Below are 56,631 nucleotides of genomic sequence, written 5' to 3' on the forward strand. Positions count from 1 at the left end.
GGGCCGGTACTCCAGCTCTTCCGCTGCAGCGAGAACCCGCTCGCGGACGTCGTCGCTGACGGCCCCGTAGTTGCCCAGGGCGCGCGCCGCCTGAGCCTTGGACACCTGGGCAGCTTTTGCGACGTCGGCAACTGTTACGTCCCGGCGCCTTGCTCCGTCACTGCTCATGTTCACCTTTCCGAGGGGGCTGTTGACGCGGCCTGTGAGTTCCGCTACATTTCTAGCAATCGATGTGAGTCCGGTCTCAATCGTAAGGACTGAGACCGGACTCAGCAAGAGCTTCATCGACCAAATCCTTCGGCGGCCCTGACAGCACCGCTTTCCCTCCCACGATTGGACAACGCTGTGATCAAACTGAACTTCCGCCCGGCAGCAGTGGCTGCGGCGGCCCTGGCGGCCATCCTCGCCCTGTCCGGCTGCGGCGGGTCATCCTCCGCCACCTCCAGCCCGGCTGAGAACCCGTACGGACTGATCGAACCGGGCACCATCCGGGTGGCCAGCCTGGGCGACTCAAAGCCATACACCTTCACGGACGCGCAGGGTAACTTCACCGGCTTCGACGTCGAACTGTTCAAGGACGTGGCCCACCGCGCCGGCGTAGACAAAGTGGTCTTCACCGGTCAGGACTTCTCCGGGCTGCTCGCCGCCGTGGCCAACGGCCAGTTCGACGTCGGTGTGGCCGCCATTGGCATCACCGACAAGCGCAAGGAAACCGTCGACTTCTCCAACGGCTACCTTGCCGGCTACCTGACGGTAATCACCACGAACGCCTCGGGCATCAAGGACGTGGACGGCCTCAACGGAAAGCGCCTGGGCGTGGTCCAGGGAACGCTCCAGGAGGCCTACGCGGTCAAGAACTTCACCTCCGCCAGCCTGGTGCGCTTCCCGGACAACAACACCGCGATCGCCGCCGTCAACAGCGGCTCCGTGGACGCCCACTTCCTCGACTACGAGGCTGCCAAGGCGTACCAGGAGCAGTACGGCCTGATCAGCGCGGCTGACATCCCGTCCTTTGACGCCCCCGCCGGCTTCGCCATCGCCAAAGACAAGCCCGCCTTCAAGGAAGCCCTGAACAAGGGTCTGGCCGAGGCGATGGAGGACGGAACGTGGAAGAAGCTCTACCAAAAGTGGTTCCCGGGCTCCCCGATGCCTGAGCAGTACCTGCCCAAGGCCGAGCAGACCGCCACCCCGGCCCCGACCGCAAGCAAGTAGGCGAAGCACCGACCGGCACAGTGCCGTTCCCGCCGGGCGGGCCGCACACCGGCCCGCCCGGCACGGGGACCCCCGTCCGGCACTCGAATAAAAACAACTAACGTCTGAGAGCAATCAATGGACTGGCTCAACATCATCGGCCGCACCTTCTTCGACTTCGAAGCAATGCTTGAGGTGCTGCCCCAACTTCTCGGGGTTGGCCTTCTCAACACACTGATCATCTCCGTCGCCGCCACCATCCTTGGCGTGGTGCTGGGCATGGTGGTGGCGGTCATGGGCATCTCGCGGTCCCGCTGGCTGCGCATCCCGGCCCGGATCTACACAGACCTCTTCCGCGGCCTGCCGGCCATCCTCACCATCCTGCTGATCGGCCAGGGCTTCGCGCGCTTCAGCCAATCGGTCTTCGGGCCCTCGCCGTACCCGCTGGGAATTATCGCGCTGAGCCTCATCGCCAGCGCCTACATCGGCGAAATCTTCCGCGCCGGCATCCTCAGCGTGGACAAGGGGCAGGGCGAAGCGTGCCGCGCCCTGGGCATGAGCTACGCCAAATCCATGGCCCTGGTGGTGGTCCCGCAGGGCGTCCGCCGCGTCCTGCCGGCCCTGGTGAACCAGTTCATTGCCATCGTCAAGGACTCCTCGCTGGTCTACTTCCTGGGCCTGCTGGTCAGCGAACGCGAGCTCTTCCGGGTGGGACAGGACGCCGCGGTGCTGTCCGGAAACCTCTCGCCCCTGGTCATGGCCGGCATCTTCTACCTGGTGATCACGGTGCCCCTGACCCACCTGGTCAACTACTTCGACAACAGGTTCCGCACCGGCCGCCGCCGGCCCACCCCGCCCACGAGCGGCCTGAAGGAAGTCACGGAACTCGACGCGGCCTCGCCACTCATCACCGGGAGCAACACATGAACCTCACAAGCGCCAGCAAGACGACCCCAAATAAAATGCCCGCACACAAAGCCGAGGACATCGAAACGTTCCACGGCTCCAGCCTGGAGCTGAAGAACCTGACCATGGCCTACGGGGACATCGAGGTCCTCCGGAACGTCAGCCTCACGGTGGCCCCGGGCACCACCACCTGCATCATCGGGCCCTCGGGCTCGGGCAAGTCCACGCTGCTGCGGGGCGTCAACCGGCTGCATGAACCCAAGAGCGGCGACGTGCTGCTGGCCGGTGAGAGCGCCCTGCAGGTTAAGCCGGATACCCTGCGCCGCCGCATCGGCATGGTGTTCCAGCACTTCAACCTCTTCCCGGACCACACCGCACTTGAAAACGTGGCACTGGCCCTCTGGAGCGTCAAGGGCATGTCCAAGGCCGAGGCCACGGAACGGGCCCGCCGCCGGCTGGCCGAAGTGGGCCTGGCCGAACGGGCCGACCACCGCCCCAGAGACCTCTCCGGCGGCCAGCAGCAGCGCGTGGCGATCGCCCGCGCGCTGGCCATGGAACCGGAGGTGATGCTGTTCGACGAAGCGACCAGCGCCCTGGACCCGGAACTGGTCAAAGGCGTCCTGAACCTGATGGCAGGGCTCGGCCGGCGCGGCATGACCATGCTGGTGGTCACGCACGAGATGGGTTTCGCCCGCAAAGTCGCGGACCAGGTTGTCTTCATGGACGAGGGCGAAGTGGTGGAGGCCGGGACCCCGGCCGAACTGTTCGACAACCCGCGCAGCGAACGGCTGCAGCGCTTCCTTTCCGAGGTGCTGTGATGGGCAACGGAACAGCGGAACCCATCCGGACCGCCGTCGTCGGCTTTGGAATCTCCGGCAAGGTCTTCCACACGCCGCTGATCGCGGCGGATCCGGACTACTCGCTGGACGTGATCGTGACGGCAGACCCGGAGCGGGCCGCCGAGGCGGCCAGGCGCTACCCACAGGCACGCATCGTTCCCACGCCCGAGGCGATGTTCGCCCGGGCCGGCGAGCTGGACCTTGTCATCCTGGGCACCCCGCCGCACACGCACTTCGACCTCGCGGCCACCGCCATCGCCCACGGCCTCCACGTGGTGGTGGACAAGCCCTTCGTGCCAACCTCCGCGCAGGGGGCGGAGCTGATCGCCCTGGCGTCCGACGGCGGGGTGCAGCTCACGGTGTTCCAGAACCGCCGGTGGGACGCCGACTTCCTGACCCTGCAGAAGCTGCTCCGGCAGCAGGCCCTGGGTGAAATCCGAACTTTCGAGTCGCGCTTCGAATGGTGGCGGCCCGAGGGCTTCGGGAACTGGCGCGACAGCGTCTCCCTTGCCCAGGGCGGCGGGATCCTCCACGACCTCGGCGCGCACCTGATCGACCAGGCCGTCCAGCTGTTCGGACCGGTCGAAAAGAGCTACGGCGAGACGGCCAACCGGGGACCGGATCCGGAGGCGGCAGACACTGAGGCGTTCGTCTCCCTGCTTCATGGGTCCGGAGTCCGCAGCAGGCTATGGATGAACGGCATGGCAGCCCAGGTGGGTCCGCGCTTCCACGTCCTGGGCTCCGAATCCGGCTACACCAAGTGGGGCCTGGACGGCCAGGAGCCTGTGCTCGCGGCCGGGATGGCGCCTACAGATCCCGTCTATGGCGTCGATCCCCAGGAGTCTTGGGGGCTTCTGGGGGTGGATGGAGCCGCCATCCCGGTTCCCGCAGAGCGCGGCGCCTACCCCCAGTTTTATGTGCAGCTGGCCGCCGCCCTGCGCGGGGAGGGCCCGCTGCCCGTCGACCCGGCGGAGCCGCTCGGAGTCCTCAAGATCATCGAAGGCATCCACGCGCTGGCCTGACGCTCAGTCCCCACTCTTGCGGCGACTTGCCGCTATCTGCCCGGACGCGAATCCGAATGCCGCGTCCCCATCAACCGTGTCCAAAAATCCGCAGAAAGGGAGAACTCATGTCCTCCACCGCCACCAAGCACGTCGCCATCATCGGCGGCGGCATCCTGGGCGTTTCCACCGCTGTCCACCTGCTCCGCGAAGGCGCATCCGTGACGCTGCTGACCGAACGGGGCCTGGCCAGCGAAGCCACCGGACGTTCGCTCTCCTGGCTCAATTCCGCAGGTGAACGCTCCACGCCCTACCACCAGCTCCGGCTCGCCGGCGTGGACCGGTACCGCACGCTCTTCGCCGCCGATCCCGGCCGGGAGTGGCTGCAGTTCGGCGGTGGGCTGATGTGGAACGCCGAAGGGCAGCGGGAAGCCACCGAGGCCCGCCACGCCTTCGAGAAGTCCATCGGCTACGACTCCAAGCTGCTGGAACCGGAGCACATTGTCGCGGCCACGCCCGGCATCGATGCGGGGGCCGTTCCGGAAATCGCCATCTACAACCCCGGCGAGGGCTGGGTCAGCCTGCCGGACCTGGTGGACTTCCTGATGGAGGAGTTCCACGAGCGCGGCGGCCGGCTGGTACTGAAAGCCGGCAAGTCCTCCGTGGTGGTCGACGGCGGCCGGGCGGTGGGCGTCGAGACGGCGGCGGGGGAGACGTACGACGCCGACGCGGTGCTGGTGGCGTGCGGGGCGGCGACGCCTGCCGTCGTCGCTCCGTTGGGCGTGGACATCCCCAACGGTTCCCCGGTGTCCATGCTGGTGCTGACCAAGCCGGTGGAGCACGACGTCAAGGCCGTGATGAACACGCCGCGGGCCGCCGTGCGCCCCAACCCTGGAAGCACGTTCGCCTTGGACCACGACTGGTACGAGGAACACATCACGGAGCATGCGGACGGTTCGTTCAGCATCCCCGAGGACGTGGTGCAGGAACTCGCAGACGAAGCCAGCAAGCTCATTGCCGGCAACCCTGAGCTCAAGCCCGCCAGCTGGAAGATCGGCTACAAGCCGATCCCTGGCGACGGTGAGCCGGTGCTGGGCGAGCTGGGCCAAGTGCCCGGCTGCTTCGTGGCCTTCACCCACTCCGGTGCCACGCTCGGGCTGGTGGTCGGCGAACTCCTCGCCGGCGAGATCCTCACGGGAGACAGGCACCCCATGCTGACCACGTTCCGGCCGGGCCGGTTCTCCTGAGCTGAAGAGACGGAAGCCCCGCACCGCCGTTGAACACGAGCGGTGCGGGCTTCTTTCATGAGACGGCTCTCGGATGGGCCCGGCATGTGACGTACGCTGGGCATGCCGGCGTCGTGGGCGCCCGCTGCCGTGGCCTGGCTGGCGGCCTACCGCCGCCAAGAACCGCCGGGCACTCGCCCTCGTGGCGATGGCCTTGAGTGCGTTTGCGGCGGGGAGCACTATCTACGTCTCCTCGCTGGCAGGGGCCAGCTCGCTGCCCTTCCCGTCGCCGGCGGATATCGGCTACCTGCTGTTCTATCCGCTGGTTCTCGGCGGCTTGTTCGTCTATCTGCTCGCGCTGCGCCAGCGGCTGGCGCGTTCGGTGCTGCTGGACGCCGTCGTCGGGTCATTCGGTGCCGCCTCCGTCCTGGTGGTTCTGCTCAGCCCGCTGCTGTCGGCTGCCGGCGGGTTCCCCTCGTTCGCCACGTCCGTTGCGGTCGCCTACCCCCTTCTGGATCTCGTGGTCCTGGCCGTGACCGCCGGAATGGCTGCCGTGCCGGGTCTCGCCACCGGCCGCAGCGGGGTAACCCTGATGCTGGGGCTTATGGTGTTCGCCGCGGCCGATGTTGCCTACGCCTTCAGGCTGGAGAACGACACCTACTATCTGGGCACACCCCTGGATGCCGGCTGGACAGCAGGCATGTGCCTCATCGCCGCCTGGGCGGATGACTTTACCCGGCAGGGGGCAGCAGCCGAGGGCACCAGCGAAGGGGCTTGGACGCCGGCGGTTCCGATGGTTGCCACCGCCGCCGGCCTGGGCGTCCTGATCGTGGGCACCGGAACCCCGGTGCCGGAACTCGCCGTCGGACTGGCCGCAGCCACACTGGTGTCAGCCGGCATCCGCACCCAGATGGCCTTCCGTCAGTTGGTCACTCTCGCCGAGGTGCGCCGGCAGTCGAGGACCGATGAACTGACGGGGCTGCCGAACCGGCGGGCGCTCTATGCCGACGCCCCGGGGGTGCTCGAGGCGCAGCAGGGTGCACCGTGCGCCTTCCTGCTCCTGGACGCGGACAGGTTCAAGGAAATCAACGACAGCCTGGGCCATGACGTGGGGGACCGGCTGCTGATCCAGATCAGTAAACGGCTTCGCCGGTGCCTGGGGCCCGATGACCTGATAGCCCGGCTGGGCGGGGACGAGTTCGCCATTATCCTTCGCGATGCCGGCGAGCACGAGGCACTCCAGCTCGCTGACCGGCTGCGGGCCGCCTTGAGTGAGCCCCTTACCCTGAGGGGCATTGCCCTTCAGGTCGGTGTCAGTGTCGGCATCGCCCTGTTCCCGGAGCAGGGGACGGACCTGAAGACGCTGCTCCGCAAGGCCGACACGGCAATGTACCGCGCCAAAAACTCGCGCAGCGGCCGGCACGTGTACGCCAGTGAGGACCAAAGCCCCGGGGAGGAGCGGCTGAGGATGCTCCAGGAACTTCGCACAGCCCTGGCCTAGGATGAGCTCCTGCTGCATTACCAGCCCAAGGTGGACGTGATCACAGGTGAGGCGAAGGGCGTGGAGGCCCTGGTCCGCTGGAGCCACCCCCGGCACGGGCTGCTGGCCCCCGGCTCGTTTCTTCTCCTTGCCGAGGAGGGCGGGCTCATGAACGCCCTGAACGACCGGGTGCTTACCCTGGCGCTGGACCAGGCGGCCATCTGGCATTCGCAGGGCAGGTCGATGACCGTGGCTGCAATCTCTCTGTCAGCTCACTCATCGACGCAGAGCTGCCGGACCGGATTGCAGCCATGATCCAGGAGCGGGGCCTGGCGGAGTCGGCGCTGATGGTCGAGATCACCGAGGATTTCATGATGCCGGACCGTGTCCGCGCCAGGGACATCCTGTCCGGGTTGCAGGCCCGGGGCATCCGGGTGGCGATCGATGATTTCGGCACGGGCTACAGTTCGCTGGCCTACCTTCGGGACCTGCCCATCAACGAGCTGAAGCTTGACCGCTCCTTCATCGTTTCGATGACCGAGGACCCGCGGGGTGCGGCCCTGGTGGCCTCGACCATCAACCTCGCACACAGCCTCGGCCTGACAGTTGTTGCCGAGGGGGTGGAGGACGGAGGTGCGCTGGACCAGCTGGCCCGTTACGGCTGCGACCAGGCACAGGGATTCCACATCCTCCGGCCAGCACCGGCCGCCGAGCTGGATGACTGGTTCACCGCGTCCCGCCTGGACAGCGGGCTGCCCTCGGCGTGACGCGCTTAGCTGCCGGTTGCTATGGGGGTGGCTGTCGGGGCCGACGGCGACGGCGGTGGGTCCAGTGTGACGGTCACGGTTCCGTCCGCGGCGATGGCAATGCCTCCGTGCTGGTAGTCCTGGAGGGTGCCCGAAGCAGCCGGACGCGCGTCCCCTGTGGGGAACCCCAATGGACCGGTTCCCCCGCCGGCGGCGATCCACGCAGCACGCAATGCTGGCGTGGAGATGTGCGCGCCCGTGGTGCGGTGCCAGATGATGTAGCCGTTCCGGAAGCCCTGGTAACGTCCGCCGATCCCGGTGGACAGTTCATTTGTGACGGCATACCCAAGGGTGCCGGCGGCCTTGAACTTCGCGCCAATGGCCCCGGCAACAATCCGCGCCCCCGCCTGGGCAGTCCACGTGATGGTGCCGCCCTGGAAGTTCTGCGCCGCGCCGCCGCTGAAGGCGTACTCATTGCTTGTGGGGTAGCCGAGGGTGCCATGTTCCGAACCGGCCCCGGCCCAGGCTGTGCGGATGGCGCCGCGGGTGATGCGGGCACCTGTGGTGGAGGACCAGTGGATGATTCCGCCCTGGAAGGTCTGGTAGCTGCCGCCGTCTTTCAGGCCGCCGATCTCGTCGGACGTGGGGTAGCCGAGCGCACCGCGTTCGTAGCCTGATGCGGCCCAAGCGGCGAGGATTCCGCCACGGGTGATGTGCGCCCCCGTCGCACGGGACCAGTGGATCCGGCCGCCCAGGAAGCCCTGGTAGGCACCGCCGTTCCTGAGGCCGCGTCCCTCATCCGACGTGGGGTAGCCGAGCCTGCCGTTCTGCGCGCCGGCGGCAGCCCATTTGCTGCGGATCGCACCGCCGATCGTACGAGCACCGCCCGCCGGCGACCAATAGATCGACCCGCCCCGGAACACCTGGTACGCCCCGCCGCTCGGCAGTCCTGTCACCTCACGGGAGGCGGGGTTACCCAGCCAGCTGGCGGGTCCGCCGGTCCGGGCGTACTTGGAGGTGATGGCACCGAACGGGTTGCTCGAGTATGGCGTGAACACGTCATCCACCGCTCCCATGATGATGCGGTCTCCTGGCCGGTTGGTCCGGAGCAGACGGGTGACCGTGGCCAGGCTCGTGGAGACGCAGCCGGCGCTGGGGGCGCGGCCGGCATGGAAGAAAATGGCGTACGAGGCGCCGAGAACGGTCTTTGAGTCCGGCGGCCGGTTGTAATTGATGACGGCGGCCTGCTCGTAATAGCCCTGGTTCATGAAGGTCCAGAGGTTCTCGTCGGCTTCGCCGCCTGCGCCTTCAAAGTACTGGTTGTAGTTCCGGTTCCATTCACCGCCCCAGCGGGACCGGTAGTTGATCTTGTAGTACTTCAGGGCCGAGCCGGGATTGCTGCGCCCCAGGGCCTCCGTGAAACTGAACGAGCCGGTGGGGGACCGGTAAGTGTCCTCCCATTCCCGGTTCTGCGCCGCAAACCCGTACTGCCCGCCGTAGCCCCAGTCCTGCCATTCCTGGATATAGCGGTTTCCCGAACGGACACAGCCGGTGATGGTGAGCAGGCTGGTGTTGCGGGTGGCAGCCGTGGCGAATGTGACCCTGTTCGCCCCGAAACCGGAAAACTTGGTCTGCCCGGCGCTGAGCCGCGCGCAGGGGTTGTACACCTGCGCCGACGCGTTGGCGGGCGGGGCCGTGGCCACCGCTCCGGCCGGAACGGCCAGCGCGAGAAGGGCAGCGACAAGGACTTTCAGAACGGACATGGCGGAGACCTTTGCCTATGGCGACGCCCGCATCCCCCCGCGGCCGCCATCCGGACACGAGCATATAGTGCGCCGCCGCCGGCGTGGTGTCAGGCCAGGATTTTCTTGTGGAAGAACACCAGGTAGTCGCCGGTGGCCTCCTCGAACCCGAAGTCCTTCCAGTAGGCCCGCAACGCCGATTTGGCCTCCTCGTACTCTGCTGAGTCCGCCGGCGGTGACCCTGCGCCGTCCGCCGGCGCGGCGTGGACCACCACCAGGTTCACAGACCGGCCCACGGTTTCCACGATGGCGTTGAGCACCGAGTAGCCCGTCCTGCCGCCACGGTACTCGGGGAAGATCTCGAGCGAGGAGACGATCATCAGGTCTCCGCCGTCCTGCAGGTATTCCCTGATGAGGTCCGGGCGGTCCGTGGTGAGCATTTCAACGGCTTTGGCCATTTCCTGGTCGGCCGTGCCGGTGGTGAGGAAGAGGTTGATCATGCCGGCTTTGGGAACAACCTGGACGACGGCGCTGCCAAGTTGCCGTTCCTCGTCGCCGCCGGGGGTGGGAATTGGGTAACTCACCGCAACTTCCCAGCGCAGCGGATAGTCCGCGGGATCATGCTCAAGCCCCGGCGTGCCGCGGTACCGGAGCTTGTACTCAAAGAACAGCGATTCCGGGTCGATTACGGTCATGGCGCCGTCCTTGAGCTCGCAGCTTGCGTGTTTGGGAATCTTAGTCGCCTTGGGCGGCGGGAGGAATGGGATCAGCCCCGCAAGCCGCCCAGCCCGTTGATCAGTGCCTCCAGGCCAAGGCTGAAGGCGACGTCGGCGGGCCGCTCGTGGCCCTGCTCGGCCAGGCTCCGGACCGCGCCCGTGAAGCTGGGCGTCGCCTCCGCCATGGTTCCGGGATCGAAGATGTCCGCCGGCGCCGTGACGTCGTAGGCCGAGCCGAAAATGAAGGACTCCAGCGCGACGATGGAAGAGACGATCCGCTCCTCCGGAAAACCGGCGTCGCGGAAGCCGGAGCTGACCGTTTCATACATGGCCAAGGTCTGTGGCGCATCGGTCACGGGCAGCACGGCAATGACCGGTATCAGCGGGGTGTGGCGGGAGAAAACGTCGCGGTAGCTCCAGGCCCATTTCCGCACGGCGTCCTCCCACGGACCGGCGCCGAAGGCCGAAACATCCACAAGGGATGCCAGGTGGTCCTCCACCAGCAGGAGAACGTCCCGCTTGGATTTCACGTGGTTGTAAAGGGCCGACGGCGCCACGTTCAGTGAACGGGCCAGTGCGGCCATGGTGAGGCCGTCGTAGCCCTTCTTCTCGATGAGCCGCAGCGCACCCTCTGTGATGCCGCCCTTGTCCAGCACGCCTCCCACGGGGCGCCCGGCGCGGCGCCTGGTGCCCTGCCCAGCTGTCGTTGAACCGGCTGTTGCTACGGCTGGTGATGCCGGCATGGCTGACCTTTCTGCGGGTGAACGTCCTTTCGCATTATTCCATCAGCCTCTTCCGCTCCTCCGCCAAAAGCCCTATAGTTCTTATAAATGAATGGCATTCATTTAGTGGTTCGCATCACTTGCGCGGCCACAGAGAAAGGACATCATGCTGAATCTTGACCGCGACGTAGTGATCGTAGGCGCCGGCCCCTCCGGCCTCACCGCTGCCCGCCAACTGAAAAAGGCGGGCCTGACCGTCGCCGTGCTGGAAGCCCGTGACCGCGTGGGCGGCCGGACGTGGACCGACACCGTTGACGGTGCCATGCTCGAGATCGGCGGCCAGTGGGTATCCCCGGACCAGACAGCGCTGCTGGCCCTGCTGGACGAACTCGGCCTGGAAACGTACTCCCGTTACCGCGAAGGGGAATCCGTCTACATCGGTGCGGACGGCGCCCCGGTCCGCTACACCGGCGACATGTTCCCGGTCAGCGCCACCACGGCAGCTGAAATGGACAAGCTCATCGCGCTGCTGGACGAGCTGGCGGCCGAGGTTGGACCCGCCGAGCCCTGGGCGCATCCCAAGGCGAGGGAACTGGACACCATCTCCTTCCACCACTGGCTGCGCCAGAATTCCCCGGACGAGGAGGCCTGCAACAACATCGGTCTCTTTATCGCCGGCGGCATGCTCACCAAGCCGGCGCACGCCTTCTCCGCCCTGCAGGCCGTCCTGATGGCCGCCTCCGCCGGTTCCTTCACCCACCTGACGGATGAGGACTTCATCCTGGACAAGCGGGTTATCGGCGGGATGCAACAGGTTTCCCTGCTGCAGGCAGCGGAACTGGGTGCCGACGTCGTCCTTAACAGCCCGGTGCGCACCATCCATTGGGAGGCCGACGGCGAAAACGGCCACCGCGTCACAGCCGTCTCGGACCGGGCCACGGTGAACGCGCGCTTCGTGATCATGGCCGTGCCGCCCAACCTGTACTCCCGCGTATCCTTCAACCCGCCGCTGCCGCGCCGCCAGCACCAGATGCACCAGCACCAGTCGCTGGGCCTGGTCATCAAGGTGCACGCGGTCTACAGCACGCCGTTCTGGCGCGAGGACGGGCTTTCCGGTACCGGGTTCGGCGCGGGTTCGCTGGTCCAGGAGGTCTACGACAACACCAACCACGGCGACACCCGCGGAACACTCGTGGGCTTCGTCTCCGATGAAAAGGCCGACGCCGTCTTCGAGCTGAGTGCCGATGACCGCCGCCGGGCCATCCTGGAATCGATCGCCGGCTTCCTGGGGGACCAGGCCCTCGAGCCCGAGGTGTACTACGAATCCGACTGGGGTTCCGAGGAGTGGACGCGCGGCGCCTACGCCGCCAGCTACGACCTGGGCGGGCTGCACCGGTACGGCAAGGATCAGCACACAGCCGTCGGCCCCATCTACTGGTGCTCCTCCGACCTCGCCGCCGAAGGCTACCAGCACGTCGACGGGGCCGTCCGCATGGGGCAGGCCACCGCAGCCCGCATCGCGGAGGCCGCCGCAGCGCCCTTCGCCGCGACCGGCGAGCCGGAACTGGCGAACGCAACGGCCGCCGTCGGCTGACCTGCGCGGCTGGAAAGTAAGCACACTTACCAATAGGGTGGTTGCCAGGGCATTGACCCGGTTCAGCTGAACGCATCGAAGAGAACGCAACCGAGCAGAACAGGTGACAGCATGGCAGGCACGGAAAGCATCAGCAAGGTCACGGACATCATCAACGATTCCCACATCGGAATGTTCACCACGATCAACGAGGAAGGCGCCCTGGTCAGCCGGCCGCTGGCCGTCCAGGACGTTAAGGACGACGGCGACATGTGGTTCTTCACCGGGGAGGGAACCTCCCAGGTGGCCCACATCGCGACCGATCCCCGGGTCAACGTGTCCTTCGGCAAGCGCACCGAGTGGGTGTCGGTGGCCGGGACCGCCGAGGTGGTGCGGGACCGCGCCAAGATCCACGAGCTCTGGAACCAAGCGGTTGAGGCCTGGTTCCCGGACGGGCCGGACACCCCCGGGGTGGTCCTGCTGCACGTGGACTCCGACTCCGCCGAGTACTGGACGAGTCCCGGCGGCACCGCGGCGACCGTCCTGCAGTGGGTCAAGTCGAAGGTCACGCACAGCCGCATGAGCGTGGGCGAGAGCGGGACCGTCGAACTGTAACTGCAAACACAGCAACGCGGGGTCCCTTCGACCCCGCGTTGCTGTGTTTGCTGCTGTGTCTAGGCTTCCTTGACCTTCAGGGGTTCGATCTTGCCCATGATGAACAGGTAGTTGGCGGCGCCGACCAGCGACACTGCGCCGATTACCGCGAGCGGCGCGACGAACGATCCCGTCTGGTCCACCAGCACGCCGATCAGGATCGGGGTGAAGATACCGGCCAGGTTTGAGGCGAAGTTCTGCAGGCCGCCGATGGAACCCACGTGGCGGGAGCTGGGGGCGACGTCGGCCGGCAGCGACCAGATGCCGGTGGCGGCCACGGTCAGGCTGGAGTAGGCCACGGACAGAAGGGCGAGGGCCATCCAGGCTTCGGGCACCAGCGCGGCGAACATGATGACCGAGCCGCCGGCCAGGCCGCCGGCGATGGCGGTCTTGCGGACCTTGGTCACGGATGCGCCCGCCCGGACTGCGCGGTCGGCCAGGTATCCGCCAAGCCAGCCGCACAGCACGGCGCAGATGCCCGGGATGGCGCCAAAGAAGCCCAGCTTCAGGAGGTCGAAGCCGCGTTCCTTCACGAGGTAGCTGGGGAAGAACGTGATGAAGAAGTAGATGGCGCTGTTCAGGCAGAAGAAGCCGAACATCATGCTGAGCACCGTGCGGTACTTGAAGAGGGACCGCCACGGGAGCTTGGCAGCACCGGCATCATCGCTGGCTTCGCCGCGGGCGCCGCCTTCGCGGATGTAGTCCACCTCGGCGGTGTTGGCGCCCCGGTGCTCCTCGGGGCTGCGGTAGTACTTCCACCAGACGGCAGCCCAGATAATGCCAGCGACACCGATGATGATGAACACCGCGTGCCAGGAGGTAAGGGCAACGATCAGGGTGACGATGGGCAGTGCGATGACGGCGCCGACCCGCGAACCGGAGTCCCAGATGCTGGTGGCGAAGGCACGCTCCCGGACCGGGAACCAGGTGGCCACCACCTTGGCGGCCGTGCTGGGTGCCGGGCTCTCGCCGACGCCCAGCAGGAACCTGGCCGCGAACAGCGACCAAAAGCTGGATGCGGCGGCCGTGACCATGGTGAAGGCGGACCACCAGACCGCCGCCAGGGAGAATGAGCGGCGGGGACCCACCTTGTCCACGTACCAGCCGGCCGCGAGCTGGCAGAAGTCGTAGGCCCAGAAGAAGGCGGCGAAGATGAGCCCCTGCTGGGTGGCGGTGAGCTCAAAGTCCTTGCCCATGAACGGCAGGGCCACGCTGAGGCTTGAGCGGTCGAGGTAGTTGATGCTGAGGCCGATAAAGGCGAGCCAGATGATGACCCAGCGCTTTCGGGTCATCAGGCGGGGTGGCGTGGCGGATGATGTGGCGGCGGTCTTGCTTCCGAGCGCAGTCATGCGGTCTCCTTCGACGTGAACATGGCTTCGGGTGCTTTGGGCACCGGCGGTAGGGGAAGACGCCGAAGAGATCGGCGCCAAAATCATATAGGAATCTGGTTAATCATATAGATCATGCGCCACGGATCAAGGGGCAGTCGAAAAAAGTTTGCCCGGAGGTGCCGGAGTGCGTGGCTTATGATTCCCCCAGCGACTCCAGTCAGACCAGAATCAAGAGGTAACCGCGTGCCACCACGTCAATCGTCCGATACTTCCCGTGGAAAGGCTGCCGTCAGCGACGTCTACGCGTCCATGCGTGCGGCCATTCTCGAGGGCGAAATGGCCCCGGGCGCGCGCATCAACATCGACGCGGTCTCGCGCAGCCTCGGCGTCTCCCAGACGCCCGTGCGCGAGGTTCTCCAGCGCCTGGAGGGCGACAACCTGGTGGTCTACAGCCCCGGCCGCGGGTACAGCACCACGCCGCTGCTGGGCCTGGCCGAGCTGCGCTCGCTGTTTGAGTTCCGGCTGCTCGTGGAGCCCTGGGCTGCCCGGGCCGCCGCCGTCGACCGGCTGGCCAATCCGGCGGGCGCGCTGGGGAAGGAGCTCGCCGGTTTCAGGAAGACCATGAAGGTCACCAAGGACCTGCGCCAGGACCTCGTGGCGCACGACACCCGCTTCCACGACACCATCCTGGCTGCCTCGGGGAATCCCGTAGTCCGGCATGCGTTCGCGCAGACCCACTGCCACCTCCATACCTTCCGGCTTTATCCGGCCGACGTGGATGGCGCCATCACCGTAGCGGAGCATTCTGCCGTCACGGATGCCATCGAGGCCTGTGACCCTGAGGGGGCAGAGGCTGCCATGACCCGCCACATCCGCAACTCCTTCGACAGATTCGCCCAGGCCTTCGAGGGCGAGCTGGCCCCGCTGGAGGAGGTCGGCCCGCCCGGGAAGCGGATCATCAAATAAGCAGACCGGAACGGTTCGACGGGCAGACCCCGGCCATTGAGGCCGGGGTTTTTTCGTACCCGGATGAGGGCGGCTCGGGATCCCCGCGCTGGAAGGGGCTTGATCTGGATCACAGCTCCTATATGATTATCAGAATTCATATAGGAATCGCCCAGTCCACACCGACCTGAAAGAAACATCCATGCCTTTCATCACCTCCATCAGCACCCAGGACGTCCGGTTCCCCACGTCCCTGGAGCTTGACGGCTCCGACGCGGTCAACGTTGACCCCGATTACTCCGCCGCCTACGTCGTCATCCGCACCGACGCGGGCGACGAAGGCCACGGCTTCGTCTTCAGCTGCGGCCGCGGCAACGAAATCCTCACCGCCGCCATCGACGCCTACGCCCGCCTCCTGGTCGGCCGGGACATCGACGAACTGATTTATGACTTCGGGGGCGCCTCCAAGCGCCTGATCCACGACTCCCAGCTGCGTTGGCTGGGCCCCGAGAAGGGCGTGACGCAGATGGCCTGCGGTGCCCTGGTCAGTGCCCTCTGGGACATCCGGGCCCGGCGCGAGAACAAGCCCTTGTGGCTCCTGCTCAGCGAAATGAGCCCGGAAGAGCTGGTGAGCGCCGTCGACTTCACCCATATCCGCGACGCCCTCAGCCCCGAGGAAGCGCTGGAGATCCTGCGTGCCGGCCAGGACGGCAAGGCCGCCCGGATTGCCGCACTCAAGGCGGACGGGTTCCCGGCCTACACCACCTCGCCCGGCTGGCTCGGCTACAGCGACGAGAAGCTGGTGCGGCTGAGCAGGGAGGCCGCCGCCGAGGGCTTCTCCATGATCAAGCTCAAAGTGGGCGGCGACATCAACGACGACCGCCGCCGCATGGCCCTTGCCCGCGAGGCTGTCGGCGACCTGCCCATCGCGATTGATGCCAACCAGCGGTGGGAAGTCTCCGAGGCAATCGACTGGGTCAACGAGCTCGCCGAATTCAACCCCTACTGGATCGAAGAGCCCACCAGCACTGATGACATCCTGGGCCACGCCGACATTCGAAAGGGCGTCGCGCCTGTCCGGGTGGCCACCGGTGAGGCCGTGGCCAGCCGCATCGTGTTCAAGCAGCTACTGCAGGCGGGGGCAATCGATGTCCTGCAGCTCGATTCCACCCGCGTGGGCGGCGTCAACGAGAACATCGCCAACCTCCTGCTCGCGGCCAAGTTCGGCGTCCCGGTCTGCCCGCACGCCGGTGGTGTGGGCCTGTGCGAACTGGTCCAGCACTTCTCCTTCTTCGACTATGCAGTGGTCAGCGGCAGCCAGGAGGGCCGCATGATCGAATACGTCGACCACCTGCACGAGCACTTCGCCGAGCCTGTCCGGATCGTCGGCGGGCGCTACGCCGCGCCGGTCCTTCCGGGGACGGGGGCCGAGATGTTGAGCGCCTCCCGCTCCCGCTGGGAGTTCCCCGCAGGCTCCGGCTGGCAGGAAGTGGGCAGCCGGGCCGCCGTTACGGGCGCAAGCCTCGCTCCCGCAGGGGCCGCCCGATGACCGGCGCCGGCGCTGCGGTCATCGCGGCAGGAGCCACCACTGCCGAGGAGCTGAACGCAGCCGTCGAGGCCGCGCAATCCGCCTTCGAAAACGGCAGGACCGCGGATCCGGCCACCCGTGCCGGCTGGCTGGAGGCCGTGGCCGCCGGTTTGGAGCAGGATGCCGCAACACTGTTGGGGATTGCCGCCCGCGAAACCCACCTGGGCGTTCCGCGGCTCGAGGGGGAGCTCAAGCGCACGGTCTTCCAGCTCCGGCTCTTCGCGGCCGAGATCCTGCAGGGCGAGCACTTCGACGCCACGATCGACCACGCCGACCCCGACTGGGGCATGGGTCCCCGCCCGGACCTGCGGCGCTTCAACGTTCCGCTCGGCGTCGTGGGCGTCTTCGGTGCATCCAACTTTCCCTTCGCGTTCAGCGTGATGGGCGGCGACAGTGCGTCGGCGCTCGCCGCCGGCTGCAGCGTGGTGCACAAGGCGCACGACGGCCACCGCGAACTCGCGGTCCGCACCGCCGAAACGGTGACCTCCGCGCTGGAAGCTGCCGGGGCGCCGTCGGGCCTGTTCTCCCTGGTTTCCGGACGGCGGGCAGCGGAGGCGCTCTTGGACCATCCGCTGGTGAAAGCCGTCGGCTTCACGGGTTCGACGGCGGGCGGCCGGGCGCTGCTGGACCGCGCCGCCGCGCGGCCCGAACCCATCCCGTTCTTCGGTGAGCTCGGTGGCATCAACGCCGTTTTTGTCACGCCGAAGGCGTGGGCGGCCCGCCGCGAGGAGATCCTCACCGGCTATGCGGGCTCCTTCACACTCGGCATGGGCCAGTTCTGCACCAAGCCGGGGCTGCTGTTCGTTCCGGCCTGCGGGTCTGCCGCAGAGACTGCGGAGACCGGCCGTGTCCTGGCCAGTGCACTTGCGGATTTCACGCCGGCGCAGCTACTAAGCGAACGGCTGCATAGCGGCTACGGTGACGCGGTCCGCCGGCTCAACGGCAGCCACGGAGTGGACGTGCTGCTCGAGGGTGACTTCGCGGCAGCACCGGCGCCCACCGTCCTGCGCACCACGGCCGATGCGGTGCGCGCAGATCCCGGCATCCTGCGGCAGGAAATGTTCGGCCCGGCCAGCCTGGTGGTCGAATACACTGACCAGGCTGAGCTTCCGGGCCTTGCCGAACTGCTCGAGGGGCAGCTCACCACCACGCTGCAGGCCGAGGAGGACGACGACGTCGCCGGGCTCGCCGCCCGGCTCACCGACATCAGCGGCCGGGTGCTGTGGAACGGCTGGCCCACCGGGGTCACCGTCAGTTACGCGCAGAACCACGGAGGCCCGTATCCGGCCGCGACGTTGGCCACCACCTCCGTGGGGACGGCCGCGATCCGGCGCTTCCTGCGGCCGGTGGCGTACCAGTCGTTCCCCGCCGCCCGTCTGCCGGAGCCGCTGCAGGACAGCAACCCCTGGAACGTGCCGCAGCGCGTGGACGGAGTCTGGCGCAGGCCAACTGACGCCGGTTCCGATTCGACGATCGGGGGCAGGCCGTGACCGCTCCGCTAATTCCCGGGAGTTCCGTTCCGCCGGTGAGCTCTGTCCTTCCGGATGACGCTGACCAGGCGCTGCTGGTTGGCCGGATTTGGGACCCCGCCACCGGCGGTCCCCGGGTGGTGGCTCTCAGCGGGGACTCCGCCGTCGACCTGACGCGCCTCGCCGGCACCGTCTCGGAACTGCTCGAACTGCCTGATCCGGCCGCGGCAGTCCGTGCGGCGCTCCTTGACCCGGCACTGGGGGTGCAGCGGTGGGCGACGGCCGACGTCGTCGCCGCCTCGCTGGCGGGCGACACAGCCATGCCGCACCTGCTCGCCCCGGTTGACCTGCAGGTCATCAAGGCCTGCGGCGTGACGTTTGTGGACAGCATGATCGAGCGTGTGATCGAGGAACGGTGCGCTGGCGACGCCGGCAGGGCGGCCGAGATGCGCGAACTTGTCGGGAAGGCCCTCGGCGGCAGCATCGCCATGGTCCGGCCAGGGTCCCCGGAGGCGGCCGGGGCCAAGCGCGTCCTGATTGCCGAGGGGCTCTGGTCGCAATACCTCGAGGTGGGCATCGGACCGGATCCGGAGGTGTTCACGAAGGCGCCGGTACTGTCCTCGGTAGGCTTGGGCGCCGGCGTCGGGATTCCGCGGTTCTCCGCCTGGAACAATCCGGAGCCGGAACTGGTGCTGATCGTCACCTCCCGCGGCGAGGTGGTGGGCGCGACGCTGGGCAACGACGTCAACCTGCGCGACGTGGAGGGCCGCAGCGCCCTGCTGCTGGGCAAGGCCAAGGACAACAACGCATCCAGCGCCCTGGGGCCGCTGATCCGGCTCTTCGACGGCAGCTTCACGCTGGACACCCTCCGCGAGGAGGAGATCCTGCTGCGCGTCGAAGGCCCGGACGGGTACCTGCTCGAGGGGCGGAACACGCTGGCGAGGATCAGCAGGCCCTTCGAGGAGCTCGTGGCGGCCACCCGCGGCAGGCACCACCAGTATCCGGACGGCTTCGCACTGTTCACGGGCACGCTTTTCGCCCCGACCCAGGACCGCGACGAGCCGGGGCAGGGGTTCACCCACAAGCACGGGGATTTGGTGACCATCCGAAGCCGCCACCTCGGTGCCCTGATCAACCGCGTGGGCGCGGCAGAGGAGCTCCCGGAGTGGGCCTTCGGCCTGCGGCAGCTGTTCGGCTACCTCGAGGTGCAGCGGCAGGCGGAGCTACGTCAGATGCAGGAGTAGTCGTAATCGTAGCCGCCGGAGACGTACTGGGTGAGTGAGACACGGCCGCCGCCGGTCAGAGCGGCATTGGAGCAGTTGCGGGTGGCCGCGGTCAGGGTCCGTGCCCCGGCCAGCCAGCTGGGAAGCGTGAACAGCGGGCTGGCTGCGGGTACGGTACCGGCGATCTGGGACCACTGCGTGGCGGTGGAGTAGATGCCGGTCTTCGCGTTGATGCTGCTGAAGAAGGCGACCATCCCCTCCAGGTCTGCCCGGTTGGCCACCTTGTCGCCGGACCAGGAGTTTCCGGTTTCCACGTCCAGCCACCAGGTGTAGGCGGAAGGGTTGCTGATGCCGCGGATGTACGCATCGTCGTAGGCCTTGGCCCAGCCATACATGTAGGAGCAGGCCGGACCGACGTCGTTCGCCTTACAGTCGCCGTAGGGGTTGAAGACGTTGGTGCCGGCATACGTGTTGCTGGTGGGCCACCAGCTGCCGGCCAGACCGGGGTTGGCGGTGTTGACGTACAGCTGCACCTTGGGCTGGGCCGTGCTGCCCGACGAGGACGCCGCCCATGTCAGCTGGGTGGCCAGGCACGGGTTCGTGGTGTTCGCGAGGCCGTTGTTGACCCCCACGATCCCGAAAGCCGGACCCTTCGGCAGCGCCCTGCCGCACTGGGGCCAGGAAACATCATTGCCGACTCCAGCGGCGGCGGCCTCGGCCGGGACGGCCTGAAGCATCAGCACAATGGTGACGGCCAGCGCCGGAAGCCACCGGAACCTGGACAGAACTGATCGAGTAGCGGACATCATCGGCCTTCCTCGGGGCGGTCAATAAAGAAGCAACCAGCATCCGTTCGAATCCCGGCCCGGTCAAGGGGTTGTCCAGCTGACGGGCAGCTCCTTGACTCCGTAAACGATGGTGCTGTCCATCCGTTCCAGGTGGGCTCCCGGCGTGAGGGCCAGTCCGGGGAACCGGTCCAGAACGGCCTGCAGCGCGATCCTGGCTTCGAGCCTGGCCAGCGGGGCACCGAGGCAGAAGTGGATGCCGTGACCGAAGGCGAGGTGCCGGTTTGGCGTCCGGCCGATGTCGAATCGTCCAGGATCGCGGAATTGGCGCTCATCGCGGTTGGCCGAACCGATCCAGGCCACCAGCGGGGCGCCGGCCGGGATCTGGACGTCGCCCACCGCGGTGTCAGCAGCTGTCACGCGGTACATCGACTGGACGGGGGAGCGGTAGCGCAGCACCTCTTCGATGGCCTGGGGGAGCAGGGACGGCTCGGCGCGGAGCCGTTCCATAGTTCCCGGCGCTTCGGTGAAACTGAGGACGGCGTTGCCGATCAGGTTGGTGGTGGTTTCATTTCCTGCCACGAGGAGCAGGCTGCAGAAGCCCAGGAGCTCGGCCACGCTCAGCTTCTGGCCTTCGATCTCGGCCATCAGCAGGTTGCTGATCAGATCGCTGCCGGGCTGGCGTCGGCGGTGTTCGATGAGGGTCAGGAAGTACTCGGTCATCTCCCGGTTGGTGGAGCTGTGGTCGGCGGTCCGGGGGCCAGCCTGCGTCTGGCTGACGATCACGTCGGACCAGTGCTTGAACCGGTCGCGGTCCCCGGCAGGGACTCCCATGAGCTCCGCGATCACGATCACCGGCAGCGGGTAGGCCAGCTCGTCGATGAGGTCGGCTGATCCTTTGGAAGCAATGCCGTCCAGCAGCCCGTCCGTCAGCGCCGAGATGCGGGGCGCCAGGGCCTCCACTGCCTTTGGCGTAAAGGCCTGCGTCACGAGGGAGCGCAATTGCCGGTGCCGGGGCGGATCGGCGGTGATCAGGCTTGCCGCGAACAGCTGGCCGGTCTCGGACGGATCGTCTCCTCCCATCCTTGAAGAGAACGTCCCGTGTTCAGAAAGTACCCGCTGGACGTCGTCGTACCGGAAGACATGCCAGCTTCCGGATTGCTCGTCGTGGAACACCGGAGCGGATTCCCGCATCCTTTCGTAATGCGGGAACGGGTCCAGCGAAGCCCGGTCGCTGCGCACGAAGTCCATGGCCGGCCTCTCTGCTCGGCCCGGCGCCCTTCCGGCATTGACCGGGGGCGTCCAGGCGGTGGGGCCAACAGGCCCGTAGGAGCCGAGTGTATTCCGGGAAGGCGCCCGCCGTCAGTAGCCTGGCAGGACTCAGCCAAACATCCAGGCCGCGCCCAAAAGCAGCGGGACTGCCAAGGCCGATGTAATGACCGCTGTGGACTGCGCAAGGTTCTGGCCCACGCCGTACCGGATTGCGTAGAGGACCACGTTCTGGCCGGTGGGAAGGATCGCGCAGGCCGTGACAACGAAGGTGCTGAAGGTATCGAGGCGGAACACAAACACGGCAAGCAGCCAGGCGAGTGCCGGCTGGACAGCCGATTTAAGGATAACGGCGAACAGGGTGGGGACGCGGTCCACCGTGCCCTGGCGCGGTGACAGGCCGTGGAGCGACATGCCGAAGATGATCAGCATCAGTGGAACCGTCAGCTGGGCGACCAGCTTCAGAGGATCCAGCACCAGGGCCGGAAGTTCAATTCCGGCCGCGCTGACGATGACGCCGAGAATTGCCGCTACGGTGACGGGGTTGCGTAGGGGAGTGGACAGAATGCTCCACAGGGAGGACCTTTTGCCATCAGGATCGGTCAGGTCCAGGATGGTCAGCGCCACCGGGGTTATAAGCGCCAGCTGGAACAGCATGATGGGGGTGACGAACGTGGCGCTGCCGAGAATGTACAGGGACAGCGGAACGCCGAGGTTCGTGGAATTGACGATTCCCGTGGCCAGCGCACCGATGGTCGTACGCCGGACGCCCCAACTGCCGATTGCCCCGCTCAACGCGAACAGCGCCATGACGCAAAGTGCCGTGACGACGGAGATGAGGCCAGTCTGGCTGAGGACTTCGGAAATATGCCGGGACGCGATGGTGGAGAACATCAGGCTTGGCAGTCCGACCATGAAGGTCAGGGTGGACAGCACCTTCGTCCCGTGCGGTCCAAGGGCGTTTGTCCTGGCCAAAATGTAGCCGACGAGCAGGACCATGCCCACCACAAAGAATCCCTTTAAGACTCCATCCAAGCCGCTGTCCTCAATTCATTTCGCCTGCAGGCCGACGGCGCTCGGACCGACTCATAACGACGGACCCCCGGGCGGGGGTCCGTCTAATTCTGCACTGCGGTCCAGTCAGAGCGGTCCAGTTAGACCTCGGCCCGGCTACAGCCCGAGACCCCCGAGCTTGTCGCCCAACCCGCCGGGAAGCTTGTCCAGCAGGTCCGCGGGGTTGATGCCGAGCTGGGAGAGCAGCCCGGCGTGCTGGTCGGTGTCCACCTGGTCCGGCAGCTGCGTCTCGGCCTGTGCGGCCTTGTCGTTGTCGCCTTGGGACCTGAGGAATTCGAGGATCTGGGCCTTGTCGATCTGCATGGTGGTTCTCCTTTGCGATTTCCGGAACTGCTAAGGGTGCTTATTACCTTTCCGGAAAACGGCTCGCCGAACAAGTGCCGCCAGGAACCCGCGACGGAAGAAGGGGACTACGCCTTGCCGCTCCCTACGACGGACGCCAGCGACGACAGGCCCTTCTCGAAGTCGCCGCCCACCATCTTGTCCATGTTCATGAACAGTGCAAAGACCTTGCCGATGCCCTTGTGCTCGCCGGTCATGGTCCACGTGACGCGGGTGCCGCCGCCCTCCGGAACGAACGTGAAGGTGGTGGGGTTCACAGCGGCGAACGGCTTGGTGAACTCCAGCCGGATCCGAATGACATCAGGTTCCTGCGACTCGGTGATCTCCATGTTGCCGGCGCCGGCTTTGCGGTTGCCACGCCAGGCGTACCTGGCTCCAACGCCGGATTCAGCGCCGGAGTAGGTCCGCTGCATGTCCGGGTCCACGGTCTCCCATGGCGACCACTTGGGCCACTCGCGGAAGCTGTTGACCAGCGGAAACACGTCCTTGGCGGGGGCAGGGATAACTGTGCTGCGCGTGACTGAGTAGGTTGACATGGCCCCATCCTATGGCCGGCCTCCGCGGGCCATAATGCGCGGGCGATCAGGCGTTTTGTCCCGCGCGCCGCACGCTCGCCGGAACTCCGGCAGCGGTTTCCGCGCGGTCCAGCGCCTGGCCGAGGCGGTCCACGGCGTGCGGATACCCGGGATCCCAAGCGGTTTTCAGCGTCTCGGCCTCCCGCAGGGCCCTCACGAAATCAGCGGTTTCAGGCCGCCGGACGTCCGCCAGGTCCGGGTAGCTGATGGCCAGCGCGGGGTCGAGCTCGTAGCGCGCCCAGCGTCCAACGATCTCTTCATGCACGACGGCGGCCGCACGGCACAGCGGTCCGTCCACCCGCCGGCGCCGCCGGGTCTCATACCAGGAAAGCACCGCAGGGCTGCTGCGGTAGGCGGCAATGCCGCTCACCCCTGCGACGGCGGCCAGGGCCAGGCCCGCCGGTGGCGAGGCAACCGCGGGGATAAGCAGTGCCGGGGCAATCACCACCGCGCCGCCGAAAAGGTCCCAGAACAGCAGGTCAGAACTGTCGCCGTCGGACGTCTTTAAGTGATGGCGCACGATGAAAACCGTGCAGGCGACTGCGGCCGCCAGCACTGCGCTCCAGAGGACCAGTTGCAGCAGCCCCAAGGGGGCGGCTTCGGAAACTGCGGGCACCACTGCACCTCCCAAGGACGGGCGCTGCCCGGCAATTCGGGCCGCACTTAAATTGCAGCCCCTGCGAAAGCCCCGGTCAATGGGTACCGCCCCGGCCGTTTGCAGCGGCGGCCGTGCGGCGTAGCGTAGGCGCCATGCGACTCAAAATGTGCAGCATCCACGTCCAGGACCCTGCCGCGGCGCACTCCTTCTACACGGAGACCCTCGGCTTCGACACGCTCATGGCCATGCCCGAGCACAACCTCTTTATCGTCAAGGACCCCGGAGCCGGCGGCACCGTGGGACTGCTGCTGGAGCCCAGCGACAACCCCATCGCCTCCACCTACAGCAAGGGACTGTACGACGCCGGGATCCCCGCCATCGTCTTTGGCACACCGGACGTCAAGGCGGAGTACGAGCGCCTGTCCGCCGCCGGCGTCCAGTTCCGGGGCGAGCCCGCCGAGGATCCGTCGGGGATCTCCGCGGTGTTCGACGACGGCTGCGGTAACTACATCCAGCTGCACCAGGACTAGCACTGCATGGACGCCGCTGACGCCCTCAACGAGATTGCCTTCTGGCTCGAGCGCTCAGCCGCGCCGACGTTCAAGGTCCAGGCATTCCGGAAGGCGGCCGGTGTCATCAGCCCACTGACACCGGACGAGGTGGCGGAGCGCGCCCGCGACGGCAGGCTCAAGCGAACGAAGGGGATCGGGGACACCACCTTCAACGTCATCCGGCAGGCTGTGGACGGCGACGTGCCCGACTATCTGGAGAAGCTGCGCCAGGGCGGCGCCAAACCACTCGCCGCGGGGGGAGACGGGCTGCGCCCGCTGCTCCGCGGAGACCTGCACAGCCACAGTGACTGGTCCGACGGCGGTTCCCCTCCGGAGCTGATGGCTGACGCCGCCCGGCACCTGGGCCGGGAATACCTTGCCCTGACGGACCACTCGCCAAACCTCAAGATCGCCAACGGGCTGACTGCCGAGCGCCTCAGCGAGCAGCTGGACGTGGTGGCCGGGCTGAACGGCGCCGCCGACGGGAGCTTCCGGCTGCTGTCCGGCATCGAGGTGGACATCCTGGAAAACGGCGAGCTGGACCAGACGCCGGAGATGCTGGACCGGCTTGACGTGGTGGTGGCCAGCGTCCACTCCAAGCTCCGCTCGGATCGGCGCACCATGACGGAGCGGATGCTCGGCGGCATCCGGGATCCCCACACCAATGTCCTGGGCCACTGCACCGGCCGCCTGCTGCAGGGGTCCCGCGGCACCCGTCCGGAGTCCGAATTCGATGCCGAGCGGGTCTTTGCGGCGTGCGCGGAAGCCAATGTCGCCGTCGAAATCAACTCACGGCCCGAACGGCAGGACCCGCCGGACAACCTGATGCAGCTGGCACTCGAGGCCGGCTGCCTGTTCAGCATCGACAGCGACGCCCACGCCCCGGGCCAGCTCGACTTCCTGCAGTACGGCGCCGAGCGGGCCGAACGCAACGGTGTCCCGGCCGAGCGGATCATCACCACGTGGCCGCTGGACCGGCTTCTGGAGTGGCTGAACAGCAGAAACTAGCGGCGCGGGACGTTGCTCAGGAATTTAGTAAGCATAATGACTATTTTTGGAGGGAGTGGTACACCTTAATTGTTCCGTCGCGGAAGCCGGCGGACCCGTCTCTCCTTGCGAGGTGCACCATGACCGCTATGAATCCGGCGAACCATCTGGACGAACTAGGCCACCGGACCCTTAGAAAAGTGCGCGGCCGCCTCATGCCGCTCATTGTGCTGCTCTACTTCGTGGCATACCTGGACCGGAACAACGTCGGCTTCGCCAAGCTGACCATGAGTGAGGACATCGGCCTCAGTGCCGCGGCCTACGGACTCGGCGCGGGCATGTTCTTCATCGGCTATGCGCTGCTGGAAATCCCCAGCAACGCCGGCATGTACCGGTTCGGGGCCAGGAAATGGATCGCCCGCATCCTGATCTCGTGGGGCATCTTCGCCACGGCCATGGCACTGGTGAACGGGGAGACCACCTTCTACGTCATCCGCTTCTTCCTCGGCGCGGCCGAGGCCGGCTTCTTCCCTGCGATCCTCTTCTACCTGACCCTGTGGTTCCCCGCCCCGCAGCGCGTGCTGGTGCTGGGCATCTTCATCCTCGCCCAGCCCGTCTCCAACGCGCTCGGTGCCCCGGTGTCCGGCCTCCTGCTCCAGATGGAAGGCATCGCCGGCCTGCACGGGTGGCAGTGGCTGTACATCATCGAAGGCATCCCGGCCATCCTCCTCGGCCTGCTTACGCCGGTCCTCATGACGGACCGGCCAAGCCACGCGCACTGGCTCGCCGCCGACGAACGGGAATGGCTCACCCGGACCATGGACGAGGAACTCGCGCACAAGCAAAAGGGCCAGCCGCATCACTTCCTGGCCGGCCTGAAGGATTCCCGGACCGTCGCCTACTCGGCGCTGTACTTCGGCCTGGTCTGCGGCATCTACGGCCTGGGCCTGTGGATGCCCACCATCGTCGCCGCCCTCGGCAAGTTCAGCACCACCCAGGTGGGCTTTATTGTCGCCATCCCGTACACGATTGCGGCCGTGTTCGTTTACTTCTGGGGCCGCCGGTCCGACCGCACGGGCAACCGCGTGCTGCACGCCAGCATCAGCATGGTGATGGCCGCCGTCGGCCTCGTGGCTGCCGGCAGCCTGGTGCAGGTCAACGCCATCCTGGCCCTGATCGCCCTGACCCTCGCGGCCATGGGCATCTACTCCGCCATCGCCCCGTTCCTGGCGATGCCGTCCACCGCGCTGGTGGGAGCCGCCGCCGCGGCCGGCCTCGCGATGGTCAATTCACTCGGCAACCTCGGCGGCTTCGTGGCGCCGTACATCGTGGGCGTGCTCAATGACGCCACCGGCGACAACCGGTCCGGCCTGATGTTCCTGTCTGCCTGCCTCGCGGTCACCGCCGTCGCCACCTATCTGTACGCCCGCAAGCGTCCCGAGGGGCACGTGAAGCCGGGCACACACGCCGCGGTGGGCGAAGAAGCGGTGGCGGCCGACGAGTTCGACGACACCAAATACTAGACGACACCGACTACTGGACGACATCAGGCTCTAGAGGGGATCACCGACATGACGCACCACGACACGTTCCCGGCCGAACGCACCGCGGTGCTGACCGGGGCCGCTTCCGCGCGGGGCATTGGCCGGGCGACGGCGGAAATGCTCGCCAGCGAGGGCTGGTCCGTGGCCATCCTCGATGTCGACGGCGACGCGGCGAGGCGCGCGGCGGAGGACATCTCCTCGGTATACGGCGTGCTGGCCCGTGGCGTGGGCGCCGACGTCTCCGACCAGGCCGCCGTGAACGCCGCCATCGACGAGGTGGAAGCCAACATGCCGCCCATCGTGGCGCTCGCGAACCTCGCCGGCATCAGCTCACCCACGGAGTTCATGGACGAGACGCTTGAGGCGTGGGAGCGGGTCTTCAAGATCAACATGACCGGCACGTTCCTGGTCACCCAGCGCGTGCTGCGCGGAATGATCGAGCGCAGGCTCGGCCGGGTGGTCAGCGTCTCCTCCATCTCCGCGCAGCGTGGCGGAGGCACCTACTCCAAGGTGGCGTACAGCGCGTCGAAGGCAGCCATCATCGGCTTCACCCGGGCCTTGGCCAGGGAGATGGGCCAGTACAACATCACCGTCAACTGCATCGCCCCCGGCCCAGTTGACACCGACATCATGGGCGGCACCCTGACCGACGAACGCAAGGCAGACATGTCCAGGGACATCCTCGTGGGCCGGGTGGGAACTGTCCGCGACATCGCTGCCCTGATGGTGTTCCTGATGGGGGAGGACGCCGGCTACATCACCGCCGCGACGTATGACATCAACGGCGGCCTGCAGATTTCCTGACTGGTTGCTGCGGCTGCCCCGGGGCTCGGCTGCCGCGGGCGGCTCAGGCTGCCGCGGGGCTGGGCGACATCTCGGCCGCCTGGCGCAGCGCCTCGATCATGCTGCGGACGTCCACGATGCCCTTGCCTGCGATGTCGAAGGCGGTGCCGTGGTCCACGGAGGTGCGGATGACGGGCAGGCCCACGGTGATGTTGACGCCGGCTTCGATGCCGAGGACCTTGATCGGTCCGTGGCCCTGGTCGTGGTACATCGCCACGATGAGGTCGTAGTCGCCGCGACCGGCCAGGAAGAACGCCGTGTCCGCGGGGAGCGGGCCGCGGGCGTCGATGCCGTCGGCCTGGAGCTTCTCGATGGCCGGGGTGATCTTCTCGGCTTCCTCACCGTAGCCGAAGAGGCCGTTTTCGCCGGCGTGCGGGTTGATGGCGCACACTCCGATCTTCGGGTTGGCGATGCCGGCGCGCTGCATGGCGCTGTGGCCGCGGCGCACGGTCCGCTCCACCAGGCCGGGCTCGATTTTGTTGATGGCGTCGATGAGGCCTATGTGCGTGGTGACGTGGATGACCTTCACCTTGGGCGTGGACAGCATCATGGACACTTCCTCGACGCCCATGAAGTGCGCCAGCAGTTCGGTGTGGCCGGGGTAGATGTGCCCGGCCTTGTGCAGCGCGGCCTTGTTCAGGGGCGCCGTGCAGATGCCCTGGACGTGGCCGCCCATGCCCAGTTCGCAGGCGATCCGGATGTAGTGGTAGGCGGCGTTGCCGGCCTCGGCGGACTCCTGGCCCCACGGCAGGTCGGCAGAAAGCAGCTTCGGATCGATCACGTTGATCCGGCCGGCCTCGAAGACCGCCTCTCCCACCGTCTCCACCTCGACGATGTTGGCTTCCAGGCCCAGCGCCTTGGCGCCTAGCTGCAGCCGGTGGACGTCGCCGATGACCACGGGGCGGCAGTCGCGGTAGGCGTTCTCGTCGAGAAGGGCACCCACGGTCACCTCGGGGCCTACGCCGGCGCCGTCGCCCATGGTCACGGCGATGAAGGGCCGGGTGTCCTGTTCGGTTGCGTTCACTGCTGATGTCATTGGAGCTCCAGGTTTGAGGGAGGGGTGGGAAGTGCTGTTGGAAGACCGGAGGTCTTTGATGGCGGAGTAGAGCTGGACGAGGGCGTCGTCGTCGCCGAAGCTGCCGGGCTTGGTGCCCACCAGCCGCCCGTCGTCGGAAAGGCTGACCACGGCGCCGTGCTGTACGGACGCCAGCGGGGTCAGCGAGCGGACGCCGAGGGCGTCGAGTACCTCGCGGGCCGTTTCGCCGCCGGTGAGGATCAGGTCTGTGGCTGACGCGGGACCAGTTGCCGCGTCCGCGGCCAGCCGCGCCAGGTTCTGTACGATCCTGCCGGACTCGTCGGGATTGACGACGTCGGCACTGACAGTCAGGGCTGCCGGCTCGCCTGCCGCCAGAAGCCGGTGAGCTTCCGCGAGCCGTGGACGGAAATCCTCCGGACGCTGCAGCTCGTCGGGAGCGATGCGCAGTGCGGTGAAGCCGCCGGCTTCCAGGTTCCGCAGCTGCGCCGCCGCCTTCGCCGAGGCGGAGCCGACGGCGGCCAGCACCGTCCGGGGGACGCCCGCCGTCGTCAGACGGTGTGACACGTGCTGTTGCGCGTTTCGCGCAGAGCCGGGGCACAGCTTCGCGGCCAGCAGCAGGGCCATTCCGCCGGTTCCGGCCAGTACGATGCGCCGCCCGCCGGCCCTGAAGTCCAGGTCCAGCAGCGCGTCCGCGACGGCCTCCAGGTCGGCCGGAGTCTCGCCGTCGACAATCACGGTGGCAGGAGCGGCACTGGATGGTGTTTCAGACAGTGCCTCGCCAGACAGCGCCTTGCCAGATAGTGCCTTGCGAAGGACGGCGGCGAGGCCGCCCGACCGCACCACGGACAGCTCCGCGAGCTGCACTGCAGAGCCAGGACCCAGCAGCTGCGCGATCTCCGCGGGCGGGGCGGCTGCCTCTGCCCGCCACAGTTCGGTGCGGTCCAGCCGGACGCCGTCGGTAAAGGGCCGGCCGCCCACGACTGTCCGGTTCAGCTGGGGGAGGGCGCCGGCCACCACAACGTGATGGCCCAGGGCCGAAAGTGCCGCGAGCTCCGGGCCAACATTGCCCCGCCACAGCGAGTCGATTTTCTTGAACAGGACACCTGCGTCGTTTGCAGCGGGGCTGCCGAAGACGGCTGCCGCAGCCGCGGCTGCCGACTCCGGGGCCACGGCGCGTGAGTGGGTGTCGACAACCACGACATCCGGACGGTGGCCGGCGTCTGCGCCTTCCACAACCGTGTCTGCCGCCGGAGCGGACAGGAGGAGCCGCGTGTCCAGCCCTTGGGCTGCAAAGCATTGCCCTACTTCTGCTGCGCCGGAAAAGTCATCGGCCTGGATGAGGACTGCAGTCACGTCGTCCTCCCTTCTTCTATGGATCGGTAGCACCATGATGGCATGTTTGCGCGAATTGCGCTAGAGCGGTTGCGCATTTCGCGCAGAGATGGCAGAGTGATGCATGTAACACGGCGCAGGCCATCCGGCCGCCAGCCGTCCCATTCAACCGAGAGGTCAACGATGACCGTTCTTCCTCAAGGAAGTGAGATCTCACGGCGCCGCCTCCTGCAGTTTGGCGCAGCCGCCGGATTTCTCCTGGGCACAGGCTCCATGGCCGGGTGTGCCGGCCCCACAGGCCTGCCGGGACCCAGCACCCTGACGCTGGCCCTCAACAGGTCCCTCGTCAGCCTGGACAACAAGCTCAACCAGTTCGACGCCGCCGTCACCGTGCAGCGTGCCGTGCGGCAGGGCCTGACCGCCATCGGCCCCGAAACCAAGCCCATCCTGATCCTGGCGGACCGCTTTGAGATGACCTCGCCCACCGCGTGGACGGTGCGCCTGCGCGAAGGCGTCCGGTATTCGGACGGCACCGCGGTGGCCATCGAGGACATTGCCACCGCACTGAAGATGTACCAGCAGGTGCAGGGCTCCTTCGTCGCCGGGTTCTTCCCGGAATTCCCCACAGTGGTACCGGTGGATGACAGGACGTTCCGGATGGAGTCCAAGAACCCCATCCCCATCCTCGATTCCCTGATGAGCATGATCCTGATCAGCCCGGCAGCCAAGAACAAGCCGGAGGAGCTGCAGGAAGGCGTGGGCACCGGCCCGTACGTGGTGACCAAGTTCAACCGCGGCGCCGGCACCTACAGCCTCAAGCGCAACGAGAACTACTGGGGCCCCGCCCCCAAGGTGGACAACGTCGAGGTCCGGTTCCTGCCGGAGGAATCCAGCCGCGTCATCGCGCTGCGCAGCGGCGAGGTGGACGTCATTGACTCCATCACGCCCGACTCGCGCGAGCAGCTGGCCGGACTTCCCGGCGTCGTCCTGGCCGAGGCGTCCAGCCTCCGGCTGAACCAGATCTTCTACAACTTCCGCAAGCCGGCCAGCCACCCGCTTTCCGACGTCCGCGTCCGCCAGGCCCTCAGCTGGGCTGTCGACGGCGAGGCGCTGGTCAAGGACGTCCTGGTCGACTCGGTCAGCGAAGCCGAAGGTGTGGTCCCGTCCAGCCTCACCGGCTTCGCCAAGACCGGCAATTACACCTACGACCCCGAGAAGGCCAAGGCCACGCTGAAGAGCCTCGGCGTCACGGACCTCAACCTGAAGATCATCTGGGAAACCGGCGAGTTCGCGTCCGACACCTCCGTGATGGAGGCGCTGGTGGAGATGTTCGGCAACATCGGCGTGAAGACCCAGCTGCAGCAGTTCGAGCCCGGCGGCAACATCCTGGCCTGGCGCCAGGGCAAGCAGGGCGACTGGGACCTGCTGGGCAACGGTTTCAGCAGCCCTACCGGCCTGGCCATCACCATGATGCAGGGCATGTACGCCGGAACCGCGGAGAAGGAAAAGACCCGCGACACCTACCAGGGCTACGTGGTCCCGGACGTGCAGGCAAAGATCCAGGCCGCGTCCTCCGAGGTGGATCCGGTACGCCGGGAGCAGCTGCTCGCCACTGCGCAGAAGGCCATCTGGGACACCTGGCCGTGCGCGTGGGCATTCGTTCCCAAGTCGGTGCTGGCCCATCAGAAGCGCGTGGCAGGCCTGGCCCTGGCGCCCACCAACTCCTACCCCCTTGTTGACGTCCGGCTGGAGGCCTGAGTCATGACGAACTACATCCTCAAGCGGCTGGGCCAAGGCCTGCTGACCGTGTTCCTGACGGTCTCCACGGTCTTCATCCTGATCCGCCTCGCTCCGGGTGATCCGGCCGTGTCCTACGCCGGACCGCTGGCCACCACCGAGCAGCTGGCCAAGGTCCGCGAGCAGTTCGGCCTGGACCGTCCCGTGCTGGAGCAGTACTGGATCTTCCTGCAGCAGCTGTTCACCGGCAACCTCGGCACGTCCTACTCGTTCCAGGCGCCGGCCATGCAGGTGGTGGCCGAGCGGATGCCGTACACGCTCACCCTCGCCACCGCGGCCATCCTCCTCACCGCTGTGGTCGCCATCCCGCTGGGGGTGTGGATGGCCCGCCGACCGGACACCAACCGGGAACTCGGCGTCAACGTCCTCACCATAGCCGGGCAGTCCATGCCGGACTTCTGGACCGGCATCATGCTCCTGACCGGGTTCGCCGTCCTGATCCCGCTGTTCCCGGCCTCGGGCTTCGCCACCTGGGGCGGACTGGTCCTCCCCACGGTCACCATCGCCATCCTGCAGATCGCGTTGATCTCACGGATGGTGCGGCGTGAGATGACTGCCAACTTCGCGGCCCCCTACCTGACCGTCGCGCGGTCCAGGGGAGTGGGCGGCCCGGCGCTGACCTGGCGCTATGCCATGGGCAACTCCGCCATTCCGGTCTTCACCGCCCTGGGCACGCGCTTCGCGGCCATGCTGAATGGCGTGGTGGTGGTGGAAGTCGTGTTCGCCTGGCCCGGCGTCGGCTCCCTGATTGTCCGGGCCCTCGAAACGCGCGACTATCCCCTCATCCAGGCGACCGTCCTGCTGACGTCCCTGCTGGCCGTAGCCGTCCAGCTTGTCATCGACCTCGCCTACCCGCTTCTTGATCCCCGCGTTCGTCTTGGAAAGGCGGCAGCAGCATGAGCATCAGCGACACCGCAACGCCGGCGGCATCCGCCGCGCAACCATCCCGGACGCCGTCCCCGAGCGCCGTCACCAAGGAACTCGTCGCGAAGGCGGGGGCCACCCGCCGCCGCAACGCCGCCAAGTGGAAACTGCGCATCGGCGCCGTCTGCACGCTGCTCGTCATCATTCCCATCCTGCTGGCCCAGGTGCTTCCGCTGCCGGACGCCAACCACCAGGACCTCTCCGCCCGGCGGCTGGCTCCGCTCATGGACGGCCACCTGTTCGGCACCGACCAGCTGGGACGCGACCTTCTCTCCCGCGTCCTGCACGGGGGCCAGGTCTCCCTGACCATCGGGATCCTGGCCGTGGTGGTCTCCGGCGCCATCGGCATCATCCTCGGTGCCACCGCCGGCTACTTCGGCGGCTGGGTGGACACAGTGGTCTCCCGCCTCCTCGAAGCCCAGATGTCCCTGCCGCTCCTCATGATGCTGCTCCTGGTGGTGGCGCTCTTCGGCCCCTCGATCCCGGTCATCACCTTCGTGATCGCCATAGCCCAATGGCCCGAAGTGGCCCGGCTGACGCGGTCTATGGTGCTCGTGGAACGCGAAAAGCCCTACGTCTCGGCGGCCCGGATCCTGGGCCTGCACCGCATCCAGATCCTCATCCAGCACATCATCCCGAACGTCATCAAGCAGGCCACCCTGGTTGTCCTGCTTCTCCTGGCCCAGGCCGTGCTCCTGGAAAGCGCCCTGAGCTTCCTCGGCGCCGGCCCGCAGCGTCCGTTTGCCACCTGGGGACGGATCATCTCGGACGGCCAGGACTACATCACCACCTCTTGGTGGATGGTCACCCTGCCCGGCCTGGTGATCGTGCTGATGGTGGTGGGCGTGAACCTGCTGGGCGACGGCCTCCGCGACCGTCCCCGCCGCAAGAAGAAGGGTGCCTGACATGAACGCACAACCCGCCGCCACGAAGGACTACACGGAGCCGGCCCTGCTTGAGGTCCGCGACTTCCAGGTGGAGCTGATCACCGACGCCGGCATCATCCGGGCCGTGGATTCCGTGAACTTCAGCATCCACCGCGGTGAAACGGTCACCATCATCGGTGAGTCCGGTTCGGGCAAATCGACGACGGCGATGGGCATCCTCCGCCTGCTCCCGGACGATCTGGCGGTGCTTTCCGGCACCGTGCTCATCGACGGCGTGGACGTGGTCGCCGAGCCCAAGGCCATCGACAAGGTCCGCGGCCGCACCCTCGCGCTCATCCCGCAGGACCCGATGACGGCGCTGAGCCCCGTGCATTCCATCGGCAGCCAGCTCTCCGAGGCCATCCGGATCGCCAGCGCCGCCTCCAAGGACAAGGGCGCCGTCCGGGCCCGCGCCATCCGGCTGCTGGAACAGGTGCACATTCCCACACCGGAAGTGCAGCTGAAGAAGTACCCGCACCAGCTCTCCGGCGGCATGCTCCAGCGCGTGCTGATCGCGATCGCCCTGGCCAGCGAACCCCAGCTCCTGGTGGCCGACGAACCCACTTCGGCGCTGGACGTCACGGTCCAGGCCGGCATCCTCGACCTCCTGCTGGAACTGCAGGAGCAGCGCGGCATCGGCATCCTGATGATCACGCACGACCTCGGCGTGGCCCGGCTCATCTCAGACCGCATCCATGTGATGAAGGACGGCTCCTTCGTGGAGTCCGGCGATGTCCAGCAGGTCGTGGAGCACCCGGCCACCGAGTACACCCGCAACCTGCTGGCGGCCGTGCCGGTCTTGGGGCCGTGGGACGAAACCCCTGCCGGCAACACGCAGTCCGACCCAGCGGCAGCGGCCGCCCTGACCAACACCGGAGCCAGCCATGACTAAGCCGTTTCTCTCTGTCGAGAACCTCGTGGTGGACTACCACGTGCCGGGCGGAACATTCCGCGCCGTGGATGACGTCTCCTTCTCCGTGGACAAAGGCAAGACGATCGCCGTCGTCGGGGAATCCGGCTGCGGCAAGTCCACGATCGCCAAGGCGCTGATGCGGCTGGTGACCCCGGCCAGCGGCCGGATCGAACTGGACGGGACGGACATCGCAGCCATGAGCGAAGCCAAGCTGCGGCCGCTCCGTTCGAAGTTCCAGATGGTCTTCCAGGATCCGTACGGTTCCCTGGACCCGCACCTCACCGCGCAGGAGATCGTGGCCGAACCGCTGAAGCTGCAGGGCGTCCGGTCCAAGGCCGAACGGCACAAGGAAGCCGCGAAGCTGATCGACCAGGTGGGCCTGCCGGCCAAGTCCCTGGACCGCCACCCTGCGGAGTTCTCCGGCGGCCAGCGGCAACGCATCGGCATTGCTAGGGCGCTCGCCTCCAAGCCGGAACTGCTGGTCTGCGACGAAGCCACGAGTGCGCTGGACGTGTCCGTCCAGGCCCAGGTGCTGCGGCTGCTGAAGTCCATCCAGGACGAAACTGGCATCACTTACGTGTTCATCTCGCACAACCTTGGCGTGGTGCAGGAGATCAGCGATAGCGTCATGGTCATGCAGCGCGGCAAGCTCGTGGAGCACGGAACAACGGCGCAGGTGCTGACCGCGCCCCGGGAGGACTACACCCGCAAGCTCCGCCGTGCCGCCCTCGACCCGTCCACCATGCGCGGCCTCAAGCCGCGCCACGTCGTCCGGTCGCTGGCGCTGAAAGATGCCTGACCCGGCTGCCTGAACCTCTGAAACCCTGAAACCGACCGATACTGCAACCACGGAGAATCAACGCATGAGCAAGCAGCCAGAAGGCACCCCGGTGGAAGGACTGAAGCTTCCCATCTCACGGCTGGTCCTGGGCACCATGACGTTCGGCGACACCGCCGATGAGGCCACCGCCGGACGCATGGTGGAGGAGGCGCTCGACGCCGGCATCACCACCATCGACACCGCCAACGCGTACGTGGGCGGGGTGACAGAGGAGATGCTCGCCCGCCTCCTCAAGGGGCGCCGCGACGAGGTCATCCTCGCCTCCAAGGCCGGCATGCCGCACGCGGACCACGGCCAGCACTCGCCACTGTCCCCGGAAGGGCTGCGCAACAGCGTGGAGGGCAGCCTGCGCCGGCTCGGCGTGGACAGCATCGACCTGTTCTATCTCCACCAGCCGGACCGTGCCACCCCGCTGCAGGACACCCTGCGCACCGTGGCGGACCTGGCGGCAGAAGGGAAGATCGGGGCGCTGGGGGTCTCCAACTTCGCGGCCTGGCAGATCGCCGACGTGATCCACGTTGCCCGCGAGGTGGGCGCGCCCGCCCCCGTGGTGGCGCAGCAGCTCTACAACCTGGTGGCCCGGCGGGTGGAGGAGGAATACCTCGAGTTCGCGGCCACCCACAACGTCCACACCATGGTCTACAACCCGCTCGGCGGCGGCCTGCTCACCGGCAAGCACAGCTTCGAGGCCAAGCCCTCGGAGGGCCGCTTCGGTGATTCCAAGCTCGCCGCCATGTACACCCAGCGCTACTGGGACAAGCAGCTGTTCGACGCCGTCAGCGCCCTGGCCGGCATCGCCGAAGGGGCAGGCATCACCCTGGCCGAGCTGTCCCTGCGCTGGCTCGCCTACCGGACCGGCGTCGGCTCGATGCTGCTGGGCGGTTCCAAGGTGGAGCAGCTGCGCTCCAACATCGCCGCCGTGGCCAAGGGACCGCTGCCGGAGGACGTCAGTGCTGCGTGCGACGCCGTCGGCTCCGGGCTCCGCGGACCCATGCCGGCCTACAACCGCTGATTACCCGCTGATTTCCCGAACTGAAGGCAGAAGACACCACATGACATCTGAACTCGCTACCGAATTCGCCCGCAAGGTCCGCGCCCGGGAGCAGGCCGTCGGCTACTGGGCAGTGCTGGACGCGCCCGTGGCAACGGAACGCATCAGCCGGCTCGGCTACGACTACGTGGCCCTGGACGCGCAGCACGGGCTGCTCGGCTACTCCGGCGTGCTGAACGGCCTGATGGCCATCGACGCCGGGCACACCGCCGTCGGCATGGTGCGGGTGGAGGCCAACGACTTCACCGCGATCGGCAAGGCGCTCGACGCCGGCGCCGTCGGCGTGATCGTCCCGCTCGTCAACAATGCCGCGGATGCCGCGGCCGCAGTCGCCGCCGCGAAGTACCCGCCGCTGGGCGGGCGGTCCTACGGGCCCATGCGCTCGGCCCTGCGGATCGGCCCGGTGCCCGCCGAAGCCAACGCCGCCACCCTGGTCTTCGCCATGATCGAGACGCCCGAGGGGCTGGCCAACGTGAAGGAGATCTGCGCGACGCCCGGCCTGGACGGCATCTACGTGGGCCCCTCGGACCTGGCCATCGCCGTCGGCGGCGCCTTCCCGGGCGATCCCGCCATCGAGGCCGAGTTCAACGCGGCGCTGGATACCATCGCCGATGCGGCCGCCTCGGCAGGCATCGCGGCCGGAATCCACACCGCCGCCGGGGAGATTGCCGCCCAGCGGCTGCGCCAGGGCTACACGTTCACCACCGTCGCGTCGGACCTGACCCACCTGGAGCTGGCCGCCAAGGCGCACCTGGCCGCCGCAAAGTCGGAGGGCTGAGGGATGCAGACAACCAACGCCGGCTACAGCACCATCACCCCCGACGGCGCCGTGAAGCGCGCGGACGGCGCGGACTTCGCGTACCTGCCGGCGCCCACCGTGCAGAGCCACGCCGCCAACCTTCTGACCCTGCCGGACGGCCGCCTCGGCTGCGTATGGTTCGGCGGCACCCAGGAAGGCGTGCCGGACATCTCCATCTGGTTCTCCACCCTGGAGCCGGGCAGCGGCCAGTGGTCACCGGCGCAGCAGCTTTCGGATGACCCCACCCGGTCGGAGCAGAACCCCATCCTGTTCACGGCGCCGGGCCCTGCCGGTCAAGACGCAGTCCTCTGGCTCCTGTACACCGCGCAGAAGGCGGGCAACCAGGACACGGCGGAGGTCCGCCGTCGTACTTCCACAGACAGCGGCCGCACCTGGGGGCCGGTGGAAACGCTGTTCCCCGCCAACGAAACGGGCGGCGTCTTCGTCCGGCAGCTGCCGGTGCTGCTGCCGTCCGGCCGCCTGATCATCCCGATCTTCCGCTGCATCACCACACCGGGGGAGAAGTGGGTGGGCAACAGCGACGACAGTGCCGTGATGATTTCCGACGACGGCGGGGCCACCTGGAGCGAGCACATCCTGCCGGGGAGCCTGGGCTGCGTCCACATGAACATCCAGCCCGTGGCCGACGGCTCGCTGCTGGCGCTGTTCCGCAGCCGCTGGGCCGACGCGATCTACGAATCCCGCTCCACCGATGACGGCACCACGTGGAGCGAGCCCGTTCCCACCGAGCTGCCCAACAACAACTCCTCCATCCAGTTCGCGGCGCTCGCCGACGGCCGCCTGGCGCTGGTCTACAACCACAGCCGCGCGGAGGAGAACACTGAGCGGCGGCTCTCGCTGTACGACGAAATTGACGACGACGGCCTGGCTGCCGAACAGGGCCAGCTCACCGAACCGGGTCCGGCTGCCGGCGCCGGAACGGACGACGGCGGGCGGCGCGCCTTCTGGGGGACGCCGCGCTCGCCCATGACGCTGGCCATCTCGGAGGACTCGGGCCGCAGCTGGCCCGTCCGGCGCAACCTCGACGTGGGGGACGGCTACTGCCTGTCCAACAACTCCCGCGACGGCCTGAACCGGGAGTACTCCTACCCGTCGGTCCACCAAGGCCCGGACGGTGCGCTGAACATCGCGTACACCTACTTCCGGCAGGCCATCAAGTACGTCCGCGTGGACCCGCAGTGGGCCTATGAGGGCAGCACGACGCCAGGTGGCGATGAGCGGTGACCGGCGCCCGCCACGCGATTGTCACGGGCTGCAGCTCCGGCATCGGCAGGGCGATCGCCGAACGGCTGCTGGCCGACGGCTGGGCCGTCACCGGGCTGAGCCGCAGCGAGACATCGCTGGGGCCAAGATTCCGGTGGCTGCACGCGGACCTGTCCGACCCAGCATCGGTGGCGGAAACCGCGGCGGGATTTGACCCCGCGGACGCGCTGGTGCACGCCGCCGGATACCAGCGCACTGCGCTGCTGGGCGAGCTGGACCCGGAGGCGCTCGCCGGCATGTTCGCCGTGCACGTCGGGGCCGCCAGTGCGCTGGCCAACGAGGTAGTGCCGCGTATGCCCGACGGCGGCCGGGTGCTGCTGATCGGCAGCCGGACCTCCACGGGCGCGGCCGGCAAGAGCCAGTACGCTGCCACGAAGGCGGCGCTGATGGGCATGGGCAGGACGTGGGCGCAGGAGCTTGCCCCGCGCGGCATCACAGTTAATGTGCTGTCGCCGGGGCCCACGGACACGCCCATGCTGGCTGACCCCGGGCGGGCGGCCACACCGCCCATGCTGCCGGCCCTCGGCCAGCTCGTGGATCCCGAGGACGTTGCGGCGCTCGCCGGTTTCCTGCTCGGGCCGCACGGAAAGTCCATCACGGGTCAGAACTACGTGATTTGCGGCGGCGCCTCCCTGTGAGTCGCGCGGCCGCCCGCCCCCTACGATGGTGACAGCAAAAGGAGAGCCACAGATGACCACCGCCAAAGCCAGGCGCGAAGAGATCTACCACCTCGCCGTCACCACAGGGCTGGCGTCTGTGGAGGAACTGTCGCGGCATTTCCGCGTGACCGCCTCCACCATCCGGCGGGACCTGGCCCACATGAACGAGGAGGGGAAGCTGACGCGGACGTACGGCGGGGCCGTGGCGCTGGGCGCGCACCCTGAACCGTCCCTGCGGCAGCGGACCGGCGAGGCGTACGAGCAGAAGCACGCCATCGCGGCCTGGGCTGCCGCGGAGGTGAAGGACGGCGAGAACATCCTGCTCGACGGCGGCTCCACCGTCGGTGCACTGGGGCACGCCCTGCGCGGGAGGGAAAACCTGTCCGTCACGACGCCGGGAATCAACACACTGCAGGAGCTCACTGACTCGCCGGGGATCCAGGTGGACTGCCTTGGCGGCCGGCTGCGCGGCGTGAGCCAGACGTTCGTTGGTCCCCTTGCCGAGGCGGCCCTGGAGCGCATGAGCTTCGACCGCGTGTTCCTGGGCGCCGACGCCGTCACCGCCGATGACGGGCTGTGCGAGGCGGACCACGCGCAGACCAGGCTCAAGGAACTCATGGCGCGGCGCGGCGATGCGGTCTATGTCCTTGCCGACTCCAGCAAGCTGGGGAAGCGTCCGTTCCACGCGTGGGCGAAACTCGCCCTGCCGTGGATCCTGGTAACGGACTCCGGGGCAGACCCGGGCCAGGTGGCGCTGTTCAGGGAAGCCGGCGTGCACGTACAACTGGTCCAAGTACAGGCCGGGCAGCAGGCTTCTGCGTAGGGGGAACACCGGCCCAACGGGAACAGCGGAGCGCGGGTCATTGTTATTAAAAGTGACCAAAGATGAACACTACACATACAGCCCTAATAGTCCCGCCCCGCCTGGGCGAACCCCTCCGCGTCGTACCCGTCGCCGGACCGGAAAGCCTGAAGGACTTGCTCGGAGGCGACTTCGAGTCCGTCGCCCGGGGCGACTGGCACCTTTATCTCAACGCCGAGGGGACATCGGCAAACCTGCCGGTGAACCTCCGCGCCGACCAACTCATGCACGACTGCGGCCTTGACCTTGCAGGGGCCGCCCGCGGCCCGGCCGTCATCGTCGGCCGCGACGCCAAAGGCAAGGACACCAGCATCCCGGAGCACCTGCTGCGCCTCGCCGCAGAACTCTTCGGGACGCCGCAGGCAGCAGCCTGAGGACGCGGTGAGGCTTTTTGGCGCGCCCCAGTCAGCCTGCGGTTGCCTTTTTCGGTCCACACCTGCCAGAACATATTGGCCGATTCGCGTTTAGCATTGTGGAATGACGGAAGCGAATGAAGTTACCGCTGTACTTCAGCTGCAGGACATCCTGATTGGCGCCGACAACGTTGACGGTTTCCTCGACGGTCTGGCTGGATTTGCTGCATCTACCCTCAGCGGCCTGGCCGGGACGGGCATTGAATGCGCGATCACCTTGAAGCGGCGCAGGCACACTGCCACCGTGGCCGGCAGCAGTCCGCGCGCAATAGAACTGGACCACATCGAGCAGCGCGTCGGGGACGGCCCCTGCATCCGGGCGCTTCGGACCATGGCTCCTGAGTTACTCAACGATGTCCATACGGATGACCGTTGGCCTGACTACCAGAAGCGGCTCGTCGAGAACGGCGTGTACAGCACACTGGGCGTTCCTTTGGACATCGGGGACGATGCCAGGGCGGCCCTGAATTTCTTCGGTCCCACACCCGGCCTTTTCACGCCTGAGCTCTTCGGTAAGGCGGTCGAGTTCGGCGACATCGCCAGCCGCACTCTGCACCTGTCAGTCCGGATCGGGGCCGCCCAGGCCCGTGCGCAGAACCTGGAGGCCGCCATGCAGAGCCGGACCGCTATCGACATCGCCTGCGGGGTGATCATGGCGCAGAACAGGTGCTCCCAGCAGGAAGCCATGGATATCCTCGCCAAGGTCTCGAGCAACCGGAATCAGAAACTGCGCGACGTGGCCGTGGAACTGGTGGGTAGGCTCTCGGGCTCAGGTGTGGAGACGCACTTCGAGTAGGTCTTTCAGCCCGGCGTAACGGCCCTATTTGCCGCCTTTCCCGATCATGGACGCCGGGGGCTTGGGGAACGGTTTCGCCGGATACATTTTGGCTACCTTGAGCATGTAGTTGGCCCACTGCGGTCCCGCGATCATGTAGCCGTCAATCCGATCGTAGTGCTTGCCGTTGATGGTGATGTTCCTGCCCGGCCGTTTCTGGCCGTTCAGGGCGTCCCCGAAGAAGGAGGCGGTGGTAAGGCCGCTGGTGTAGCCCAGTACCCAGGTGGCGCCGTTGCTGTTGTTGGTGCCGGTCTTGGCCGCCACGGGGACCTTGCTCTGGACTTTGGGGTTGATGTAGACCCCTGAACCCTTCTTGAGCACGTCCTGTAGTACCGAGTTCACGCCGCGGGCAATGTTCGGCTCCACGGCAGTCCGGCACGCCGGCTTCTGGCTGGCCAGTGCCCGTCCGTTGAAGTCGGCCACGCGCTGGATGGCGATCGGCGCGCAGTAGCGGCCATCGGCGGCGAAGGTGCCGAAGGCGGTGGCCAGGTTGAGCGGTGACACGGCGGTGCCGCCGAGCACGTTGCCCAGCTGGTGCATGTTGATGCCGGACCCGTCCAGCCCGCTGTGCAGGCCCAGGGTGTCCACCATCTTTTGGATGCCGCAGATGTCCAGCTGCGCGACCTCGGCAAAGGTGGCCGTGTTGATGGAGTTATATAGCCCATAGTTGGCGGGCATCCTGCGATAGTAACCCGCCGACGCGTTCTGCAGATCGTCCGCAGCTTCAAGGCCGGCGGCGCGCTGCTTGCTGCTGTAACCGCCAACCACCTTGGCGCACGAATCCCGCCAGCGGAAACCCAGTGGGTACTCCCGCCGTGAGGCGTCCACCTCCTCGGTGATCTTGCGTCCCTGGTGCAGCCACTCGGCGAATGTGAACGGCTTCATGGTGGACCCCGGCTGGAACCCGCCTGCACCGTTGAGGTCATTTCCGTTGGCGTCCTTGGCGTCCACATTGAAGTTCAGCTGGGTATCGAACTTGCCTGGTTGGGGGAGGAACACCGTGTTCTGGGCCATTGCCAGGATCTTGCCTGTTCCCGGCTGGATCGTCAGCAGGGAAGCTCCCCACTTGCCGGGGTTGGCGCCGGCGGTGGAGTTTACCTGGGCCTGGGCCGCCGCCTGAAGCCGGCTGTCCAGCGTTGTGGTGATCGTTAGCCCGCCGCGGAACAGCTTCTGCTCCCGGGCTTCCGCATCAGCCCCGTAAGCCCGGTTGTTGAGGATCAGATGGGATACGTAGTCGCAGAAATAGGGGGCGATGGTGGCTGCGGCGCAGCCTTGCTTCGAGCTACGGATTTTCAAGCCCACGCCGGCGGCGGCGGCAATGTCATGCTGTTTCTTGGTGATCTTGTCTTGCGCCAGCATGGCGTCCAGGACCAGGTTGCGCCGCTTAAGCGAGTTCTCCGGGTTGGTCACGGGGTCGTAGAGGCTGGGGCTGTTGACGAGCCCTGCCAGCATTGCGGCTTGGGGGAGGCTGAGCTTGCTGGCCGGAACGCTGTAGAAGTGCTGCGCGGCAGCCTCGATGCCATAGGCGCCGCGATTGAAGAACACGATGTTGAGGTAGCCCTCGAGGATCTGGTCCTTAGTAAATTTCTTCTCCAGCTCGATGGCGAGCTTCATTTCCCGGACTTTGTCGCCAATGGTCTTCTCCCCGCTGAGGACCACCTCATCCTCGCGACCGGAGGTTACTTTGGCTTCGTTGGCCACGTTGGTGACGTACTGCTGGGTTAGTGTCGACGCACCTTGCCGGTCCCCGCCGGAGACGTTGCTCACCAGCGCCCTGAGGACGCCCACCGGGTCGACGCCGCTGTGCTCATAGAACCGGCTGTCCTCGATCGCTACCACGGCGTCCTTGATGTACGGCGACATCTGCTTCAGTGGAACCCGGACCCGGTTTTCCTCGTAGAACGAGGCGATCAGCTTTCCGTCCGAGGTCAGGATCCTTGTGGTTTGCGCCGGGGGCCGCACCGCCAGGTCGGACGGGAGCCCGTTATAGAAGTTGAGCGAGCCGCTCATCGCGGCGCCGGCAGCGGCAATCTGCGGAACGAAGTAGCCAGCAACCAAGGCGCCACAGACGCAACTAAGCACCACGAACCCGAGCAGCCTTGCGAAGGCCGATTGCGATCGCGATGCCAAGCTTTTGCGTACCATCACTGCGGTTCACACCCCAAAAAAAGCGTGTCTTCAGAATACGCTTCAGGGAGCGGCCGATCCAGACGACGGCGGCCCCGTTTTTAGACGGCGGCCCCGCTTTTAAGCGGGGATCAGCCCGCTCACAGGGGACGACCTCCGCCGTCGGTATATGGGTCATCAATATTGCGGAGTGCTCCTGCCGTCGAACCAGTGGGAAGCGATTGCACGGAAACAGGTCCTGTCCCCGAGATGCTCGGCTCGCCAAAGGCAGGTTCACCAAGGCTGAACCGGTCATAGAAGGGCTCGCCTGCGCCTGTCGTAACGGTGCCCTCCGTTGTGTCAGGCCTGGGGGACTGCAAGGAAGTGGAGCCTGTTACGGTTCCGGGTTTGGGGGCGCCGGCCGGCAAGCTGCGTCCCAGTCGTCCGGCCAGGAGGCCTGCGCCAGCCGCTAGGAGGAGAAATGTGCCGGGACGCTGGCGGGCGAAGGACTTGACTTCGCCCAGGAGTGAGCCCGGGTCGCGGTTGTCCAGCCAGGACGCGACCGATTCGGAGCGGTCGGCGACCTGCCGGATCAAGTCCGATGCCACACCCTGCTGGTTCGGCGCGTCAGCCATGGTCCGCAGCTGTGAGGAGATGGTTCGGATGCCTTCTGCGGCTTGGGCCTGCTGGAAGCCGGCCTGGTCAGTGAGGTCGGACTTTGCCTGGTGCAACAGATCCTTGGCACTGTTCTTGGCCTCGTCGGCGACGTTCTTTGCCTCGGTCATGGCCGTCTGCGCCACGTTCTGGGCAGAGCCGGCAACCTGGCCGGCCACGTTCGCGGACATTCCAGTGCCGTGTGCGTTCTCGGTCATCGTTGCTCTCTTTCCTTGAGGAGAACCAGCGGTGCTGGATCCGGCGGGTAACATCGATCCCCAAGATAGTAAGCACGCTTGCTATTTCCTCCGCAAGACCAAAGGTCGTGACTCTAAGCATGCTTATTGTATTCGGGTGCAGCGTCCTGCAGGGAGGCGTTGTTTACTCAAAGCATCTGAGATCCAAGGAGACGCCATGCTCACCAAGGAAAACATCGATGACCTGCTGCAGCGCAAGGGAAACGTCCTTTCTGCAGACGGGGACAAGATCGGGTCTGTGGGCCAGGTCTACGCAGACGACGCCGATGGCCAGCCGACCTGGGTCACGGTCAATACCGGTCTGTTCGGCACGACCGAATCTTTTGTCCCGCTGCAAGGCGCCCGTCTTGAAGGCGACGACGTCGTGGTTCCCTACACCAAGGACCAGGTGAAAGACGCGCCCAGGGTGGAAACGGACGGCCACCTCGAACCCTCGGAAGAGGACCGGCTCTTCGGTCACTACGGTCTCGACGCAAACCAGCATTACACGGAAACAGGAACCCGCGGAGACGCGGGCTATGCCAATACAGGCAACGCCGCGTACAGCGACAGCCGGACCGGAACGGCCGACGCCGCCGGAACGGTTGGACGCGACACATCAGGTCCCAGTCCCACCACTGATGACGCGATGACCCGGTCCGAGGAGCGGCTCAACGTCGGCACGGAAAGGCAGGCCGCCGGACGGGCCAGGCTTCGCAAGTACGTCACCACGGAGAACGTCACCAAGACTGTCCCGGTGCAGCGCGAAGAGGTCCGGATCGAGCGAGAGCCCATCACAGACGCGGAGCGGGATGCGGCCTTGTCCGGCCCGGACATCAGCGAAGAGGAACACGAGGTGACCCTCCACGAGGAGCGTCCCGTGATCGAGAAGGAAACCGTTCCGGTCGAGCGGGTCCGCCTGGATAAGGACACGGTGACCGACGAAGTGACCGTCGATGAAGAAGTCCGGAAGGAACGCATCGAAACCGACGGCGTCGACGACGTGCGGCGCTAGCAGGTTCGTGACAGCCAGGGCCGGCAACCGGCCCTGGCTGTCACGCTCCGATGTTCGTTTCGGGGGATCCTGGATCCTGTAACCGCTTACGGCAGGTCGATATGGGTGAGTTCTGAGCGTCTGCCGTTTGCTTCCTCGGTCAGGACCAGGGAGCTCACCTCAGGGCAGTAATACTTGTGCTCCCGCGAGTTGAACTCCAGCGGCGTCCAGTCGTCCACTTTGACGCAGTCCGTGTAGGTGCCCATTTTCGTGGTGACGGTCTGGCCGGTGGCGATGGTGTCCCGCATGTCCTCGGCATGGCCCAGGTAGTACTCCTGCCGGTAGGTGTCGCCCACGCGCTGTTCGGCCTTCATCCAGATTCCGGCCTTTGCACCGTCCTGGCCGTGGATAAAGCTGCCTGAATGATCCTGCAGTTTGCCGTCCTTGAAGTTATTGACGTCCTCGCCGAAGTACCAGACATCGCCGTTCTTGTGCTGGGCAAGGTAGTCCCTGGTCTCCTCGACCAGCTGCCCGTTCTTGAATTCCTTGTCCAGGTAGATGACCGTTTCGACGCCCTCGATGACCCGCGTCTCCTTCAGGATCTCGATTTCGATCCTGTCGCCGCCCGCCTCATAGGTCATTTTCTTTCCGACGGGAAGCGCGAAGTACTTATTAGTTATCTTCGTCGTGAAATCAGCCGGGTGGATCTGCGGATTGTAGTCAGCAGCCCTGGTTCTCAAATTATTGAAGTAAAAAAACGCCGCCCCGCCAGCCACCAGCAACAGGACGATGATCCCCAATATTATGGTTCGTGCCTTCATGTCCCGTCCCACTCCTCGTTGAGTAGAAACCCTGATCCCGGCGCACCTCTTGCTTGCCCGGCCCCTAGGAAAAAGGTAGACCTGTCGAGCCCCCGGGGACAGAGGCAGCAGCGACATCCGTCAGCTGTGGGCGGCCTCCACTACCCGTTCGCCGTTGAAGTATTCGAGCTGCCAGCCGTCGACGGCGTGGTGGTGGGCTAGGTTGAGCACGGCATTGTCGATGCTCTGCAGGGTGCTGCCGATGGCACGGCTGAGGGTCAGGCGAAGGAGCGTTCCGTGCGCGACAACCAAAACGCGGCGGCCGCTGAACTCCTCGGCCAGTGCCTCCAAGGCGGCCAGGCCCCGGCAGGCAGCTTCGTCGTCGCTCTCGGCGCCACGGAAACCGCCGGGGATGCGCAATGCCTCCAGTTCCGGGCCGGCCTGCAGGCCCTCGGCGGATCCGAAGCTGCGCTCCGTAAGCTCCGGCACGTGCCGTGCCACTGTGAGCCCCAGGCCGGCGGCGATCAGTTCGGCGGTTTCAGCAGCGCGGCTCAACGGCGAGGATACGATCGTGTCCCACGCCTGCCCGGACAGCACGCCGACGGCCTCACGCGCCTGGCCGCGGCCGACGTCGTTCAGCGGAATATCGCTGGATCCCTGCAGCCGACGCTGCGCGTTCCAGTCTGTCTGGCCATGGCGGATGAGGGCGAAAGTCGTGAGCGTCATGCCTTCCATTGTGCCCGACAGCGTTAGGCCTTTTCGGCGCGGAGCCGCAAAACTGAGGCGCGTCAGCCGAACAGCACCGCAGCTTCATCGTAGCGCTTCTGCGGAACCGTCTTCAGCCGGCCCAGAGCGTCCTGGAAGCCCACATGTTCAATGTCCGTTCCCCTCTGGGCCACCATGGTGCCCCAGAGGCCCTCCACCACCAAATGGATGGCAGCCATGCCCAGCCGGGTGGCAAGAACGCGGTCAAAGGCTGACGGGACGCCCCCGCGCTGGATATGGCCCAGGATGGTGGCGCGGGTTTCAATGCCGGTCCGGGCTTCCAGTTCCGGTGCCAGCTGGTCAGCGATGCCGCCCAGGCGCGGACGGCCGAAGGTGTCCAGGCCGCGCTCGGAGTGCGGGCTCTCCATGTGCTCCGGCATAAAGCCTTCGGCCACGACCACGAGCGGTGCCCGCCCGCGGGCGTGGGCTTCCTTCACCCACTGGGCGATCTGCTCGATGCTGACCTTCTGTTCCGGGATGAGGATGGCGTGGGCGCCTGCAGCCATGCCGGAGTGCAGCGCGATCCAGCCGACGTGCCGGCCCATCACTTCGGCGATCATGCACCGGCGATGGGACTCGCCGGTGGTCCGCAGCCTGTCGATGGCTTCAGTGGCGATCTGGACCGCGGTGTCGAATCCAAAGGTGTAATCGGTGGCGTCAAGGTCATTGTCCACGGTCTTGGGAACACCCACGATCTTCAGCCCTGCATCCGTCAGGCGCTTGGCGGCCGCGAGTGTTCCTTCACCGCCGATCGCGATGATGGCGTCGATGCCCAGCCGGTCCATGTGGGCCTTGATGATGTCGGGGCCGCCGCCGTTCGCAAACGGGTTGGTCCGGGACGTGCCCAGGATGGTGCCGCCCTGCTTGGCGATACCCCGGACCATGGTTCGGGGGAGCTCGATGGTGTCGCCCTCCACCACGCCGCGCCAGCCGTCGCGGAATCCGACGAACTCGTGGCCGTGGATGGCAATGCCCTTGAGGACGGCGCCGCGGATAACCGCATTCAGTCCGGGGCAGTCGCCACCGCTGGTGAGGATTCCAATTTTCATGGTCGGCTCAAATCGTGGGGGAGGCCGATTCCACGGCGGCAAGCACCGACATGGCCTCCTCAACGACATCCGCTGCGGGGAATGATGGCCTGTTCACGCCGGCCATTTCTTCCATGACGCGGACCACCTGGCAGCTGTAGCCGAACTCGTTGTCGTACCAGACATAGAGCACAAGGTTCTTGTCGTTGGCGATGGTGGCGAGGCCGTCAACGATGCCGGCGTGGCGGGAACCGACGAAGTCGGTGGAGACCACCTCGGGGGAGTCAATGTAGTCGATCTGTTGGCGCAGGTCCGAGTGCAGCGCCATCTCACGGAGGTAGTTGTTGACCTCATCCTTGGTGGTGCCGCGTTCCAGGTTCAGGTTGAGGATGGCCATGGACACGTCCGGGGTAGGGACCCGGATGGAGCTGCCGGTGAGCTTGCCCTGCAGCTCCGGGAGCGCCTTGGCGACGGCCTTGGCGGCGCCCGTCTCGGTGATCACCATGTTCAGGGCGGCGGAGCGTCCGCGGCGGTCGCCCTTGTGGAAGTTGTCGATCAGGTTCTGGTCGTTCGTGAACGAGTGGACGGTCTCCACGTGGCCGTGGATCACGCCGTACTTGTCGTTCAGGGCCTGCAGGACCGGGGTGATGGCGTTGGTGGTGCAGGAGGCGGCCGTGACGATCCGGTCCGCGTCCGTGATGTCACGGTGGTTGATGCCGTGCACGATGTTCTTCAAGTCGCCCTTGCCCGGCGCGGTCAGGAGGACCCGGGCCACACCCTTGCTCAGAAGGTGCTGGCCGAGTCCCTCGGCGTCGCGCCAGCGGCTGGTGTTGTCCACCACGAGGGCATTGTTGATGCCGTAGGCGGTGTAGTCGATGGTGGCCGGGTTGTCCGAGTAGATGACCTGGATACGAACACCGTTGGCCGTGATGGTGTTGGCGTCAGTGTCCACGCGGATGGTTCCTTCGAAGGAGCCGTGGACGGAGTCGCGGCGCAGCAGGCTGGCGCGCTTGGCCAGGTCGTTGTCGGAGCCGCGCCGAACCACGATGGCGCGCAGACGCAGGCCGTGGCCGCCGCCCGCCTTTTCGATGAGCAGGCGGGCCACCAAGCGGCCGATGCGGCCGAAGCCGTAAAGTACGACGTCGGTGCTGGCGCGGCTGTCCGCGCCGCGCTTGCCCACTACCTCAGCCAGTTCGGCGCGGAGGAATTCCTCCAAACTCCGGTGGCCACCGTCGGACTTGAACTTCTGGTTCAAGCGGGCGATATCGATGGCAGCGGCACCCAGCTCCAGCTGCGCCAGCGTGTTCAGCAGTGGCGCCGTCTCCTCAAGGGGCAATTCATCCTTGCTGATCCGGCGCGCGAAGCGGTGCGCCTTCAGGATGCTCATTGTGGACTTATTGACCAGGGACCGGCCATGGATGCTGATCACCACGTTGTTTTCACGGTACAGCCGGCCGATCACCGGAATCATAGCCTCGGCGAGGGCCTCCCGGCCTATCCACGCATCAAGACAAGAATCTGAGGTATGTAGCATCGGACTGCCTTTCCAAAAGGGTGTGGTCTGGTTTAGCTCTAGCTCCTGAGGTGGTCCAGAGAGGGGCTTGACATCCATCGTCCTGCCATTTTCGGGCAGGGGAAACGCTAATTCGGGATGGTTTTAGCGATCCTTTTGGGTAGGTGTCCGGGGTGTTATGCGGTCATGGTGGCGAACATGAGGGCCATGGTGGTGGCGCCGAGGGCTTCGAGGGCGTGTTCGGTGCGGGTGGGGCGTGGGGTGGTGTTGTGGTGGTGGGTGGTTGTGGTCCGGCGGGCGAGGAGGGTGAGGAAGGTCAGGGCTGCGGTTGCGAAGAGCAGTGTCAGCAGGATGCCGGGTGGGTGGTCCAGTGGTGTTGCCGCTGTTGCGGTGGGGTGGGGTGTGGTGGTCATGGTGTGGTGGGCGGCGGGCATGGACGTATGGTCTGCCGGGGCGGTGCCGTGAGCGGTGGCGGGGCCGGTGGCGGGGTGGGTCATCATGGCGATCATGAGGGCTGCGGCGGCCATGGTGAGGGCGTGGTAGGCGCATTTGAGGCGGCCCTGGGTGCCGGCGCAGAGGAGTTTGAATTCGGGCCGGGCGACGGCCTGGATGATGAACCACAGGGCCGCGGCGGCGAGGAGGCCGATCTGGGCGAGTGTGGTGGAGGGTGCGAGGTTCCAGAGCATGGCGGCCATCAGGGCGTTCATGAGGGCGTGGAGGGTGTTGTTGACCCGGTCGGTGAGGTGGTGTGACCGTGCGGCCTGCCAGAGGTGGTAGCTTCCGCCGGCGAGCAGGACGGCGGTGAGGGTCCAGGTAAGTGCGGGGATGTTGAACACGCGGATCACGCTTTCACTGGGGGTCGGGTCAGGAAAAGGGTCGGTCCCCGATGCTGCCCGCGGGCAGCATCGGGGACCGGTTGTTCGGTGCTGGTCTTTCTCCAGCTCTACTTCATGGAGGGCCTGGCTGGTTAGTGTCCGTTTCCGGTGCTGCAGTGGCCGCTGTTGGTGGTGCGGGTTTCGGTGGGGAGGTTCAGGGTGGGGTTTTGGTTGAAGAAGCCGTGGGGTTCGAGCATGAAGCCGATGTTCTGGCGGGGCATCACGGGCCAGTCTTCGAGGCGGACGACGTGGTGCATGCCGAAGGTGTACCAGACCACGAGGTCCTGATCGACGATGTTCCGGTCTTTCTGGGTCCAGATGTGCAGGCCGTCCTCGGCGCCGGTGGACTGGTTGGGGTACTCGCCGGCGGCGAAGCGTTCGGTCCGGTCGTAGGCGGTGACCCAGAGGTTGTTCCGGGCGAACTGGGCGCGTTTGGAGACGTAGGACTCGTCCCCGGCGGCGAGCTGGATGCCGTTGGTGGGGATCAGCCGGTAGGCGACGGGTTCGTCCACGATGTTCTTCTTCTCGTGGTTGGCGATCTTCCAGAACCGGTGCTTGGCGCCGTCGGTCTTGCGGATCGCGGCCTGTTCGGTTTCCAGGAGCCGGTCCACTGCCTTGAACGCGGTGTGGGTGGGGTTGTGTTCCGGGTATTCCATGTCGACCTCGTAGACGGAGTTGTTCGGGCCGTCGAGTTCGAAGTCCATCCGGACGTTGAACATGTGCTGGTGGATGGGGGCGTAGAGCCCGTCGTTGTTCAGGGACTGGCCGTACGGGCTCTTCTCCCCGGGCTGCTGGCCGGCGGTGGAGAGGATGCCGGTGGCCTTGACCAGGAACTCGATGCTGCCATCGAGGTAGAGGTGCCAGTAGAACGCGTACTCGTAGTTCGCGACCGTGGCGATGAAGGAGATCACGAGCTTGCGGCTGCGGCGGGTCTCGGCGGTGCCCTCACGGAAGTCGAAGTGCTTCCACAGGATCGAGTCGTCTTCCTCGTGCATGCAGATCGCGTTCTCGATCGTCCACGGGTTGCCGTGGCTGTCCACGCTGTGGCCGTCGAAGTACTGGATCTCGCCCAGGCAGTCACAGCCCAGGGTCAGGGAGTTGGCCATGTTGCCGATGTTGTACTCACCGGAATCGAACGCGTTCTTCTTCGCCTGCACCGGGGCGGTGTCACCGTACGGGACGACCATTTCAGAGAGCGAGGCACGGTTGATCACCGGGCGCTCCACGCCCTGGTCACGGAACTTCAGCTGGTGCAGGACCAGGCCCTCCCGCGGGGTGAACCCGACCCGGAAGGACCAGTCGGCCCACCGCACATGGTTGCCGGTGACCTGGAAGGACGCGCCTTCGGGCTGGGTGATCTCAATCGGCTTCAAATCCGTGCGGGCCGGGCCGACGTACTTGGGCAGGTAGTTGCCCCGCGCGGCCGGGACCGGGATCGCCTGGTCATCCTCGAGCCTGACGACCTCACCGGAGGACAGGTCATAGAACACGATGAAGTTCTCGATCGGGTGCGCGTACGGGCTGTCGTCGGGTTCGTCCCGGACGAAGACCAGGGCACGCATCAGGCGCCGGCCCTCGGCGTCCTCACCGAAATACCCCACCGACCACGGCTCGAAGCAAACCAGGTCCAGGTCCGTCAGGCCCCGCTTGGCCAGCGCCTCGATGACCTTCGGATCCTTCCGGCACGCCTCCTCACACTCGGCGAACTCATCAAGCATGAACGGCGGCTGGACATTGGCAGCCAGCTGCGTCCACCGATCAACGGTGCCCGAATCAAGATTCACGACCGCCTCGAACGAACGCGCCGCCGCCCGGTCCACCAGGACCGCGTCCGCCTCACGCGCCACCGGCACACCGTTGCGCAGGTCTTCCTTGGCCGGCTCACGCAACTCAACGCTGATAAAACGGAACGACTCCGCCGCCGCCGGCCCCTCCTTCAGGACCGCCACCGCACGGGAAATCTCCTCCCGCGACAACGGATCCAACGGATGCGCCACCCCAACAACAGTCGAGGTCTCAGTATCGATAGTCATGCTTATCTCCTTCATAGATCCTGGTTCAGGATGAGGTTGCTTACGTGGTGTTGCTTTTGGATTGCTTCCAGATGACTGCAGTCAATAGCTGTGGTTTGGGATCGAGGCGAGGTTTTAGCCGGCCAGGAGCCAGTCGGACGCAGCCTTGCGGTAGCGGATGATGCCCTTGTACTCGGCCATGTCGTCCGGGAGTTCGGCCAGGACGTGGCCGAACTTTTCACGCCAAGTGGGAACCTTGGCGATGTCCCTGAGGGGCAGGAGGTAGCTCCGGATCAGGAACAGCAGGACCCCGGTGTGGGGGAGTCGGATCAGGTGCTGGACTTCCACGCGAAGGTGCAGCTTGTCCGGCATATCAGGGTCGGTGGCGATGGTTCCCCGGTCCGGCCCCCATTCAGGGTAGGTTTCGGTGGAGGTGTCCAGCCGGTTGCCGACAGTCATGGTCCAGTTGGTGCGGCGGAACTGTTCGCCTGGCTGCAGTCGCATGAGGAATTGTTCGGCACGGCTGATGATGTTTTCTTCCTTGACCCGCGGGACGGGGCCGTGGATTTCGAGGAAGCTCATCCCGACGTCGAAATTGAAGGACCAGTCCGCGGCGAAGGTGACCAGGCCGGCGTCGAGCCACATCGTGTTGTCCCGAATATCGAGGAGAACGATGTCGTCCTGGATCTGAGTGCCAAGGAACCTCATGGGGCCCATGGGCAGCGAGCCGTCGTCGCCCACGGTGAACTGCACGTCGAGGTCCTGAAGCTTGTTCTGCCAGCGACAGGCATTCCCCTCGCGGTGGAAAAGACATGATGTCCGGGTATTCCGCGGCCATGGCGGGAAGCAGGGTGGCGATCGTGTCCCAGACGGCGGGCCGCATGTGGGGCAGGACGGCCATGCGTGAGGAATCGCGAGCCAGGATCGCCTCGCGGTCGGCCAGTTCCTTAAGGTAGAACTCGTCGATGTCGATGAGCCCGGCTCCCCAGGCCCCGGCGTCTGTCGGCACGTTTTTGTTGGCCGGTTCGACGTTGGCGCTGTAGCGGTACTGGTCACCGATAAACGGGAAGGGAAAGCGCCTGATGCGTTCCGGGAGGGTGGCGGTGTCAGTGTCTTTGTCGAGAGTGATGCTCAAAGGTCCAACTCCAATTCTGGGTCTTCGCTGCGTGAAACACAGCACATCATTGTGGTGTTCTCGGCCTTTTCCTGGTCGGTCAGGTAGAGGTCCCGGTGCTGCGGGGTTCCCCGGAGGACCGGTAGGACACATTCGCCGCAGATGCCTTTGCGGCACATGTTGGGGATGGTTTTCCCTGCCTTTTCGAGCGTTGCCAGAAGGGACACGCCGGACGGCACGTCCAGCTTGAGGCCGCTGCGGACCAGGTTGACCGTGAACGGCTCGCCGTCGTCCAGCTCGGCCGCACCGAAGGCTTCCGAGTGCAGCCTCGCCGGTGGCCATCCCAGCTCCCGTGCCTGATCCAGAACCGCATCCATGAAGGCAACCGGGCCGCAGACGTAGAGGTGCGTTCCCAGGCTCTGGGCCATGAGCTGTTCGGCGAGGACCTTCTGGAAACTGTTGCGATCGCTGCATTCGGTCAGGGCAGGTCCCAGCAGGGCCCGGGCTTCCTCGACGTGGGCTCCGGCCCCGGGCCGGTACACGTAGATCAGGGACGATGTCGTGCCCCGGTCCGCGGCCGCACGGGCGTGCGAGAGGACCGGTGTGATGCCGATGCCGGCGGCGATCAGCAGGTGGTGCGTGGCCGTTGAGGCCGGGGCGAAAGCACTGCGGGGCCGGGAAACGTACACGCGGTCGCCTACGCCGAGTTGGTGCATTGCTACCGATCCGCCGGCCCCGTCCTCGACCCGGAGGACGGAGATGGTGTATTCGGTCGGGCCGTTGCCCGAGCCGGTGAGCGAATACGCGTTGACGCCGCTGCCGTACTGGACCACCAAGTGGCTGCCCGGGACATAGGACGGAAGGCGTGCCCCGGACGGATCAGCCAGCGTGATGCTGACAATCGATTCCGTCTGGAGACTGACGTTGGTCACCTCCAGCTGGAGGCCACCTTCCACCGCCGGGTGGGCAGTGATCGGGAGCGCCGTGATAGTCATGATGCCTCCTCGGCGTGGGCCGAGTACCCTAGGTACGCGCCCATTCGGCGGGAAAAATGATCTGTGGTGGCCAGGCTGGTGGCACATCCCCGGCACTGCACCTCGGAGCCGGCTGGCCGAACGGTTGTGGTGGTCGCATGGCAATGCGGGCAGTAAATTACTCGGGGAGCGGTCTCGTCACTGAGAAGGGTGAGCTCCTCCTGTTGCAGTCCGCATTCCGCGGCGGCGGCCGCGGCTGCGCGGATGTCCGCCGGTGGGCCGGCGAGTACGAGTCGAACTCCAACGTGCGAACGTCCGAGTACGGACCTCAGCTCCGAGAGGGCTTCGGGATTTGCAGCTTTGAAACGGAGATCATGCCTGGGCTGGACACCGGTGTGTTGACCCGCGGTGTCACCTGTGGTGCCAAAGGACGCACAGATGACACCGCGGAAACCAGGTTCCAGGCCTGTGCCTGCTGCCGGCGGCATGGACGCGGAACGCATGGTCGGGTCCTTACGGTGCGAAGGAGCGGTGGCCGGTGAAGAACCCCAGGCCGTACTCGGGGGTCTCAAACTTGACCGTGGTGCCCTTGGGGAAGAACAGCACGTCGCGCTCCTTCGCGTGCGTGACTTCTCCTGTGGCCTCGTCGGTGAGGATGAACTCGCCGGCTACGACGACCTTCATTTCGTCGTAGGTGTATGTGTACACCAGGGGTTCGGAAGCCTTCAGCTCGAAGAAGCCGGCGCTCATGACCGACCCGGTGGGGTTGTGGAGGGAGTCGCCGATTGCGGCGACCGTGCCGGGCTCGTTCATCGGCGGCAGGCCAACGTAGCCGCCTTCGACCTTGTGGATGGATCCGGCCTTGCTCAAAGTTCCTACGAGGGTTTCCATGGGTCTCTCCTATGTGAATGGTGTCGTAAGTGGTTTAGTCAGAACTGTTCGTCTTGTCAGAACTGTTCGTCTTCGGGTGCATATGAAACTGCGCGGAAGGTCATCTCAGCCCCGGCGGGCTCCGGGAGGGGGACCTTCAAACCCGGCACTCTCTGCTTTTAGAGGGGCCAGCCGGGCTCTTCTCCGAGGCCTGCTGGTGTGATGCCGATCACGCTTTTTCGTCCCACAAGCAAACCTACTCCTCCTAATTCATCTAGTCCAGACTTTTTTTAGAATATTCACGCAACAAGACCTTTTCGTCTCCGGGTGCGTAACGTTTGCCCTGGTCCCTCGCGGGTGCATCTCCGGAAGTTTGCTTGGTTTGGCGCCAATAATCGTGTGCAGCCTCTATAGCCGCCGCGTGCCTCCCGTTGTCGCGCACTGGGGCCAAAAAGGTCGATGTGAGGGTATTTCGCCATGGGAGGGTTGGTGGAACTGCAAGCGTTCCGGACGAACGACAGGAAGGCAGGACCGTGTTTGAACGGTCCTGCCTTCCTGTCTTTATGGGGTCAAATCACTGCGGGATGAACTGGCCGGCGCCGGGGCAGCCGCAACTGCCGGTCGCGTCACCTGGGATCTGGAACCCTTTCCATGTCGGGGGCATCCTGATCTGAGGAGCGATCAGTTGCTGCTTTCTGGTTGGAGCGGCGCGATTCATGCTGGGAATAGAACCAAATGGGGATATAGAGCGCCAGTACGATGAAGCCGACCCACGTCGGGGTCCAGCCGATCTCCAGGCTGTTCAGGTAGACCACGCCGACCAGGCACAGGGGCAGATTGAACAGGCCGAAGATCATGGCGACGTTTTTCCAGCCCTTGGGTGCCTTGAAGGGCCTTTCCAGACCAGCAAAGGCCGGATGCTTTCTGGCTCTCACGTAGGCGAACAGGCTGATGCCGTTGGCGCAGGTGTAACCGATCGCCGATGCCGCGACAATCGCGGCGGGGTTTCCCATCGAAATCAGTACCAGGTTGAAGGCTCCGATGACCAGCATGGCAACAGCCGGAGTGCCGTGGCGGTTCGTTTTGCCGAGGGCCCGG

General features: G+C 66.3%; 54 protein-coding genes and 2 pseudogenes (2 of these 56 running past the window's edge). 30 read left to right on the top strand and 26 right to left on the bottom strand.

Features of this window, described 5'->3' with window-relative positions; translation table 11 throughout:
- On the bottom strand, positions 1-168 hold the 5' end (the start) of the coding sequence (locus QF036_RS01620; protein ID WP_307098607.1) for a LacI family DNA-binding transcriptional regulator. It extends 915 nt beyond the left edge of the window; only the first 168 of its 1,083 coding nucleotides appear in the window; the start codon lies at positions 166-168; the stop codon falls past the left edge of the window.
- Between the two features lie 177 nt (positions 169-345).
- Here QF036_RS01620 and QF036_RS01625 point away from each other — a divergent pair, with 177 nt between their 5' ends.
- The 7 genes and pseudogenes from QF036_RS01625 (at position 346) to QF036_RS01655 (ending at position 7,410) form a co-directional block, all read left to right on the top strand.
- Positions 346-1,212 (top strand): ABC transporter substrate-binding protein, encoded by an 867-nt coding sequence (locus tag QF036_RS01625; protein WP_307098608.1) that lies wholly within the window; start codon positions 346-348, stop codon positions 1,210-1,212.
- Between the two features lie 117 nt (positions 1,213-1,329).
- Positions 1,330-2,118 (top strand): amino acid ABC transporter permease, encoded by a 789-nt coding sequence (locus QF036_RS01630; protein ID WP_111904624.1) that lies wholly within the window; start codon positions 1,330-1,332, stop codon positions 2,116-2,118.
- Positions 2,115-2,915 (top strand): amino acid ABC transporter ATP-binding protein, encoded by an 801-nt coding sequence (locus QF036_RS01635; protein WP_307098610.1) that lies wholly within the window; start codon positions 2,115-2,117, stop codon positions 2,913-2,915. Before QF036_RS01630 ends, QF036_RS01635 begins: the two co-directional genes overlap by 4 nt.
- Positions 2,915-3,958: a Gfo/Idh/MocA family protein gene (locus QF036_RS01640; RefSeq protein WP_307098612.1), complete on the top strand. Its 1,044-nt coding sequence runs from the start codon at positions 2,915-2,917 to the stop codon at positions 3,956-3,958. The genes QF036_RS01635 and QF036_RS01640 overlap by 1 nt, the downstream gene beginning before the upstream one ends.
- A gap of 107 nt (positions 3,959-4,065) precedes the next feature.
- A complete protein-coding gene (locus QF036_RS01645) occupies positions 4,066-5,184 on the top strand; it encodes an NAD(P)/FAD-dependent oxidoreductase (RefSeq protein WP_307098614.1) in 1,119 nt (372 codons plus the stop codon).
- A 193-nt stretch (positions 5,185-5,377) separates the two neighbouring features.
- Entirely contained in the window at positions 5,378-6,664 is a 1,287-nt protein-coding gene (locus tag QF036_RS01650) for a GGDEF domain-containing protein (protein ID WP_307098616.1), read from the top strand.
- A gap of 60 nt (positions 6,665-6,724) precedes the next feature.
- Positions 6,725-7,410 (top strand): annotated as a pseudogene (locus tag QF036_RS01655) (EAL domain-containing protein).
- A 5-nt stretch (positions 7,411-7,415) separates the two neighbouring features.
- On the opposite strand, the gene QF036_RS01660 reads toward QF036_RS01655, so the two are convergent.
- The 3 genes from QF036_RS01660 to QF036_RS01670 form a co-directional block, all read right to left on the bottom strand.
- Complete coding sequence (locus QF036_RS01660) at positions 7,416-9,152, bottom strand: hypothetical protein (protein WP_307098618.1); 1,737 nt, start codon at positions 9,150-9,152, stop codon at positions 7,416-7,418.
- An 89-nt stretch (positions 9,153-9,241) separates the two neighbouring features.
- Positions 9,242-9,826 carry a hypothetical protein gene (locus QF036_RS01665; protein ID WP_307098619.1) on the bottom strand — a complete coding sequence of 195 codons (585 nt, stop codon included), beginning with the start codon at positions 9,824-9,826 and terminating at the stop codon, positions 9,242-9,244.
- A 71-nt stretch (positions 9,827-9,897) separates the two neighbouring features.
- Positions 9,898-10,590 (bottom strand): TetR/AcrR family transcriptional regulator, encoded by a 693-nt coding sequence (locus tag QF036_RS01670; protein WP_307098622.1) that lies wholly within the window; start codon positions 10,588-10,590, stop codon positions 9,898-9,900.
- Positions 10,591-10,735: 145 nt separating this feature from the next.
- Here QF036_RS01670 and QF036_RS01675 point away from each other — a divergent pair, with 145 nt between their 5' ends.
- Positions 10,736-12,163: a flavin monoamine oxidase family protein gene (locus QF036_RS01675; RefSeq protein ID WP_307098624.1), complete on the top strand. Its 1,428-nt coding sequence runs from the start codon at positions 10,736-10,738 to the stop codon at positions 12,161-12,163.
- Between the two features lie 111 nt (positions 12,164-12,274).
- Positions 12,275-12,757 carry a pyridoxamine 5'-phosphate oxidase family protein gene (locus QF036_RS01680; RefSeq protein ID WP_307098626.1) on the top strand — a complete coding sequence of 161 codons (483 nt, stop codon included), beginning with the start codon at positions 12,275-12,277 and terminating at the stop codon, positions 12,755-12,757.
- A 59-nt stretch (positions 12,758-12,816) separates the two neighbouring features.
- Here the strand turns inward: QF036_RS01680 and QF036_RS01685 are convergent, their stop codons facing one another.
- Positions 12,817-14,145 (bottom strand): MFS transporter, encoded by a 1,329-nt coding sequence (locus tag QF036_RS01685; protein ID WP_307098628.1) that lies wholly within the window; start codon positions 14,143-14,145, stop codon positions 12,817-12,819.
- Positions 14,146-14,370: 225 nt separating this feature from the next.
- Between QF036_RS01685 and QF036_RS01690 the strand changes: the two genes are divergently transcribed.
- From QF036_RS01690 to QF036_RS01705, 4 genes are all read left to right on the top strand, one after another.
- Positions 14,371-15,093: a GntR family transcriptional regulator gene (locus tag QF036_RS01690; protein ID WP_307098630.1), complete on the top strand. Its 723-nt coding sequence runs from the start codon at positions 14,371-14,373 to the stop codon at positions 15,091-15,093.
- Between the two features lie 181 nt (positions 15,094-15,274).
- A complete protein-coding gene (locus QF036_RS01695) occupies positions 15,275-16,621 on the top strand; it encodes an L-fuconate dehydratase (RefSeq protein ID WP_307098632.1) in 1,347 nt (448 codons plus the stop codon).
- Positions 16,618-18,150 carry an aldehyde dehydrogenase (NADP(+)) gene (locus tag QF036_RS01700; protein ID WP_307098633.1) on the top strand — a complete coding sequence of 511 codons (1,533 nt, stop codon included), beginning with the start codon at positions 16,618-16,620 and terminating at the stop codon, positions 18,148-18,150. Before QF036_RS01695 ends, QF036_RS01700 begins: the two co-directional genes overlap by 4 nt.
- A 35-nt stretch (positions 18,151-18,185) precedes the next feature.
- Positions 18,186-19,373 carry a fumarylacetoacetate hydrolase family protein gene (locus QF036_RS01705; RefSeq protein WP_307098635.1) on the top strand — a complete coding sequence of 396 codons (1,188 nt, stop codon included), beginning with the start codon at positions 18,186-18,188 and terminating at the stop codon, positions 19,371-19,373.
- Here the strand turns inward: QF036_RS01705 and QF036_RS01710 are convergent.
- The 6 genes from QF036_RS01710 to QF036_RS01735 form a co-directional block, all read right to left on the bottom strand.
- Complete coding sequence (locus QF036_RS01710; RefSeq protein WP_307098637.1) at positions 19,358-20,161, bottom strand: hypothetical protein; 804 nt, start codon at positions 20,159-20,161, stop codon at positions 19,358-19,360. The genes QF036_RS01705 and QF036_RS01710 overlap by 16 nt on opposite strands.
- A gap of 60 nt (positions 20,162-20,221) precedes the next feature.
- On the bottom strand, positions 20,222-21,388 hold the full coding sequence (locus QF036_RS01715) for a cytochrome P450 (RefSeq protein ID WP_307098639.1): 1,167 nt from the start codon (positions 21,386-21,388) through the stop codon (positions 20,222-20,224).
- Positions 21,389-21,517: 129 nt separating this feature from the next.
- Positions 21,518-22,441 carry an AEC family transporter gene (locus QF036_RS01720; RefSeq protein WP_307098641.1) on the bottom strand — a complete coding sequence of 308 codons (924 nt, stop codon included), beginning with the start codon at positions 22,439-22,441 and terminating at the stop codon, positions 21,518-21,520.
- A gap of 135 nt (positions 22,442-22,576) precedes the next feature.
- Positions 22,577-22,783: a hypothetical protein gene (locus QF036_RS01725; RefSeq protein ID WP_307098642.1), complete on the bottom strand. Its 207-nt coding sequence runs from the start codon at positions 22,781-22,783 to the stop codon at positions 22,577-22,579.
- A gap of 107 nt (positions 22,784-22,890) precedes the next feature.
- Positions 22,891-23,358 (bottom strand): SRPBCC family protein, encoded by a 468-nt coding sequence (locus QF036_RS01730; RefSeq protein WP_307098644.1) that lies wholly within the window; start codon positions 23,356-23,358, stop codon positions 22,891-22,893.
- 46 nt (positions 23,359-23,404) lie between these two features.
- The gene (locus QF036_RS01735; RefSeq protein WP_307098646.1) at positions 23,405-24,013 is read right to left on the bottom strand and encodes a hypothetical protein; all 609 of its coding nucleotides are present in this window, start codon (positions 24,011-24,013) and stop codon (positions 23,405-23,407) included.
- A gap of 134 nt (positions 24,014-24,147) precedes the next feature.
- On the opposite strand from QF036_RS01735, the gene QF036_RS01740 reads away from it, so the two are divergent.
- The 4 genes from QF036_RS01740 (at position 24,148) to QF036_RS01755 (ending at position 27,881) form a co-directional block, all read left to right on the top strand.
- On the top strand, positions 24,148-24,525 hold the full coding sequence (locus tag QF036_RS01740) for a VOC family protein (protein WP_003800526.1): 378 nt from the start codon (positions 24,148-24,150) through the stop codon (positions 24,523-24,525).
- Positions 24,526-24,531: 6 nt separating this feature from the next.
- Positions 24,532-25,554, top strand: coding sequence for a PHP domain-containing protein (locus tag QF036_RS01745; protein WP_307098648.1), 1,023 nt, complete (start codon positions 24,532-24,534; stop codon positions 25,552-25,554).
- A 119-nt stretch (positions 25,555-25,673) separates the two neighbouring features.
- Positions 25,674-27,056 (top strand): MFS transporter, encoded by a 1,383-nt coding sequence (locus QF036_RS01750; RefSeq protein WP_307098650.1) that lies wholly within the window; start codon positions 25,674-25,676, stop codon positions 27,054-27,056.
- A 48-nt stretch (positions 27,057-27,104) separates the two neighbouring features.
- Complete coding sequence (locus QF036_RS01755; RefSeq protein WP_307098653.1) at positions 27,105-27,881, top strand: SDR family NAD(P)-dependent oxidoreductase; 777 nt, start codon at positions 27,105-27,107, stop codon at positions 27,879-27,881.
- A 43-nt stretch (positions 27,882-27,924) separates the two neighbouring features.
- Here QF036_RS01755 and pdxA read toward each other — a convergent pair whose 3' ends face one another.
- Positions 27,925-30,309 (bottom strand): 4-hydroxythreonine-4-phosphate dehydrogenase PdxA, encoded by a 2,385-nt coding sequence (gene pdxA / locus QF036_RS01760; protein WP_307098655.1) that lies wholly within the window; start codon positions 30,307-30,309, stop codon positions 27,925-27,927.
- A 162-nt stretch (positions 30,310-30,471) separates the two neighbouring features.
- Here pdxA and QF036_RS01765 point away from each other — a divergent pair, with 162 nt between their 5' ends.
- The 12 genes from QF036_RS01765 (at position 30,472) to QF036_RS01820 (ending at position 41,553) form a co-directional block, all read left to right on the top strand.
- Entirely contained in the window at positions 30,472-32,046 is a 1,575-nt protein-coding gene (locus QF036_RS01765) for an ABC transporter substrate-binding protein (RefSeq protein ID WP_307098657.1), read from the top strand.
- Positions 32,047-32,049: 3 nt separating this feature from the next.
- Positions 32,050-32,985, top strand: coding sequence for an ABC transporter permease (locus QF036_RS01770; RefSeq protein WP_307098659.1), 936 nt, complete (start codon positions 32,050-32,052; stop codon positions 32,983-32,985).
- Positions 32,982-33,914 (top strand): ABC transporter permease, encoded by a 933-nt coding sequence (locus QF036_RS01775; RefSeq protein WP_307098662.1) that lies wholly within the window; start codon positions 32,982-32,984, stop codon positions 33,912-33,914. The genes QF036_RS01770 and QF036_RS01775 overlap by 4 nt, the downstream gene beginning before the upstream one ends.
- 1 nt (position 33,915) lies before the next feature.
- Positions 33,916-34,827, top strand: coding sequence for an ABC transporter ATP-binding protein (locus tag QF036_RS01780; RefSeq protein ID WP_307098664.1), 912 nt, complete (start codon positions 33,916-33,918; stop codon positions 34,825-34,827).
- A complete protein-coding gene (locus QF036_RS01785) occupies positions 34,820-35,647 on the top strand; it encodes an ATP-binding cassette domain-containing protein (RefSeq protein ID WP_307098666.1) in 828 nt (275 codons plus the stop codon). Before QF036_RS01780 ends, QF036_RS01785 begins: the two co-directional genes overlap by 8 nt.
- A gap of 64 nt (positions 35,648-35,711) precedes the next feature.
- Positions 35,712-36,701: an aldo/keto reductase gene (locus tag QF036_RS01790; protein ID WP_307098668.1), complete on the top strand. Its 990-nt coding sequence runs from the start codon at positions 35,712-35,714 to the stop codon at positions 36,699-36,701.
- 40 nt (positions 36,702-36,741) lie between these two features.
- Positions 36,742-37,518 (top strand): HpcH/HpaI aldolase family protein, encoded by a 777-nt coding sequence (locus tag QF036_RS01795; protein WP_307098670.1) that lies wholly within the window; start codon positions 36,742-36,744, stop codon positions 37,516-37,518.
- A 3-nt stretch (positions 37,519-37,521) separates the two neighbouring features.
- Positions 37,522-38,784 carry a sialidase family protein gene (locus QF036_RS01800; RefSeq protein WP_307098672.1) on the top strand — a complete coding sequence of 421 codons (1,263 nt, stop codon included), beginning with the start codon at positions 37,522-37,524 and terminating at the stop codon, positions 38,782-38,784.
- Positions 38,781-39,461, top strand: a complete 681-nt coding sequence (locus tag QF036_RS01805) for an SDR family NAD(P)-dependent oxidoreductase (protein ID WP_307098674.1) — start codon at positions 38,781-38,783, stop codon at positions 39,459-39,461. The genes QF036_RS01800 and QF036_RS01805 overlap by 4 nt, the downstream gene beginning before the upstream one ends.
- 52 nt (positions 39,462-39,513) lie before the next feature.
- Positions 39,514-40,305: a DeoR/GlpR family DNA-binding transcription regulator gene (locus tag QF036_RS01810; protein WP_307098676.1), complete on the top strand. Its 792-nt coding sequence runs from the start codon at positions 39,514-39,516 to the stop codon at positions 40,303-40,305.
- Between the two features lie 62 nt (positions 40,306-40,367).
- Positions 40,368-40,718: a DUF3846 domain-containing protein gene (locus QF036_RS01815; RefSeq protein WP_307098678.1), complete on the top strand. Its 351-nt coding sequence runs from the start codon at positions 40,368-40,370 to the stop codon at positions 40,716-40,718.
- A 103-nt stretch (positions 40,719-40,821) separates the two neighbouring features.
- The gene (locus QF036_RS01820; RefSeq protein WP_307098680.1) at positions 40,822-41,553 is read left to right on the top strand and encodes a GAF and ANTAR domain-containing protein; all 732 of its coding nucleotides are present in this window, start codon (positions 40,822-40,824) and stop codon (positions 41,551-41,553) included.
- 24 nt (positions 41,554-41,577) lie between these two features.
- On the opposite strand, the gene QF036_RS01825 is transcribed toward QF036_RS01820, so the two are convergent.
- Positions 41,578-43,737: a transglycosylase domain-containing protein gene (locus QF036_RS01825; protein WP_307098683.1), complete on the bottom strand. Its 2,160-nt coding sequence runs from the start codon at positions 43,735-43,737 to the stop codon at positions 41,578-41,580.
- A gap of 122 nt (positions 43,738-43,859) precedes the next feature.
- A complete protein-coding gene (locus QF036_RS01830) occupies positions 43,860-44,570 on the bottom strand; it encodes a hypothetical protein (RefSeq protein WP_307098686.1) in 711 nt (236 codons plus the stop codon).
- 196 nt (positions 44,571-44,766) lie between these two features.
- On the opposite strand from QF036_RS01830, the gene QF036_RS01835 reads away from it, so the two are divergent.
- The gene (locus QF036_RS01835; RefSeq protein ID WP_307098688.1) at positions 44,767-45,603 is read left to right on the top strand and encodes a PRC and DUF2382 domain-containing protein; all 837 of its coding nucleotides are present in this window, start codon (positions 44,767-44,769) and stop codon (positions 45,601-45,603) included.
- An 86-nt stretch (positions 45,604-45,689) separates the two neighbouring features.
- On the opposite strand, the gene QF036_RS01840 is transcribed toward QF036_RS01835, so the two are convergent.
- From QF036_RS01840 to QF036_RS01890, 12 genes and pseudogenes are all read right to left on the bottom strand, one after another.
- On the bottom strand, positions 45,690-46,403 hold the full coding sequence (locus QF036_RS01840) for a hypothetical protein (protein WP_307098690.1): 714 nt from the start codon (positions 46,401-46,403) through the stop codon (positions 45,690-45,692).
- A gap of 120 nt (positions 46,404-46,523) precedes the next feature.
- Complete coding sequence (locus tag QF036_RS01845) at positions 46,524-47,117, bottom strand: histidine phosphatase family protein (RefSeq protein ID WP_307098692.1); 594 nt, start codon at positions 47,115-47,117, stop codon at positions 46,524-46,526.
- Between the two features lie 53 nt (positions 47,118-47,170).
- Complete coding sequence (locus QF036_RS01850; protein ID WP_307098693.1) at positions 47,171-48,196, bottom strand: 6-phosphofructokinase; 1,026 nt, start codon at positions 48,194-48,196, stop codon at positions 47,171-47,173.
- Positions 48,197-48,203: 7 nt separating this feature from the next.
- Complete coding sequence (locus QF036_RS01855) at positions 48,204-49,709, bottom strand: glyceraldehyde-3-phosphate dehydrogenase (protein ID WP_307098695.1); 1,506 nt, start codon at positions 49,707-49,709, stop codon at positions 48,204-48,206.
- Positions 49,710-49,864: 155 nt separating this feature from the next.
- On the bottom strand, positions 49,865-50,524 hold the full coding sequence (locus QF036_RS01860; RefSeq protein ID WP_307098697.1) for a DUF5134 domain-containing protein: 660 nt from the start codon (positions 50,522-50,524) through the stop codon (positions 49,865-49,867).
- A 131-nt stretch (positions 50,525-50,655) separates the two neighbouring features.
- Entirely contained in the window at positions 50,656-52,596 is a 1,941-nt protein-coding gene (locus QF036_RS01865; protein WP_307098699.1) for a primary-amine oxidase, read from the bottom strand.
- Positions 52,597-52,710: 114 nt separating this feature from the next.
- Positions 52,711-53,328, bottom strand: a complete 618-nt coding sequence (locus QF036_RS01870) for a heme-dependent oxidative N-demethylase family protein (RefSeq protein WP_307098701.1) — start codon at positions 53,326-53,328, stop codon at positions 52,711-52,713.
- Positions 53,329-53,428: 100 nt separating this feature from the next.
- Positions 53,429-53,755 (bottom strand): annotated as a pseudogene (locus QF036_RS25190) (hypothetical protein); the annotation flags it as partial.
- Entirely contained in the window at positions 53,707-54,684 is a 978-nt protein-coding gene (locus QF036_RS01875) for a PDR/VanB family oxidoreductase (protein ID WP_307098702.1), read from the bottom strand. The gene QF036_RS01875 and the pseudogene QF036_RS25190, both read right to left, overlap by 49 nt.
- The gene (locus QF036_RS01880) at positions 54,681-55,166 is read right to left on the bottom strand and encodes a dimethylamine monooxygenase subunit DmmA family protein (RefSeq protein ID WP_307098704.1); all 486 of its coding nucleotides are present in this window, start codon (positions 55,164-55,166) and stop codon (positions 54,681-54,683) included. The genes QF036_RS01875 and QF036_RS01880 overlap by 4 nt, the downstream gene beginning before the upstream one ends.
- Before the next feature lie 10 nt (positions 55,167-55,176).
- The gene (locus tag QF036_RS01885) at positions 55,177-55,554 is read right to left on the bottom strand and encodes a cupin domain-containing protein (RefSeq protein ID WP_307098706.1); all 378 of its coding nucleotides are present in this window, start codon (positions 55,552-55,554) and stop codon (positions 55,177-55,179) included.
- A 605-nt stretch (positions 55,555-56,159) separates the two neighbouring features.
- On the bottom strand, positions 56,160-56,631 hold the 3' portion of the coding sequence (locus tag QF036_RS01890; RefSeq protein WP_307098708.1) for an APC family permease. 1,013 nt of this gene lie beyond the right edge of the window; 472 of the gene's 1,485 nt are visible here — the last part of the coding sequence; its start codon lies beyond the right edge, outside the window — the gene reads right to left on this strand; it ends in the stop codon at positions 56,160-56,162.

It is taken from the genome of Arthrobacter globiformis, from assembly GCF_030817195.1.
GTDB lineage: Bacteria > Actinomycetota > Actinomycetes > Actinomycetales > Micrococcaceae > Arthrobacter > Arthrobacter globiformis_D.

Excerpts from the sequence above, each read along its gene's own strand:
- QF036_RS01630 (WP_111904624.1), top strand. The coding sequence starts at position 1,330 with ATGGACTGGCTCAACATCATCGGCCGCACCTTCTTCGACTTCGAAGCA.
- QF036_RS01635 (WP_307098610.1), top strand. The coding sequence starts at position 2,115 with ATGAACCTCACAAGCGCCAGCAAGACGACCCCAAATAAAATGCCCGCA.
- QF036_RS01640 (WP_307098612.1), top strand. The coding sequence starts at position 2,915 with ATGGGCAACGGAACAGCGGAACCCATCCGGACCGCCGTCGTCGGCTTT.
- QF036_RS01645 (WP_307098614.1), top strand. The coding sequence starts at position 4,066 with ATGTCCTCCACCGCCACCAAGCACGTCGCCATCATCGGCGGCGGCATC.
- QF036_RS01660 (WP_307098618.1), bottom strand. The coding sequence starts at position 9,152 with ATGTCCGTTCTGAAAGTCCTTGTCGCTGCCCTTCTCGCGCTGGCCGTT.
- QF036_RS01665 (WP_307098619.1), bottom strand. The coding sequence starts at position 9,826 with ATGACCGTAATCGACCCGGAATCGCTGTTCTTTGAGTACAAGCTCCGG.
- QF036_RS01670 (WP_307098622.1), bottom strand. The coding sequence starts at position 10,590 with ATGCCGGCATCACCAGCCGTAGCAACAGCCGGTTCAACGACAGCTGGG.
- QF036_RS01675 (WP_307098624.1), top strand. The coding sequence starts at position 10,736 with ATGCTGAATCTTGACCGCGACGTAGTGATCGTAGGCGCCGGCCCCTCC.
- QF036_RS01680 (WP_307098626.1), top strand. The coding sequence starts at position 12,275 with ATGGCAGGCACGGAAAGCATCAGCAAGGTCACGGACATCATCAACGAT.
- QF036_RS01685 (WP_307098628.1), bottom strand. The coding sequence starts at position 14,145 with ATGACTGCGCTCGGAAGCAAGACCGCCGCCACATCATCCGCCACGCCA.
- QF036_RS01695 (WP_307098632.1), top strand. The coding sequence starts at position 15,275 with ATGCCTTTCATCACCTCCATCAGCACCCAGGACGTCCGGTTCCCCACG.
- QF036_RS01700 (WP_307098633.1), top strand. The coding sequence starts at position 16,618 with ATGACCGGCGCCGGCGCTGCGGTCATCGCGGCAGGAGCCACCACTGCC.
- QF036_RS01710 (WP_307098637.1), bottom strand. The coding sequence starts at position 20,161 with ATGATGTCCGCTACTCGATCAGTTCTGTCCAGGTTCCGGTGGCTTCCG.
- QF036_RS01715 (WP_307098639.1), bottom strand. The coding sequence starts at position 21,388 with ATGGACTTCGTGCGCAGCGACCGGGCTTCGCTGGACCCGTTCCCGCAT.
- QF036_RS01725 (WP_307098642.1), bottom strand. The coding sequence starts at position 22,783 with ATGCAGATCGACAAGGCCCAGATCCTCGAATTCCTCAGGTCCCAAGGC.
- QF036_RS01730 (WP_307098644.1), bottom strand. The coding sequence starts at position 23,358 with ATGTCAACCTACTCAGTCACGCGCAGCACAGTTATCCCTGCCCCCGCC.
- QF036_RS01740 (WP_003800526.1), top strand. The coding sequence starts at position 24,148 with ATGCGACTCAAAATGTGCAGCATCCACGTCCAGGACCCTGCCGCGGCG.
- QF036_RS01745 (WP_307098648.1), top strand. The coding sequence starts at position 24,532 with ATGGACGCCGCTGACGCCCTCAACGAGATTGCCTTCTGGCTCGAGCGC.
- QF036_RS01750 (WP_307098650.1), top strand. The coding sequence starts at position 25,674 with ATGACCGCTATGAATCCGGCGAACCATCTGGACGAACTAGGCCACCGG.
- QF036_RS01755 (WP_307098653.1), top strand. The coding sequence starts at position 27,105 with ATGACGCACCACGACACGTTCCCGGCCGAACGCACCGCGGTGCTGACC.
- QF036_RS01765 (WP_307098657.1), top strand. The coding sequence starts at position 30,472 with ATGACCGTTCTTCCTCAAGGAAGTGAGATCTCACGGCGCCGCCTCCTG.
- QF036_RS01770 (WP_307098659.1), top strand. The coding sequence starts at position 32,050 with ATGACGAACTACATCCTCAAGCGGCTGGGCCAAGGCCTGCTGACCGTG.
- QF036_RS01775 (WP_307098662.1), top strand. The coding sequence starts at position 32,982 with ATGAGCATCAGCGACACCGCAACGCCGGCGGCATCCGCCGCGCAACCA.
- QF036_RS01780 (WP_307098664.1), top strand. The coding sequence starts at position 33,916 with ATGAACGCACAACCCGCCGCCACGAAGGACTACACGGAGCCGGCCCTG.
- QF036_RS01785 (WP_307098666.1), top strand. The coding sequence starts at position 34,820 with ATGACTAAGCCGTTTCTCTCTGTCGAGAACCTCGTGGTGGACTACCAC.
- QF036_RS01790 (WP_307098668.1), top strand. The coding sequence starts at position 35,712 with ATGAGCAAGCAGCCAGAAGGCACCCCGGTGGAAGGACTGAAGCTTCCC.
- QF036_RS01795 (WP_307098670.1), top strand. The coding sequence starts at position 36,742 with ATGACATCTGAACTCGCTACCGAATTCGCCCGCAAGGTCCGCGCCCGG.
- QF036_RS01800 (WP_307098672.1), top strand. The coding sequence starts at position 37,522 with ATGCAGACAACCAACGCCGGCTACAGCACCATCACCCCCGACGGCGCC.
- QF036_RS01810 (WP_307098676.1), top strand. The coding sequence starts at position 39,514 with ATGACCACCGCCAAAGCCAGGCGCGAAGAGATCTACCACCTCGCCGTC.
- QF036_RS01815 (WP_307098678.1), top strand. The coding sequence starts at position 40,368 with ATGAACACTACACATACAGCCCTAATAGTCCCGCCCCGCCTGGGCGAA.
- QF036_RS01820 (WP_307098680.1), top strand. The coding sequence starts at position 40,822 with ATGACGGAAGCGAATGAAGTTACCGCTGTACTTCAGCTGCAGGACATC.
- QF036_RS01825 (WP_307098683.1), bottom strand. The coding sequence starts at position 43,737 with ATGGTACGCAAAAGCTTGGCATCGCGATCGCAATCGGCCTTCGCAAGG.
- QF036_RS01830 (WP_307098686.1), bottom strand. The coding sequence starts at position 44,570 with ATGACCGAGAACGCACACGGCACTGGAATGTCCGCGAACGTGGCCGGC.
- QF036_RS01835 (WP_307098688.1), top strand. The coding sequence starts at position 44,767 with ATGCTCACCAAGGAAAACATCGATGACCTGCTGCAGCGCAAGGGAAAC.
- QF036_RS01840 (WP_307098690.1), bottom strand. The coding sequence starts at position 46,403 with ATGAAGGCACGAACCATAATATTGGGGATCATCGTCCTGTTGCTGGTG.
- QF036_RS01845 (WP_307098692.1), bottom strand. The coding sequence starts at position 47,117 with ATGGAAGGCATGACGCTCACGACTTTCGCCCTCATCCGCCATGGCCAG.
- QF036_RS01850 (WP_307098693.1), bottom strand. The coding sequence starts at position 48,196 with ATGAAAATTGGAATCCTCACCAGCGGTGGCGACTGCCCCGGACTGAAT.
- QF036_RS01855 (WP_307098695.1), bottom strand. The coding sequence starts at position 49,709 with ATGCTACATACCTCAGATTCTTGTCTTGATGCGTGGATAGGCCGGGAG.
- QF036_RS01865 (WP_307098699.1), bottom strand. The coding sequence starts at position 52,596 with ATGACTATCGATACTGAGACCTCGACTGTTGTTGGGGTGGCGCATCCG.
- QF036_RS01875 (WP_307098702.1), bottom strand. The coding sequence starts at position 54,684 with ATGACTATCACGGCGCTCCCGATCACTGCCCACCCGGCGGTGGAAGGT.
- QF036_RS01880 (WP_307098704.1), bottom strand. The coding sequence starts at position 55,166 with ATGCGTTCCGCGTCCATGCCGCCGGCAGCAGGCACAGGCCTGGAACCT.
- QF036_RS01885 (WP_307098706.1), bottom strand. The coding sequence starts at position 55,554 with ATGGAAACCCTCGTAGGAACTTTGAGCAAGGCCGGATCCATCCACAAG.